The following is a 55447-nucleotide window of genomic DNA, read 5'->3' as shown; positions in this document are numbered from 1 at the left end:
AGAGCCTCGCCTCGCACCGCGTCGTGTGGGCCACCGAACGGGCGCGCCTGGACGGCGCGGTGGTCGAGACGGCCCCGCAGTCACCCCCGGCGAAAGGCAGGGTAGGCCCATGACCGTCAGACGTGAGCGCACGAACATCGGAGCCCTGCGGGGCGCGGCGGCGCTGGCCCTGGTGCTCGCGGCCGCCGGCTGCGGTGGCTCGTCCGGCGGGTCGTCGCCCGCGGGCAACGACGGCCGGGGGCCCATCACCGTCGCGACCGGCAAGGACCTCACCCAGACCGTGCAGCGGCTCGTCGCCGACTGGAACCTCGGCCACCCCGAGGAGAAAGTCCGGCTCGTCGAGCTGCCCGAGGACGGCGACCAGGCGCGGCAGCAGCTCGTCCAGAACATGCGGATCGAGTCGGACGCCTACGACGTCGTCCGGCTGGACGCGGTGTGGACGGCGGAGTTCGCCGCGCGCCGCTGGATCCTGCCGCTGCCGGACGGGCTGGTGGACACCTCCTCGTTCGTCCCGGCGGCCCTGGAGACCGGCAGGTACCGCGGCCGGCTGTACGCGGCGCCGTGGCTCACGGGGACCGGCGTCCTGTACTACCGCGAGGACCTCCTCGCCGAGGCGGGCGTGAAGGCCCCGCCCGAGACGTGGGCCGAGCTGCGCGACGACTGCGCGAAGGTCCGCCGGACGCCCGAGGGCAAGGGGGTCGACTGCTACGCGGGCCAGTACGGCAAGTACGAGGGGCTCACGGTCAACTACTCCGAGGCCGTCCAGTCCGCGGGCGGCGAGGTCTTCGACTCGTCGGGAAGGCCGCAGGTGAACAGCCCGCGGGCCAAGGCCGGGCTCCGCTTCCTCGTGGACGGCTTCAAGAGCGGCACCATCCCTCGGAAGGCCGTCACGTTCAAGGAGGAGGAGGGCCGCCGCGCCTTCCAGGAGGGCCGCCTCGTCTTCCACCGCAACTGGGCCTACGTATACGCGCTCGCCTCCGAGAAGGACGGCTCGAAGGTGGCCGGGAAGTTCGGCGTCGCGCCGATCCCCGGCGAGGGCGGGCCGGGCTCCGGCACGCTCGGCGGCGACAACCTGGCCGTGTCGGCGTTCTCCAAGCACCAGGCGACGGCCCGCGACTTCGTGGCCCACATCGTCGGCCCGGCGATCCAGAAGGAGTACGGCCGCGCCCAGTCGTTCCCGCTGTCCCTCTCGGCCCTCTACACGGACCCCGAAATGATCAAACGGTATCCGTACCTGCCGGTGCTGAAGCAGGGCATGGACAAGGCCAGGCCGCGCCCGGTCGTCGTCCGCTACAACGAGGTCAGCACCGCCATCCAGGAGCAGGTCACCGCTGCCCTCACCGGGAAGAAGCCGGCAGACCGGGCGGCCGAAGACCTCCAGAGGGCACTGGCGGCGCTGGCCGACTAGCGGAGCGGTAGGCGCTCAGCCATACGTGAGGCCGTAGCCGAGGGGGAAGAGCGGCTTCTTTCCGTCGCCCTGGTTGATCGGCTGCTGCGAGGCGTCGCGCATCCACGTCACGGGGAGCCTGCCGGTGGGCGCGGTGGCGCCGTACAGGACGTCGGCGACGCCCGCCCCCTCGGTGCCCGGCAGCCACGCCTCGACGAACGCGTCCCACTTCGGCAGCTCCGAGGCGATGTCCAGCGGACGTCCCGACACCATCACCACGACCACCGGGACGCCGGACGCGCGGAGCCGGCCGATCGTTTCGAGGTCGGCGGCGTCGAGGTCCATGCCACCGGTGAGGTCGCCGTGGTACTCGGCGTACGGCTGCTCCCCCACGACCGCGACCGCCGCGTCGTAGGAGCGGTCGACGCCCGTCCCGTCCCTGCTGTAGGCGACGGTCGCGGACGGGCCCGCCGCCTCGCGGATGCCCTGGAGGATCGTCGTGCCCCTCGTGACCGGTCCCGGAGCGCCCTGCCAGGTGATCGTCCAGCCGCCGGCCTGCACGCCGATGTCGTCGGCGCCGCGGCCCGCGACGAAGACCCTGTCGCGGCGGTCCAGCGGCAGGACGCCGCCCGCGTTCTTCAGCAGCACCTGCGACTCGGCGACGGCGCGCCGGGCGAGCGCGCGGTGCGCCGGGCTCCCCACCGTCCGCAGGTACGCGCGGTCGGCCATCGGCCGCTCGAACAGGCCGAGCCGGAACTTCTCGGTCAGGATGCGGCGGTTCGCGTCGTCGACGCGGGACATGGGGACGGTGCCGTCCCGCACCGCGTCCCGCAGGTAGCCGATGAACCTGCGCCAGTCGGACGAGACCATGGCCATGTCGATCCCGGCGTTCACCGCGGCGGCGACCTCGTCCCTGGTGAACCCCTCCTCGCCGTCCAACCGGTCGATCCCGTTGTAGTCGGAGACGACGAACCCGGTGAAGCCGAGTTCCCGCTTGAGGACGTCCCTGATCAGGTATCCGTTCCGGTGCATCTTCAGCCCGTTCCACGAGCTGTAGGAGACCATCACCGAGCCGACGCCGCGCTTCACGGCCTCGCGGAACGGTGGAAGATGGACGGCGCGCAGTTCCTGCTCCGCCGCCCTGGTGTCGCCGCGGTCGCGGCCGCCCTCGGTGCCGCCGTCCCCGAGGTAGTGCTTCGCCGTGGCGAGGACGGACGCGGGGCCGCCCAGCCGGTCACCTTGCAGGCCCTCGATGAGGGTCGTCATGGCGGCGGGAAGCTCGGGCACCTCGCCGAACGACTCGTACGTCCGGCCCCAGCGGTCGTCGCGGGCCACGCACAGGCAGGGCGCGAAGTTCCAGTCCACGCCCGTCCCGGTCATCTCCTGCGCGGTCGCGGCCCCGATGGCGCGGACGAGCGCGGGGTCGCGCGCCGCGCCGAGCCCGATGTCGTGCGGGAAGAGCGTCGCGCCCGCCACGTTGCCGTGGCCGTGCACCGCGTCCGCCCCGTAGATGATCGGGACGCGCAGCGGCGCGGCGAGCGCGGCCCTCTGGAAGCCGTCGTACATGTCCGCCCAGCTCTGCGGCGTGTTGGGGCTGGGCGCCGATCCGCCGCTGGACAGCACCGAACCGATCCGGTACCGGGTGACGTCCTCCGGCCTCACGTACCGGCGCTCCGGCTGGGTCATCTGGCCGAGCTTGTCGTCGAGGCTCATCCGGGCGAGCAGATCGGCGACGCGGTCCTCGACCGGCAGCCGGGAGTCGAGGTAGGAGCCGGGGCCCGGGGCCGCCCGGACGGGACCGCCGTGGACGGCGGGCGCCGGCGCGGCGAGCACGCCGAGGACGAGGCCGAGGGACGACAGCCGCAGGGCGGAGCGGTACATGCGGAAGGTTTTTCCGGGGCCGATCAATCGCAACGCAATCGGATACCAGCGGCTGAGCAATATTTGTCCGGTCGCCCCGGAACAATGCGAAAGGGCTATCGGTCGGGATCGAACCGACACCTCCAGGACCACAACCTGGCGTGCAGACCACTACACCACGAAAGCCGTATCTCCGGCAGGAATCGAACCTGCGACCTCCGGGTCCGCAACCCGGCGCGCTCTCCACTGCGCCACGGAGACCTGTTCCTTGCGTGAGACCTGTTCCCTCGCGTGCTGAGCGCAGGAATCGAACCTGCCTGCCGCGGCTTATGAGACCGCTGGACGCACCAGCGTCCCTGCTCAGCGCGGAGGGTGCGAGATTCGAACTCGCGCAGGGGGTGACCCTGACGACGGCTTAGCAAGCCGCTGCCTTCCCGCTCGGCCAACCCTCCGGAAACGAAAAAGACCGCCCGTGGTCTTCGGGCGGTCGGCGTCAGGACGTACGGTCACGTCCTTCGGCGGCTCCCGAGACCGGAATGGCTGCTGTGCATTCGATGGCGTCGCATCTCCGCTCCCCTTCCGATCCCGTCCTCGTTCTCCCTACGACGTCCATGGTGCCGGGGCGGTTCCGCCCCGGCAACCCGTTTATCGCGTCATTCCTCGAAATCGGTGCCACGGGACGTGGACTCCCACGCCGCGAACTCCTTCCGGGCCCCGCTGAGGGCGGCGTCCACGGCGTCCGCGGCGTCGTTGCCCAGCGGCAGGCGGAGCGGCGTGTCGTCGGCCTCCAGCGCCTCCAGGATCGCCACGGCGGCCCTGGCCGGATCACCGGGCTGCTCGCCGTCGCTGCCCGGCAGGTTCGCGCGGACCGGGCCGACGCTGCCCGCGTACTCCGGCATCGCGGCCGTCTGGTGCAGGCCGCCCCCGGCGAACGAGGTCCGGAACGCGCCCGGCTCGACCACCAGCACCTTGATCCCGAACGGCGCGACCTCCTGCGCCAGCGCCTCCGACAGGCCCTCCAGCGCGAACTTGGTCGCGGAGTAGGCGCCCACGCCGGGGAAGGAGAACCGGCCGCCCATGCTCGACATCTGCACGACGGCGCCGCTCCCCTGCCGGCGCATGTGCGGCAGCACCGCCCGGACCAGCGCCGCCGGGCCGAACAGGTGCAGGTCCATCAGCTCGCGCAACTCCCGGTCGGTGGTCTCCTCCACGGCGCCGACGACCCCGCGCCCGGCGTTGTTGACCAGCACGTCGACGCGCCCGTGCCACAGCACCGCGTCGGCCACCACGTCCGTGATCCTCGCCTGGTCGGTGACGTCCAGCTCCACCGCGCTGACCCGGCCCGGGTGGCGCGCCACGAGGTCGTCCAGGGTCTCCGGGCGGCGCGCCGCCGCCACCACCGTGTCCCCGGCCGCCAGCGCCGCCTCCGCGATCGCCCTCCCGAAGCCCGAGTTCGCGCCCGTGATCAGCCAGACCCGTCCGTTCGCATCAGTGTTCGTCATGGCCGCAGTTATCGCAGCCCACCGGCCGCCCCGTCCAAGACAGAGATCCTTCCGCCCGATAAAGAGCGTTTATGATCCCCGCATGGAGCTGCGCCAGCTGCGCTACCTCGCCGCCATCGCCGACGCGGGCAACCTCGGCCGGGCCGCCGAGGCCCTGTACGTCAGCCAGCCCGCGCTCTCCTACGCGCTGCGCAAGCTCGAGGCCGAGCTCGGCGTCCGGCTGTTCGACCGGCACGCGGGCGGCGTGACCCCCACCCCCGCGGGCCGCGACGTGATCGCCGAGGCGCGCCGCACGGTCCGGCAGGCCGACCGGGTCGCCGCCGCCGCGGAGCGCCACCGGCGCGGGCAGACCGGCCTCCTGCGCGTGGGGTTCGAGGCCAGCGGCGCGGGCGAGCTGACGACCCGGGCCCGCGCCGAGTTCGCCCGCGCCCACCCGGGCGTCCGCGTCGAGCCCAAGCGCTTCGACTGGGGCGGCGAGGCCGTCGCGCTCCAGGCCGGGCAGGTGGACGTGGCGTTCGCGTGGCTGCCCGCCGACCTGTCGGGCCTGCACTCGGAGATCGTCCACACCGAGCACCGCGTCGTGGGCCTCCCGGCGGACCATCCGCTCGCCGCCGCCGAGGGCGTCTCCATCATGGACGTCAAGGACGAGCCCCTCATGTGGACCGAGCGCGCACCGCGCGAATGGGTGGACTGGTGGGCGGTCAACCCGCGGCCGGACGGGTCCGCCCCGCGCTGGGGCCCCACCAACGACAACGTCGAGGAGATGCTCGAACAGGTCGCCGAGGGCACGGCCATCTGCTTCGCCCCGTCCAGCATGGCGCTGTACTACGCGCGCCCCGGGCTGGCCTGGGTGCCGCTCACGGACGTGGAGCCGCTGCGCGTCGCGCTCGCCTGGGCGGACGGCGGGCCGCTCGTGGAGGCGTTCGCCGCGATCGTCCGCGACCTCTCCCGGTCGGCCGTCAGACGAACGTCGGGGGCGCCTCCACGGCCGCGCTGAGCGCCCGGAGCGCCTGGTAGACGCGGACCTTGACCACGTCGACCGGCACCCCCAGCGAGGCGGCGGCCTCGTTGACCGAGCGGTCCCGGAAGACCGTCTCGGTGAGGATCTCGCGGTGCGCGGGCGGCAGCGCCTGGAAGGCCCGGGCGACCACCGCGGGGCGCATCCGCTCCCCCGGCGAACCGAGGGCGAACGAACCGGTGTCTTTGCCCATTCGCAGTGCCACACAACGAACTTGGCACCGTTCCCCCGCCGCGCCGCCCTCCTTATGGCGGCTTTAAGGAAGCGCTGAGGAGGACTTATCCGGCTCTCCTCCGGCGTGGCCTCGGACGGTCGCCAAGGGAACCGTTCACCTGCGAAAACCAGAATGGACGCCGAGATCGCCGTCCCGGAACGGGTGATCGGCGCCAGGGTCCGGCCGACCACTGGGAGAGACTGCGGCCGCGGCACGCGCGGGGAATACCGATTTCGGTTATGCCTTGACAACGGCGATGGGCGTCAAATCTACTATGGGAGCGCTCCCAGAATCGCCTTTCCAGCTGGGAACGGTCGATGGTGGGAGCGCTCCCACATCGTTGACCTGTGATTCGGCCCGAGCGGCCGAGGACGAGGAAGGTCCGCGAAGCAGCCATGACGGTTCGGGATGAGACCTCACCGCCGGAGGCGGCCGAAGGCGGGCGGAGCCGACGCGGGGCGGCGGACGGCACCGCCCCGCGGGTCCGGGAGAGCACGGTCCGGCCGGAGAGGGCGCGGTGACCGCGCGGCGGCCGGGTCCGGCGCGGATCGCCATGTTCGGCGGCGGGCGCGGCGGCGCGGGCATCGCGCGGCACCTGCTGCGGACCCCCGGCGTCCGGCTGGCCCTGCTCGTCAACGGGTACGGCAACGGTCCGTCCGCGGGCGCGCTGCGGCGCTTCCTGCCGGGGATGCTCGGCCCGTCCGCCTTCCGGAGGAACCTGCTGCCGCACCTCGACCCGGCGGACCCGGAGCAGGCGGCGCTCCAGACCCTCCTGGGGCACCGGCTCCCCGCCGGGGCGGCAGTGCGCGACCTCGATGAACTCACCGGCGCGCTCGCGGCCCGGGAGACCTCTCCGCCGGGGTTCGCCGCGCTGCCGCGGCGCGCCCGCACGGCGATCACCCGGGATCTGACGGCCTTCCTGTATCGCCTGAAGGAGGACCCGGAGGGGCTGGACCTCGCCGCCTGCGTGCTCGGGGACCTCGTGTTCGCCGGAGCCTACCTGCGTACGGGCGAGGACTTCAACGCGGCGGTTCGGTCCTGCGCGCGGACGTTCGCGACCCCGGCCCGCCTCCTGAACGTGACGGACGGCGGGAACGCCCACCTCGTCGCACTCAAGGAGAACGGGCGGCTGCTCGCCGACGAGGCCGACATCGCGGCGCCGCAGGACGCGGCCCGCATCACCGACCTGTTCCTGCTCCGCCGCCCGCTCGGACCGGCGCAGCGGGACGAGCTCGAGACGCTGCCCGTCCAGCGGATCCGCTGGGTCCTGGCCCGTCACCGGGCGGCGGTGTCGCCCGACAGTGCGGCGCTGGACGCGCTGGCGGACGCCGACCTCATCGTGTACGGGCCGGGCACCCCGCACTCGTCGCTGCTGCCGAGCTACCTGACGCCCGGCGTGGCCGAGGGGATCGCCGCGAACCGCGCGGCCGCCAAGGTGTTCGTCGTCAACATCCGCGAGGACCACGACGTCCAGGACATGAGCGCCCCGGCGCACGTCGACCTCGCCCTGGCCTACCTCGGTGACCCGGGCAACGAGCGGCGGACGGTCACCCACGCCGTGTGCCACCGGCCGGGGACGGGACGCCCGGACGTCCCGGCGGCGCCCGCCGCCATCGCCGAGGCGAGCCTGCGGACGAACACGCAGTGGATCATCGCCGACCTTGCGGACCCCGGACGGCCCGGAGCGCGCGACCGCGCACGGACCGCCGACCTGCTCACCGGGCTCGCCTCCGGCGCGGCGCTGGAGTCGGCCGGCTGAGGGCCGAATCGTCTCCCGTCGGCCGGACCGAGGGCCGAATCATCCGCGCCGCGTTCAGGGGAAGGGGCCGAGGGGTTCGCCGGAGGCGAGGAGGGCGAGGGCGGCGGCGCCGTAGAGGCCGGCGTCGCGGTCCAGGGTGGTGGAGGAGACGCGCAGGTCGGCCAGGTGCGGCATGCCCGCGCGGGCGCTGATCGCGGAGCGCAGCGGGTCCAGGAGGAGGTCGCCCGCGGCCGCCACGCCGCCGCCGATGACGACGTCGCGGATGTCGAGGACGGAGGCGGTGTTGAGGATCGCGGTGGCGAGGGCGCCCGCGGCGCGGTGGAAGGCCGCGAGCGGGATCGGGGCGCCCGCGCGGGCGGCGGCGGCCAGGGCCCGGGCGTCGGGGCGGCCCGTCGCGGGGGCGAGGGTCCAGCCCTGGGCCAGCGCCCAGCGGACCATGCTGGGGCCGCCCGCGACCGTCTCCAGGCAGCCGCGGGCGCCGCAGACGCAGGGCTCCCCGGCGAGGTCGACGATGACGTGGCCGATGTGGCCCGCGTTGCCGGTGCGTCCCGTCCAGGGCCGGCCGTCGATGACGAGGCCGCCGCCGACGCCGGTCGACACGACCATGCCGAGCAGGGACTCGCAGCCGTGGCCGCCGCGCCACCACTCGCCGAGCGCCATGCACTGGGCGTCGCCCGCGAGCGTGACGGGGACGCCGGGGACGAGGCGCTGGACGGCCGCGACGAGCGGGTAGCCGCGCCAGCGCGGGATGTTGATCGGGCTGACCGTGCCGCCGGCGGTGTCGATCGGGCCCGCCGAACCGATGCCGACGCCGGTCAGCCCCGGTCCGGCGAAGTCGGCGACGAGGCCGCGGAGGGTGGCGGTGGGCGCCTGGCCGACGGGGTGCTCGGCGCGGTCGAGGAGCGTGCCGGCGGCGTCGACGCGGGCGACGGCGAACTTGGTGCCGCCGATGTCCAGGGCGAGTACGGTCATGATCCGATCCCCGGGAGCACGCGGTAGAGCGTGCCGTGTCCGGTGAGGCGGGCGGCGGGGGCGCCGGCGGGGAGGAAGGCGGCCTCGCCCCGGGTGAGGGTCAGGGCCGGCTCCGCGGTGAGGCGGGCCTCGCCGTCCAGGCACAGGAGCGTCTGCGGAAGGCCGGCGGGCAGGTCTTCGGGGGTCTCCGCGAGGTCGTGGCGGACGAGGGTGAACTCCTCGGCGGCGGTGCGGTAGCAGCGGTCCGAAGCGGGCTCGACGCGGTGCGGCCTGGACGGTGCGAACTCGACGACGCGCATCAGCTCGGGGACGTCGATGTGCTTGCTGGTGAGCCCGCAGCGCACGACGTTGTCGGAGTTCGCCATCACCTCGATCGCGAGGCCGCCGAGGTAGGAGTGGGGCACTCCGGCGCCCAGGAAGAGCGCCTCGCCGGGCTCGAGCCGGACGTGGTCGAGCAGGAGCGCGGCGAGGACCCCGGGGTCGCCGGGATGGGCGCGGGCGATGTCGGCGTAGACGCCGGTCAGGGCCGGTTCGACCGCGTCCCGGAGGGGGCGGGAGCGCTCGTCGAGCATCTCGGCGAGGACGGCCCGGAGCGCCTCGGCGGGCGGCTCGGTGCGCAGCGTCGCGATCCACGGGTCGAGTTCGGGGACCTTGAGGCCTTCGAGCAGGCCCGCGGTCTCGGCGGGGTCGCGGAAGCCGCAGAGGCCGTGGAACTCGGTGAGGGCGCAGACCATCTCCGGCTTGTGGAAGGGGTCCTTGTAGGTGCGGGTGGGATCGTCGGCGGGGATGCCCTGCGCCTCCTCGCGGGCGAACCCGGCCTTGGCCTGCTCCGTGGTCGGGTGCACCTGGAGCGACAGCGGCCTCTCGACGGCCAGCACCTTGAGCAGGTACGGCAGGGTCGGGCCGAACCGGTCCACGCACGCGGCGCCGAGCATCCCGATCGGGTCGCGGTCGATGAGGGCGCCGAGGGGCGTCCCGTCCACGAGGGACGGGGCGGCGGGGTGCGCCCCCGCCCACAGCTCGGCCTGCGGGCGCCCGGTCGGCTCGACTCCGAGCAGTCCGGGCAGCGCGGTCCGCGACCCCCAGTCGTAGGGACGGATCGCGGTGGTCAGCGGCAATGGCACCAACCTGCGCGATCTCCTTGCTCGGGGCACCGTGACCGGACGACGGCGCGCGTGAGGGACAGCGTACAAGCGTCGGGGGGCGAGGCGAACGCGGCTCGGTCCCCCGCGCCGCGCCGGATCCCGGATGCGGCCGCGCGGGCGCGGTACCCGTCTCCTTCCGCACGGTTCCCGTCACAGTGCGGTCTCATCGGGCGTCGCGGTGAACCTGGAGGGGCCTGCCAGCGAACTCATAAGCGGGCCCGGCATGCGGTCGGCCGAGCCCATAGGATGACCCTCAGGGGGTGGTGGACGTGGGAAAGCACAACAAACCGGCGACGCGGTCGTGCCCCGGCTGCAACGGCACCGGCACCAGTACCGCCACCCATGAGCGGTGCAACGTGTGCCGAGGCACGGGCCGCATCTGACGCGCGCGGTGGGCCGGGGTCACGGCCGTCCGGTCTCCTGCTCCACGGGCGCCGGCGCCTTCCCGGGCGCGCGGCGGCGGGCTTGGCCGAGCGCGACGGCGAGCGCCCCGGCGCAGGACGCCCAGGCCAGGGCGGCGTAACCGCCCGCCGACAGGACGGCCGTCGACAGTAGGCTCGCGGCGGCGGCGACCGTCCAGACGGCCGCGTCCACGGCTCCCTCGGTGTGCGGGCGCTCCGGCTCCGGCAGCTCGCGGGCGAGCCGCGCGCTGCCGCTGACGAAGCAGAGGTTCCACCCGTAGCCGAGGAGGAACAGCGCCGCGACGCGCCCGGAGGACCCGGTGGCGACCGCGGCGAGCGCCGTCGACAGCGCGAGGGTGAGCAGGCCCGCGAGGATCACCGGGTGCGGGCCGTACCGGTCGGCCATCCGCCCCGTCAGGGGTGACAGGGCGAACATCCCGAGCGTGTGCGCCGACAGCGTCACGCCGACCGCGCCGAGGCCGTCGCCGTGCATGTGCATGTCCAGCGGCGCGGCCGTCATGACGGCGACCATCACGACCTGAGCGGTGACCATCACCGCCAGGGCGGAGCGGGCGGCCGGCGTCCGGGCCAGCCTGCGCAGCGGCGGCGGCGCCTCCTGCGCCCCCGGCCGGCCGCCCGGCCCGCCGGCCGCGGCCGCCGCGGCGAGCGCGCAGGTCAGCACGGCCAGCAGGAACGGTCCGGTGAACGCGGGGAGGCCGGCGCCCGCGGCGGCCGTGCCGGAGGGGTCCAGCAGCAGCGGGCCGCCGACCGCCCCGGCCGCCGCGCACCACACCACGAGCCCGATGGCGAAGCCGCGCCGCGCCGCCGGGTGCAGGTCGGCCGCCGCGTACCGGGAGAGCTGGGCCCCCGCGTTGCCGAGGCCGAGCAGGAGCATCCCGAGGCACAGCCCCGTGACGTCGCCGTTCGCGACCGCCAGGGCGGCCAGGCAGGCGCCCGCCGCGGCGGCGGTGTAGCCGAGGGCGAAGGCGCGGCGCCGGCTCGTCCGCACGAGCCGGGTGAGCGCCAGCGCGCCGGCGCCCGTGCCGACGATGCCGGCCGTGGCCGGGACGCCTCCCCACCCGGTGCCGAGCCGGTCCGCGGCGACCAGCGTGGCGGTCGCGCTCGACACGGCCATGGCCGCGTTCATCAGCGCCGTCCCCGAGCAGAGGGCGGCCATGGGACGGGATCGTCTCTCCATGCCTTAACGCTAGGAACGCCGATCCCCGGATGGAATGGATGATCACTGGCATTCCGCCCTTCTCGCTTATAACTTGAAAGGCGCATTCGCGAAGGGACCTTCGACATGGACCAGACGGACTGGCGCATCCTCGCCGAGCTGCAGCGGGACGGCCGCCTGTCGTTCAACCGGCTGGCGGCCCTGGTGAACCTGTCGCCCCCGGCGGTCGCCGAGCGGGTGCGGCGCCTCGAGGAGTCCGGCGTGATCACCGGGTACCGGGCGAGCGTCGACCCGGCCAGGGTCGGCCAGCCGCTGACGGCCTTCGTGCAGATGCGGTGCGCCCTCGGCCGCTGCCTGCTCAAGACGTCCGCCGCCGAGGACCTGCCCGAGGTGACCGAGGTCCACAAGCTGAGCGGCAGCTGGTGCTCGATGCTGAAGGTGCGCGTCGCCTCGATGCGGCACCTGGAGGGGCTCCTGGAGCGCCTCGGCGAGCACGGCGAGATGAACTCGCACATCGTCCTGTCGACCGCCTACGAGGGCCGCGCGGTGGAGCCTCCCGCCCCCGAGACCAGCACGGTGACGCGCTCGGAGGGGTGGACCCGCTGAGCGCGTGCACCCGCTCGCCCCCGCGTGTTCACCCGCCTTCGCGCCGCGCGCGGGTCCCGAAGATGGTTCAATCGGGCGTTATGTGGCACTCGTCACTGCGCTCTTCGCCCTGGCGGCAGTGGTATCAGCCGGGCGTCCCATGGAAGCTCGACATCCCGGACGTCCCCGTCACCCGGCTGCTCGACGATGCCGCGGACCGGTACCCGCGCAAGCCCGCTCTGGTCTTCTTCGGCCGGCGGATCAGCTACCGCGACCTGCGCGAGGCCGCGGACCGGTTCGCCGACGGGCTGCACCGGCTGGGAGTGCAGCCCGGCGACCGGGTGGCGCTGATCCTGCCGAACTGCCCGCAGCAGGTCATCGCGTTCTTCGGCGTGCTGCGCAGGGGGGCGATCGCGGTCCAGCACAACCCCCTCTACACCGAGGAGGAGATGCAACGGCAGCTCGCGGACTGCGGTGCGCGCGTCGCGGTCGTCCTGGATCGTTCCTACAAGACGGTGAAGGCCGCTCGGTCCCGGCTGGGGCTTGAGCACGTCGTCGTGACGTCGCTGGTCGACTTCCTCCCGGTCGGCAAGCGGATCGCCCTGCGGCTCCCCCTCGTCCAGGCGCAGCGGCGGCGCGCGGCCATCACCGCGGACGTGCCGCACGACCCCGGCGTCATCCCGTTCAAGGAGTTGCAGAGGACGCCCAGGCGGCGCGTGAGGCAACTGCCCCTGGAACCGTCGCGGCACCTGGCGGCCATCCAGTACACCGGCGGGACGGAGGGGCGCCCCAAGGGCGCGATGCTGACGCACCGGAACCTCGTCGCGAACGCCTGCCAGCAGCACGCGTGGGACCTCGACGGGCGCCCCGGCGAGGACGTGACGCTCGCGGTGCTGCCCCTGTTCCACTCGTTCGGGCTGATGAGCTGCCTCGTCGCGCCCGTGATGACGGCCGGGACGGTGGTGCTGCTCCCCCGCTACGACGGCGACCGCGTGGTCCGCGCGATCCGCAAGTACCGGCCGACCATCTTCCCCGGCGTGCCGACCCTCTACGAGCAGGTGCTCGACAGCCCGGGGTTCGGGCCCGACGACGTGCGGTCGCTGCGCGTCTTCATCTCCGGTGCGATGGGGATGAAGCAGAGCACCATCGAACGGCTCGACAGGCTCGGGGCCCGGGGCCTCATCAACTGCTACGGCCTCACCGAGGCCTCCCCCGCCGTCACGGGGAACCCGCTGGGGGGCGGGGCGCGCAACCTCACGGTCGGGCTGCCGCTGCCCATGACCGACGTCGTCATCGTCGACCAGGACGAGCCGACCAAGGTCCTGCCGCCGGGCGTGACGGGCGAGGTCGTCGTGCGCGGGCCCCAGGTCTTCGCGGGGTACTGGAACCGGCCCCTCGCCACGGCGCAGGCCCTGTCGAAGGGCTGGCTCCGCACGGGTGACATAGGGGTGATGGACGAGAAGGGTTTCATCACCATCGTGGACCGCCAGCGCGACATGATCAAAGTGAGCGGCTTCACCGTCTCCCCGTCCGAGGTCGAGAAGGTGCTGCGCCGCCATCCCGCCGTGCACGACTGCGCCGTGGTCGGCGTCCCGGACGCCCGGCGCGGCGAGCGCATCATCGCCCACGTGGTCGAACACCCCGCCTACCCCTTCTCGGCGGACGAGCTGCGCCGGCACTGCGAACGCTTCCTGTCGCACTACAAGGTGCCCTCCGACTTCCTCCCCCGGACGGAGCTCCCCCGGAACATGCTGGGCAAAGTCGTCCGGCAGCGGTTGCGGGACGAGTTCGCCGCCTCGGCGAAGGAGCGGATGGGCCCCGCGCGGAGTGGTTGACTGGTCGGGTGCACACCGGGACCGTCCAGTCGGAGCTCTTCACACGGCTCGCTCAGATCGGCCGCGATCAGGCCGCCGGCGGCGGTGAGCCGGAGGTCCTCTACGACCGGCACGGCGTGCTCGTCGTCCGGGTCGGCCACGTGGTCGTGAAGGCGCACCAGGCCGACCGGGACTACGGAGCCCCGTTCCTCGACCGGGCACGGCTGGCGGGCACGCTCCCGGAGCTGATCCTCGGTCCCTTGGGCCCACCGCTCAGCGTGGACGGCCGCACCATCACTCTCGCCGTGTTCGGTGAGCCGGTTGACCCGGCCGGGGAGCTCCCCTGGGAGGAGGGCGCCCGGCTGTTGGCGGGCCTGCACTCGGTGCCCGTCCCTGCGGGCGCGCCGGCGTGGGGACGTCCGGCACGGGTGGCCCGCCTGGTCTCCCGCCTGGAGGACGGCCCGGCCGAGGACGCGGTGCGCCGCGCGTTCGCCACCCTGCCCGCCTGGATACGCGGCGAGGAGGACGAGCCCCCGGGGCGCGGCCGGTGCCTGATCCACGGCGACTGGCACCTGGGCCAGATGGTCCGCGCGCCGGGCGACCGGTGGCGGCTCATCGACATCGAGGACCTCGGCAGGGGCGACCCCGCGTGGGACCTCGCGCGTCCGGCGGCGCTCTATTCCGGCGGGGTCCTCTCCCCGGACGAATGGGAGCGCTTCCTGGGCGCGTACAGGGAGGCGGGCGGCCCCGCCGTCCCGCCGCAGGGCGACCCCTGGGCGGCCCTGGACGTCCCCGCCCGAAGTCTTGCGATCCAGATCGCCGCCACGTGCGTCATATCCGCCGGGAGGGAAGATCGGCCACTCGTCGGTGCGGAGCAGGCGATGGTCGACGCCTGCGCGAGAATATCCGCGGCGGGGGACGCGGCATGACGTGGCGCGGAACCTGTCCTACATTTAGCCTCTACCTGGGGATCCAGACCGGAAGGACGACAAGGCGATGCACTGCCCTAAATGTCGTGGCGTGATGCGGACCTACACCCGCAGCGGCGTCCACATCGAGCAATGTGACAGCTGCCGGGGCATCTTCCTCGACTACGGCGAGCTGGAGGCCCTGGCCCAGATGGAGTCGCAGTACCGCGCGGCTCCTCCGCCCGCCTCGGCCCCCGGATGGGGAGCGCCCGGCCCGGCGGTCCACCACCATCACCACGGCGGGCACCACCGCCCGCACCACGGCGGCGGCGTGTTCCACATGCTCTTCTCCACCTGACCGTGCGGCCGCGGCCCGCCCCCGAGGAGGCGGGCCGCGACGGCGTGCGAGCGGTCAGAGGCGGGGGTCCACCGGCTCGGACTCCAGTGCCAGGACGGCGAAGACCGCCTGGTGGACGCGCCACAGCGGCTCCCCGCCCGCGAGCCGGTCGAGGGCCTCGGCGCCGAGCGCGTGCTCGCGCATGGCCAGCGACCGCTTGCGCCCGAGCGACCTGCGGCGCAGCCGGTCGAGGTGCCTCGGCTCGCGGTAGTCGGGACCGTAGATGATCCGCAGGTACTCCGGTCCGCGGCACTTGATCCCGGGCTGGACCTTGGTGCCCTCCGGGAGCGGCCCCAGCGGCTTGACGACCATGCCCTCGCCGCCCGCGGCGGTGAGCTTCTCCCACCACTCGACGGCCGCGGCCTCCGACTGCGGCGCCCCGAGGTCGACGGTCATCGCCCCCGTCCGCAGGACGAGCCCGCTCTCGTCGTTCTCCGCGAGCCGCTCCGCCACGGCCATGTGCCACTCATGGTCGCGCAGGGCCGCCCAGGAGCGGCCCTCTCCCGCGAGGACCTGGAACGGCGCGAAGCGCAGGCCGGTCAGCCCGTCCACCGTCCAGCAGTAGCGCGCGTAGGCTTCACGGAACCGGAGCGCGTTCGCGGCCCGCCGGTCGATGCGCTCCTTGAGGCCGCCGACGTCGAGCCCTCGACCGTCCGCCCGCGCTAGCACGTCGGCCGCCACCGGCAGGGCGGCGCGGGCCGCCGCACCGGTCGCCGCGTACTGCGTGCGGATGAGGTCCATCGCCTTCGCCGACCACGGCAGGAGCTCGCCGTCGAGGACGAGCCATCCGGTCTCCAGCTCGTCCCACAGGCCCGCGGCGCCGATGGCGGCGCGGAGCCGGTCGAGCACCTCGGCCGTGCGGGACGGGTCGCGGAAGAAGGAGCGTCCCGTGCGCGTGTAGACGGCGCCGGTCGTCCCGTCGTCGACGCCGAAGCGCGCCGCGGCCACCGAGGCGTCGCGGCACACGACCGCCACGGCGCGCGAGCCCATGTGCTTCTCCTCGCACACCGCGCGCAGGACGCCCTTCTCCCGGTACGCGGCGAGAGCCTCGGCGGGGTGCTCCAGATAGCCGGGCAGGGACGACGTCTCGGCAGGGGACATGGTGGGCGGCAGATAGACGAGCCAACGCGGGTCCACGGCGAACCGGCTCATCACCTCCAGCGCGGCCAGCGCGTTCTCCTCCCGGACGGAGACGCGCCCCATCAGGCGGGTCTCGACGCCCTGGTTCCCGAGGACGTCCGTGATGTTGAGGACGTCGTTCTCCCGGTGACCGCCCGCGCCGCCCCCGGCCGGAGCCTCCAGCGGACGCGTCGGCTCGTACCAGACCTGCCGGGCCGGGACCGACACCAGCTCGCGCTCCGGATACCGCAGCGCCGTCAGCTTCCCGCCGAACACCGCACCGGTGTCCAGGCAGATGGTGTTGTTCACCCACTCCGCCTCCGGGACGGGCGTGTGGCCGTACACGACCATCGCCTTGCCCCGGTAGTCGCGCGCCCACGGGTACCGCACGGGCAGGCCGTACTCGTCGGTCTCCCCTGTCGTGTCGCCATAGAGCGCGAACGAGCGGACCCGTCCGGACGCGCGGCCGTGGTAGTCCTCCTTGAGCCCGGCGTGGGCCACGACCAGGCGGCCCTCGTCCAGGACGTAGTGGGCGATGAGGCCGTCCATGAACCGCAGCGCGTCGTCGCGGAAGCCCTCGTCCTCGGCGGCGAGCTGCTCCAGCGACTCGGCGAGCCCGTGCGCGAGGCGCACCTTGCGCCCGCGCAGGGCACGAACGAGCTTGGCCTCGTGGTTGCCCGACACGCACAGGGCGTCGCCGGCGGCCACCATGCCCATCACCAGGCGCAGCACGCCCGGCGTGTCCGGGCCGCGGTCGACCAGGTCGCCGACGAAGACGGCGGAGCGCCCGCCGGGGTGGTTCGCCCCCACCGCGCGGCCCCGCGCGTCCCGGAGGATCTCGTAGCCGAGGTCGGCGAGGAGGTCCTCCAGCTCCGCGCGGCAACCGTGCACGTCGCCGATGACGTCGAACGGGCCGGTCAGCTCGCGCCGGTCGTTCCACGCCTTCTCGTACCGGATCGTCGCGGCGTCGATCTCCTCGGGCCCGGTGAGCACGTGGACGCGGCGAAACTCGCGGCCCAGCGTCCGCATGCCGCGCCGCAGCTCGCGCCGCTGGCGCGGGATGACGTGCGGGGGGAGGTCGCGGTCGGGACGCCCGGCGTTGCGCTCGACGGCGAGGCTCTCGGGGACGTCCAGCACGATCGCGACCGACAGGACGTCGTGGTCCTTGGCCAGCTTGAGCAGCGACTCGCGCGCCTTGCTCTGCACGTTGGTCGCGTCCACCACGGTCAGCAGGCCGCGCCGCAGCCGCTTGCCCACGATGTAGTGCAGCAGGTCGAACGCGTCGCCCGTGGCCGACTGGTCGTTCTCGTCGTCCGACACGACCCCGCGGCAGAAGTCCGAGGACACCACCTGCGTCGGCTTGAAGTGCTTGCGCGCGAAGTACGACTTGCCCGACCCGGACACGCCCACCAGCACGACGAGCCCCATCTCGGGGACCTTGATCTCGGTCATCGCGTGAACACTCCCATCTGCGTCGGCGCGCCGACCTCGGGGTCGTCGTCGCCGACGGGCACGTGGCGGACGCGGTAGCCGTGGTCGGCGGCGACCCGGTCCGCCCAGGCGCGGAACTCCGCCCGCGTCCATTCGAAACGGTGGTCGGGATGGCGCATCGCACCGGGCGCCAGGCCCTCGTAGCGCACGTTGTGCTCGGCGTTCGGCGTCGTCACGACCACCACGCGGGGCGCGGCGTGGCCGAACACGACCCGCTCGACGGCGCTGAGGCGCGGCGGGTCGATGTGCTCGATGACCTCCATCAGCACGGCCGCCTCATAGCCGCGGAACCGTTCGTCCGCATAGGTCAGCGCCCCCTGGAAGACCTCCTGGACGCGGGCGCTCTCGCGGTGCGGCTGCTTGTCCAGACGGAGGCGGCGCGAGGCGTGGCCGAGCGCGCGGTACGACACGTCCGATCCGGAGAGCTCGCTGAAGAACTCGTCCTTGGCGAGCCGTGCGAGCAGCTTCCCGGAGCCGCAGCCGAGGTCGATGACCCGGCGGGCGTTCTCGTCGTGCAGCGCTTGCGCCACCGACCGGACACGCAGTTCCGAGAGCGAGACGGACGTCTCCTCCTGGGACGCCGGCTCTTCCTGGCCCTCCTCGGCGGCGGGGGCCTCCTCCTCGACCTCCACTGGGTCGAGCTCCTCGTCGGGAGCGTCCTCGGCGTCGGCGAGGCGTCCGAGCGCGGACCGCACGAGGGCGCGCCGGTTCGCCAGGTACCGGCGGGTGATGGCGCCGCGGTCGGGGTGCGCGCCCAGCCAGCCCTCCCCGGCCCGGATGAGCTTGTCGACCTCGTCGGGCGCCATCCAGTAGTGCTTGGCGTCGTCCAGGACGGGCAGCAGCACGTACAGCTGGTTGAGGGCGTCGGCGAGCCGCAGCGTCCCGGTCAGCGTGAGCGTCACGTACCGGGAGTCGCCCCAGTCGGGGAACTCCGGGTCGAGCGGGACGGGCGCGGCCGACACCTCCCAGCCGAGCGGCGCGAAGAAGCGCTCGGCCTGGCCGGGGCCGCCCCTGCACGGGAGGGCCGGCAGGACGATCTCCAGCGGGATCGGCGTCTCCGCCAGTTCGGGGCGCAGGTCGCAGCGGCCGCGCATGGCGGTGCGGAACACGTTCGCCATGGCCGACGCCAGGAGGGACGACGCCGCGTAGGGACGGTCGTTCACGAACTGGCCGAGTGAGAAGTCGGGCGTGCCCCTGCCGCGTGTGCGCACGAGGTCGACCGGGTCGACGTCCAGCAGCAGCGCCGCCGTGCAGCGCCCCTCCTCCGCGTCGGGGTAGAAGACGTGCGCCGTGCCGTGGGACTGCTCGAAGCGCTGCACCCGGCCCGGATGCTTGTGCAGGAGGAACCCCAGGTCGGTCGCCTGGCTCATCGTCGTGGTGATCGTCAGAAGCACGCCCCAAGTGTGGCCGAACGCACCGGACACCCCCATCGGTTTTTCCGGAACGCCGTTCTTAAGGGTTTGCGCCCGGATTCGCCGGGCCAGCAGAATCCGGAGGGACATGAGCAGACACCCCCGCCGGATGACCGCGCAGGAGACCGTGGCCATCCTCGAACGCGGCGACTACACGGCGCCCTCCGGCCGCACCGTCCAGGTCGCGGACCGCCTCGCCGAGGCCGTCCGGCGCACCGTCCTCCACCGGCCGGACGAGCTGGACGCGCTGCTGAAGAGGCTTCCTCCGGCCGGCCCCGGCACGCGTACGCGGATCGAGGTGACGGACGAGACGACGCTCGCCGCCGCGCGGCGACTGCACGGCGCGGGGACGGCCCCGTTCGCGCTCAACTTCGCCTCCGCGAAGAACCCCGGCGGCGGGTTCCTGAACGGGGCGCACGCCCAGGAGGAGGGGCTGGCGCGCTCGTCCGGCCTGTACGAGTCGCTGCGCTCGGCCAGGGAGTACTACGACTTCCACCGCGCGCAGGGGGACCTCCTCTACAGCGACCACATGATCTACTCGCCGGACGTGCCGGTGTTCCGGGACGACTCCGGGCGGCTGCTGGAGGAGCCCTACGGCGTCGCGTTCCTGACGTCGCCCGCCCCGAACCGCGGCGCGATCCGGGACCCCGCCAAGGCCGAGCGGATCCCCGCCGTGCTGCGCCTGCGCGCTCGAAAGGTCCTCGCAGTGGCGCTGACCCACGGGCACACCCGGCTCGTCCTCGGCGCCTGGGGCTGCGGCGTGTTCCGCAACGACCCGGCCGAGGTCGCCGAGGTGTTCGCCGAGGCGCTGCGCCCGGGCGGGGAGTTCGCCGACCGGTTCGAGCACGTCGTCTTCGCCGTCTGGGACACCTCCGCGGGCGCCCCGAGGCACTCGGCCTTCCAGCGCGTCTTCGCCTGACCGGCCCGCTCGCCTACGCGCCCTTCTCCGGGCGGGACGGCTCCTCGACGTAGGAGGCGATCCCCCGGACGAGGAGGTCGAGGCCGAACTCGAAGCGCTCGTCGCCGTCCTCCGAGGTGAGCTCGTTCCCCATGTCGGAGATCGTGGGGTAGCGGTCCTTCGGCAGGGCGGCGAAGTAGTCCCGGACCTGCGCGATGTACTCGTGGAAGTGCGCCCACGGGTCCTCCCCGGCGGGGGCCTTGGCCTGGTACACCGTGTCCTCGATGGCGTCGGCGTCGAGGAACATGCCGAGCGTGTCCACGGCCATCGCGGCGATCCGCCTCGGGACGCCCCCGGCGCGCATGAGGGCGAGCTGCGCCTCGGCGACGTCCAGCAGGTGGGGGCCGGTGGGGATGAGGCCCATCGAGACCATCGCGATGTCGCGGTGCGAGGTGTAGACCCGGCGGATCTCGAACGCCAGCTCCTTGAGCTGGTCCTGCCAGCGCGCGGGATCGGGGACGGGCAGCCGGATCTCGGCGGCGACCCGGTCGAGCATCAGCTCGCGCAGCTCCTCCTTGCCCGAGACGTGGGCGTAGAGGGACGCCGGACCGGTGCCGAGCTCCTGGGCGACGCGGCGCATGGTCACCGCGTCCAGCCCCTCGGCGTCCAGGACGCGGATCGCCGTGTCGACGATGAGCTCCTGGGTGAGCGGCTGCCGGGCCGGCGCGGCCCTGCGCGGCCGGCGTCCGGGGGGCGTCGGCATGTCCGGGCGTGCGCCGGGGCCGGATCCAGCCACCTCAGGACCTCCAGATCTCGCGATACATCTTGACTATCGCGAATCGCGATATATCTTCTCTATTGCAGAGAGGATTCCTCGAACACGAACATCGTACTTGACACGAACATCGTTCGCTTATAGAACGTTGTTCGTAAGTAACGAACACTGTTCCCCCCGGAGTGACCGATGACCGACACACTCACCTCCCCCTCCCGGGGCACCGCGGACGCCGGCTACCGCTGGCGCTGGGTCGCCCTGTTCGTGATCCTCGCGGGCGAGATCATGGACATGCTGGACGCCCTGATCACCAACATCGCCGCCCCCACGATCCGCGCCGAGCTCGGCGGGTCGGCCGCCACCATCCAGTGGCTCGCCGCCGGCTACACCCTGGCCATGGCCGTCGGGCTCATCACCGGCGGGCGCCTCGGCGACCTCTACGGCCGCAAGCGGATGTTCGTGATCGGCGCGGCCGGCTTCACGGTCGGCTCGCTGCTGTGCGGCGTCGCCGTCTCCCCCGGGATGCTGGTCGCCGCCCGCGGCATGCAGGGCCTGTTCGGCGCGCTGATGCTGCCGCAGGGCATCGGGATGATCAAGCAGATGTTCTCGGCGAAGGAGATGGGCGCGGCGTTCGCCATGTTCGGGCCGGTGATGGGGCTGTCGTCGGTCGGCGGCCCGGTGCTGGCCGGCTGGCTGATCGACGCCGACCTGTTCGGCACCGGCTGGCGGATGATCTTCCTGATCAACCTGCCGCTGGGCGCCGCCGCCGTGCTGGCCGGGCTGAAGTTCCTGCCCGCGGGACGCGCCGAGCACGCCTCCCGCCTCGACCTCACCGGCGCGGCGCTGGCCTCCCTCGGCGCCGGGCTGCTGATCTACCCGCTCGTCCAGGGCCGGGAGCACGACTGGGCCCCCTGGACGTTCGCCATGATGGCCGCCTCCCTCGCCGTGTGGGGCGTGTTCGCCTGGTACGAGGTCCGCAAGCAGCGCTCCGGCGGCGACCCGCTGATCGTGCCGAGCCTGTTCCGCAAGCGCGGCTTCACCGGCGGCCTCGTCGTCGGCCTGGTGTTCTTCTCCGGCGTCGCGGGCCTCGGCCTGGTGCTGTCGCTGTTCTTCCAGCTCGGGCTCGGCTACTCCCCGCTGAAGGCGGGCCTCGCGCAGATCCCCTGGTCGGTCGGCATCGTCATCGGGTTCGGCGTCATGCAGGCCGTGCAGCGGTTCGGGCGCAAGGTGATCCACTCGGGCGCCGTCATCATGGCCGCCGGGATCGCCGGGCTCTACCTCACGCTGCGGTACGCCGGGACCGGCGTCACCCCCTGGCAGCTCGTCCCCGCCCTGACCGTCACCGGGATCGGCATGGGCCTGCTGATGGGCCCGTTCTTCGACACCGTGCTGGCGGGAGTCGAGCCGGAGGAGACGGGCTCGGCGGGCGGCACGCTCACCGCCGTCCAGCAGCTCGGCGCCGCGCTCGGCGCCGCCGTCCTCGGCACGGTGTTCTTCGGGCTGCTCGGCGGGCACGTGGCGTCGGCCGCGGACGACGGCGCCGCCGGCCTGCGCCGCGACCTCGCCGCCGCGTCCGTCCCGGCGGCGCAGCGGGACCGCGTCGTGGACGCCCTGCGCGACTGCGGCCGCGACCGCGCGACGGCCAAGGACGCCGCCGCGGTGCCCGCGTCCTGCCACCGGCTCGAAGAGGGGGTGAAGGCCGCCGTCGCCGCCGCCCCGCAGTCGGCGCCCGCCGTCCAGAAGGCGGTCGCAGGGGCCGCCGGGGACGCGGCCAGGACCGGGTTCGGCGACGCCATGAAGATCACGCTGTGGGTCGAGGTCGGGCTCCTCGGCCTGACCTTCCTGGCCACGTTCCTGCTCCCGATGCACGCGCGGCCGGAGGAAGAGACCGCCTGACCGGAGCGCGAGGGCCCGCGCCGGGACTCCCCCGGCGCGGGCCCTCCGCCGTCCGATGGCGCGCGCCGCCGTCAGACCTTGCCCTGGACCTCCGAGGCCAGCAGCTCCAGGTGCTCCAGGTCGCGCATGTCGAGGACCTGGAGGTAGAGGCACTCCGCACCCAGCTCGCCGAACTTCCCGATCTTGTCGACCAGCTCCTGCGGCGTGCCGGCGAGGCCGTTCTCGCGCAGCTCGGGCACCTCGCGCCCGATGGCCTCGGCGCGCCGCCGCACCTCCGCCTCGTCCCGTCCGCAGCAGACGACCTGCGCGGCCGAGTACACGATCGGCTCGGTCCGGCCCGCCTCGGCGCATGCCGCACGGACCCGGTCGAACGCGCCACCGGTCTGCTCGACCTTGTGGAACGGCACGTTGTACTCGTCGGCGTGCGCGGCGGCGAGGCGCGGCGTCCGCTTCGCCCCGAACCCGCCGATGATGATCGGCGGGCCGCCCGGCCGCGCGGGCTTGGGCAGCGCGGGCGAGTCGGTCAGGGTGTAGTGCTCGCCGCTGAAGGAGTAGGTCTCGCCGGCCGGCGTCCCCCACAGGCCCTTGAGGATCTGCAACTGCTCCTCAAGCCGCTCGAACCGCTCGCCCAGGCTGGGGAACGGGATCCCGTAGGCGGTGTGCTCCTCCTCGAACCACCCCGTCCCGAGGCCGAGGTCGACCCGTCCGCCGCTCATCTGGTCGACCTGCGCGACCGAGATCGCCAGCGGCCCCGGGTACCGGAACGTCCCGGCGGTCACCAGCGTGCCGAGCCTGATCCGGCTGGTCTCCCTGGCCAGCGCGCCCAGCGTGATCCAGGAGTCGGTCGGACCGGGGTCACCGCTCACGTCGCCCATCTTGACGTAGTGGTCCGAGCGGAAGAACGCGTCGAAGCCGAGGTCCTCGGCCGCCTTGGCGACGGCCAGCTGGGTCTCGTAGGTCGCCCCCTGCTGGGGCTCGGTGAAGATTCGAAGTCGCATCCCCCCATCCTCGTACGGATCCGGCCGGGGCCGCGCGATGGGGCGGCCCCGATCGGCGATTACGGACGGTCAAACTGCGCGATTTCCTGCGCCCCAAGAACAAAGCCTGTTAAATCGCCAAGAACCCGACAACCCCCGACACATGGAGCTGACATGGCTGTCTTCGGCGTCGACTACGCGTGGGGCCGCCCCGGCGCGTCCGCGCTGAAACGCGCCGGGGCGAAGTTCGCGTGCCGCTACCTGTCGCACGACACCACCGGCAAGAACCTGACCCGCGAGGAGGCCGACGAGCTGTCCGCCGCGGGCATCTGGCTGGTGGTCGTCTGGGAGTCGGCGGCCAAGCGGCCGCTCGCCGGGCTTTCCGCGGGCGCGACCGACGCCCGTGACGCCGCCGCCCAGGCCAGGGCGCTCGGCATGCCGGACGACCGTCCCATCTACTTCGCCGCCGACTGGGACGCCGCGTCCGGCGAGCAGGACGAGATCAACGCCTACCTGGACGGCGCGGCGAGCGTCATCGGCCGCGGCAGGGTCGGCCTCTACGGCGGATACGGCCCCGTCAAGCGCGCCTTCGACGCCAAGAAGATCACTTTCGGCTGGCAGACCTACGCGTGGTCGGGCGGCAAGTGGGACGCCCGGGCCCAGCTCCAGCAGTACTCCAACGACCACACGATCAACGGCGTGGGCGTCGACTACGACCGCGCCGTCAAGAGCGACTACGGGCAGTGGCGCGTCGGCGTCTCGCCCGAGGGAGAGGACGACATGCCCGACTACGTGTCCGTCGGCACCGATGGCGCCCACCAGGAGCTGCCTCCCGGCAAGTGGACCGAGGTCACCTGGAACAAGGAGTACTCCGACAAGGAGCACCAGCACAACGACCCGGGCGGCCCCAGCCTGCTGAGGGGATCGGCCCGCTACAGCCTGTCGGTGAGCGCGGCGCTGAGCGGCGTCCCCGCGGGCACGCTGATCCAGGCCAGGGTGGTCGAGGTGGCGGACGGCGACGCCTCCGACTACCAGATCGGCCCCGTCCAGGACTACATCTCCGTCGGGGACGTCACCAACCTCGTCTACGGCCTGGCCGCGGACACCGTCGAGGCGGGCAAGCGCGTCCGCTTCCAGCTGCTCCACCAGGGCGCCGCCGCCGCGACGGTCTCCAAGGCCAGCGCCAAGGTCTTCTTCTGGCGGTGACTCAGAAGTCGTCGTTGATGTAGGGCGCCAGGGGGACGGCCAGGGCGGCCTCCAACCGGGCGGCCGCACCGGGCGTGTGCTCAGTGACGGCACCGATCCGGGCCAGCGTGACCGGGCTCTGGCCGCCCAGGTAGGCCGCCGCGAGATCCGCCGCGCCGAGGCTGAGGTCCGGAGCCTCTGAGCTCGGCTCGCACACAGGCGCCGCGCCGGTCTTGAGGAGCCAGCGCCCCGCGTTCGCCGGAATCCGCGAATCCTCCACCTCCAGGACGAAGGCGTCCCCGGTGGCCCAGGACCGGGCGCGGAGAGCGGCCGGCACATCGATCAGCCGCAGCCAGAGGGCGCCGAACTCCTTCTTGACGGTGACCCGGTCGGGGTCGGCGACCATGTGCGGCAGCAGGTCGTCCACCGGACGGCCCAGCGCCTCGATGCGGGACGTCAGGTCGATCGACGCCAGGAACTCCCAGAGCGCGGCCTCCACCTGCGGGGTGTCGGCGACGAGGTCGACCACCCTGACCGTCCCCTCACGGACCCGGTAGGCCACGTAGCCCGCCGGGTGGACGACGACGCGCGGCGCGGTGTACCCGGGTGAGTCCCGGTCGACCGGCCGCAGGATGGCCCGCGCCCACCAGTCGGGATCGCGCACGAGCCCTCCCGGCCGCAGCGACCGCCGGTGGATCGGATCGAGCACCGCGGGCGCGGACGCGGCCTCGACGAGCCGCAGCGGCCGGTCGTCAATGGCCGTGCGGAACTCCAGCGGCCGCGACGTGTCCACCTCCAGGTCGATCGCCCGCGTGGCCAGCCCGAACCCGTACCGCCCGTAGATGGCGCCTTGCGAAGCCCAGAGCGCGGCCACCGGACGCCCCGCCGCGATGGCGTCGGCGTCCATCCGGTCCATCATGGACGTCAGGATCCCCCGGCGCCGATGCGTGGGCAGCACCCCGACGAACGTGACCGCCGAGCAGCCGACCACCGCTCCCGGGACCGCGAGCCGCATGGGCAGGGCGGCCAACTGCCCGACCCGCACATCATCGTCATAGGCCCCGATCCGCTCGGCACGAGTGAGCGGCCACCCGTCCCGATCGGGGTCGCCCTCGTCCACGGAGACGTGAAACACCATCCCCGCGAAGTCGACCATGTCCCCGGCCTCGGCCTCGGGCACGTCCCTGATCTGAATCACACTTCCACGCTAAGCCGCCCCGCAACCGATTTTCCAAGGTCAGCCCGGTACGCGGGCGGCGAGGCGCCTCACTGGGTGGATGGTCCGGAGTACCAAATGGCCGAGGCCCCGACCCATGCCCGCAGAGCGCCCACACGTGCAGGTCGGAGATCTCCCGTCCTGCTGGCCTCCCGGACGGCGGGATGGCCCTTCTGTCCATGAAGTCGCTATCGTCCTATTGGACGGCCCCGCCCACTTCGACTGGGCGGGGCCGCTACCTCACGTGGCGGGCTTGCCGCTGCCGGGGCACGTCACCCGGCTGCCGGGCGGCTGATGCGCCGGCGTTGACTTACCCGCCCCGGCGGACGTGCTCTGTCCGCAGCTAGGGCAATTCGCCATCTGCCATTCACACCTCCTCTCTTTGCTGGAACTCACCCCCCGAGCTCAGGCTCGCGCCCGCGGACGCCATGCTTCGGAAGACGCCGAAGATGTCAGCGCCGCTGTGCATACGCACGATTACCCCGCATGGCCGAGGCCCGGTGTCCCCGCGGGCGGACTTCTGCTCTACCGCCCGGATCTCCGGGTTCTCCCCGTTGGCGATCAACGCGGCGAGGTGCTGCTCGATCAGCCTCAACGGCGTCCGCCCTGAGCTGGGAAGTTCCGGTAGCGTCAGTGGCGTGGGCGGCTCTCCGGTGACCGGTACCTCTTCCTGGTCATCCCCCGTCGGCGGGGACGTCCGAACCCACTGCAGGCCGATCGTCGCACCGGTACGCAGCGTGATGACGTGCCCATACCGAGGATCGGCGATCCCCGCCTCGGCGAAGGTCTGCACGCCGGTGACGGCCGGGGAGCCCTGTAGGACGCCGGCCACCCATGGAGCCCATCGGGGCAGTCGCATCTCGTCTCCTGTCGTCGCATCGCTCTCACGCGGCTCACACGCTACCGGTTGGCGGCCACGGCCCCGGGCCGTCCGCGCAGGCTCCCCGGCCGCCGCGCAACCGGGGGCGCAGACCGGGATGACCGGGGCCTGAGCGGAGCATCGCCCGCCCCCGGCTCATGACCGAGCCAGTAGCCCGACGATTTCGACCTCCGCTCCTGTGATGTCGGACGCCTCGCGGATCGGGTCGCCCCAGTGCGTCCAGAACCAGTCGCGGTCGGCGTCCGTCGGCCGCGGCTCGCACGTGATGCGCACAGCGCGCGGGGTTCCGCCATCGGTGGTCGCCACGGTGATCTCGGGAGCGCCGATGTCCACCTTGTAGCCGCGCACCCCCATGCGGCGGGCGAGCGCCTGAAGCTGAGGGTGGAGCTCCAGCCCGAGCAGCCGCACGATCTTCAGGGCGACCTCGTCCACGGCGTCGAAGCCGCCGAGGTCGTTGCCGGAGTCCCAGATGAACCGACCCCGGGACGCGCCGACCGACCGGGCGATCCCGGTCCGCATCCTGGTGACGATGCCGACACCTTGCTCGATAACCGTCGCGTCGCGCTCCGCAAGCACCTTGCTCAGCGCAAGGAGGGCGCGCCCGCAATCGGCGGCGTCCTGATGGGACAGCAGGTTCCACAGCGCGTCGGCGGAACCGGCACCCAGGTTGATCGCCTTCTCGTCACCGCCTTCCCGAACGGCGCGGTACGGGAGGGACGGCATGTCACTTCCCTCGATCCTCCACCCTGGGAATTCTGCCCTTAACTCCGCAAGGCGAGCTTCGAGCTCGTCGGCGCGGGGCGGCGGTTCGGCTTTCATCCGCTCTGTAGGAGACTGGTCCGCGTGACCGGACGTGGCTGTACACATGATCACACTCCTCGACGTAGCCACCTTTAGGGGGGCTAAAATCGGCTTCGAGGTGAGATTAAGTCACCTCGGGCCTGCGCGCAATAGGGGCCCTAAAGTTCGCCAGGCAAGGACCGGAGAATCGATCACGTGGACCTGAGGACATTGCGGGACATCTCCGCTATAGCTGACCCGATCGAGCGAGCGCGGGCGGTCAGCCGCGCCATGACCGAGCAGCAAGGGCTCACCGAGGAGGCGGCCCGAATTCGCCGCGGCGCCATCGCAGAGGCGCGCGAGGCCGGCCACAACCTGGAGGACATCGCCAAGGCACTCGGCGTGACACCCGGCCGCGTCTCGCAGATGCGCAAGGGGCCGGTCGCCAAGGCACCCGCCGCGCCGGTCAGCCAGGGACCGCCGGTCATCGTGCAACGTGCCCTCCCTACCGACCCGGCAACCCGCGGGTCGGCGTCGCTCTTCCTCACCGAGGCCGAGCGCCAGGGCATCAAGCCCGGCCGCCGAATGCTCTACATCGGCACCGAGCCCGCCAGCGAGCACGTGGCCGCCTGCCTGCGCGTCGAGCCTGGCGAGGACGTCTTGGCCCGCCGCAAGATGATGACGGCCGACGACGTGCCCGTTCGCATCGCGACGAGCTATTTCCGTGCCGATCTGTTCGCCGGGACGCGCATCGCCGAGCCGGAGTTCGTCAAGCCGTCACTGCAAGCCGCGATCGTCGCACTCGGCTACGCGTTCGGACATGCGGAGGAGACGCTCACCGCCCGGCCGGCCACGCGGTTCGAGGCCGACACGCTCAAGCTCGACCCCGGCGAATGGGTCGTGCAGGTGCTGCGCGCCTCCTACTCCACCGAGGGGACGCCGATCCACACGCTGGAAACGATCTGCTCGGCGACGCGGCACATCTTCACCATCGGCCAGGTCGGCGGCCTCGACGAGTTCTGATGCGTACGCGGTTCCTGATCCAGAACGCGATGGGTAACGCGCACCGTCCGCCGGGCGGGGGGCCGCCCGCCCGACGGCCGGACGGTCGACAGGCGGGCGGCGGTCAGCCCTTGATCAGGGTGGCGAGGCACTCCACGTGGTGGGTCATGGGGAAGGCGTCGAAGGCTCGGAAGGACTCCAGGGTCCAGCCTCGTTCGCTGAAGTAGGCGAGGTCGCGGGCCAGGGTCGCCGGGTCGCAGGAGACGTAGGCGATCTTGCGGTCGGCGATCCGGGTGATGTGGTCGACCACCTCGCGGCCCGCGCCGGTGCGGGGCGGGTCGAGGACGACGAGGTCGGCCTTGCGGACGCGGGCGCCGCCCTGGTGGCCGGTGCCGCGCTTGTTCTGCGTGCGCGAGCTCGATGACGCGCGGCCGAACTCCAGGTCGGCGACGACCTCCTCCACCGGGCCGCGCTCGATCGAGACGTTCGTCAGGTCGCGCAGGTTGAAGCGGGCGTCGCGGACGGCCTGGCCGTCGGACTCGACGCCGACGACGAGGCCGTCGGCGCCGACGCGGTCGGCGAGGACGCCGGCGAACAGCCCGACGCCGCAGTACAGGTCGAGGGCGATATCGCCGGGCTTCGGTTCGAGGGCGTCCAGGACGGCGTCGGCGAGCAGTTGCGCGGCGCCGGGGTGGACCTGCCAGAAGCCGCTGCCGCTGACCTGGTAGAGCCGGCCGGACACCTCTTCGCGGACGTAGGGCAGGCCGGCGCCCGGTTCGGGCTTGCCGCGCACGAGGCGGACCGGGACGTCCAGGCGCGGGACCCGGATCTTGCGGCGGTCGCGGCCGCGCAGGACGACCAGGCGGTCGCCCGTGGTCGCCGAGACCACGCCCTCGACGCCGGACGCGCCCGGCCAGCGCTTGCGCTCGATGCCCATCAGCTCCACGCCGGGGTGGGCGATCAGGCACTCATCCACGGGCTCGATGTCGTGCGAGCGGTGCTTGCGCAGGCCGACGACGCCGGAGGAGACCGAGAACTGGACGCGGGTGCGCCAGCCGAGGCCCGGCGGGGGCGTCACCTCGCTGTCGACCGGGTACGGGACCTCCTCGACGACGACCGTGCGGGTGATGCCCGCGAGGCGCTCCAGCTGCTCCTGCACGACCGCGGCCTTGAGCGCGCGCTGGGCGGGCAGGGAGGCGTGCTGCCAGTCGCAGCCGCCGCAGCGGCCGGGGCCGGCGAACGGGCAGGGCGGCCGCACCCGGTCCGGAGAGGCCTCGATGATCTCCACGGCGTCGGCGCGGAGGAAGTTCTTCGTGCGGTCGGTGACGCGGGCTCTCACCCGTTCGCCGGGCAGGGCGTGCCGGACGAAGACCACGCGCCCCTCGTGCCGGGCGACGCAGAAACCGCCGTTGGCGACGTTGCCGACCTCCAGTTCGAGGACGTCGGGTTCGAGTTCAGTCACGGTCCGAAACACTACCGGCACCGGGGGGTGCCCCGGTCCGCGGCGGGCGCCGCGACGAGCCCGGACCCGGCGGCTCCTTGCGTCCCTTGAGGCGGTCGGAGGACTGGAGCTGCCACGCGACGCTCGTGACCATCACGCCGGGCTGGAACAGCAGCCGGCCCTTCAGCCGCAGCGCGCTCTGGTTGTGCAGGAGGTGCTCCCACCAGTGGCCGACGACGTATTCCGGGATGAACACGGTGACGACGTCGCGGGGGCTCTTGCGCCGGACGCCCTTGACGTAGGACAGGACGGGGCGCGTGATCTCCCGGTACGGCGAGTCGAGGATCTTCAGCGGGACGGGGATGTCGAGGGCGTCCCACTCCTCCTGGAGCCGCTGCGACTCCTCGGCGTCCACGGCCACGGTCACCGCCTCCAGCGTGGAGGGGCGGGTGGCCCGGGCGTAGGCCAGGGCCCGCAGCGTCGGCTTGTGGATCTTGGATACGAGCACGATGCCGTGGTTGCGGGCGGGCAGCGCGACGTCCTCGCCGGAGGGCACCAGCTCGGCGGCGACCCGGTCGTAGTGCCGCCGGATCGCCTTCATCAGCATGAACAGCACCGGCATCGCGATGCAGACGATGTAGGCGCCCAGCGCGAACTTGGTGATCAGCACGACGACCAGGACGATGCCGGTGAGCGTGGCGCCGAAGGCGTTGATCCCGCGGGAGGTGCGCATCCGGCGGCGCTGCGCCGGGTCGCCCTCGGCGGCCAGGAGCCGGTTCCAGTGCCGCACCATCCCGACCTGGCTGACGGTGAACGACACGAAGACGCCGACGGTGTAGAGCGGGATCAGCCGGCTGACGGACGCGTCGTAGGCGTAGATCAGCAGCCCGGCCATGGTGGCGAGGATGATGATGCCGTTGCTGTAGGCGAGCCGGTCGCCGCGGGTGTGCAGCTGGCGCGGCAGGTAGCGGTTGCGCGCGAGCACCGAGCCGAGCACCGGGAACCCGTTGAACGCGGTGTTGGCGGCGAGGAACAGGATCAGCGCGGTCATGGCGGTGACCAGCGCGAACCCGGGGGTGAAGTTGCTGAACACGGTGTGCGCCACCTGGGCGATCACCGGGTCGGCGTCGGTGACGGGCTTGCCGGTGGACGGATCGATCAGGTGGCTGCCCTGGTCGGGCTCGGCGAACTTGGCGTCGGTGATGTAGGCGAACGCGGTCACGCCGCCGAACAGCGTCATCGCGACGAGGCCGAGCATCAGCAGGGTCGTGGCGGCGTTCTCGCCCTTGGGCTTGCGGAACGCGGGCACGCCGTTGCTGATCGCCTCCACCCCGGTCAGCGCGGCGCAGCCGGAGGAGAAGGCCCGCAGCAGCAGGAACACGAGGGCGAACCCGGCGAGGCCCATCTCGTCGCCGCGGACCTCGTAGTGCGCCGTCTCGGCCTCCAGGTGGGTGCCCGACAGCAGCCGGACGATGCCCCACGCCAGCATGCTGAAGACCGCGAACATGAACAGGTAGGTGGGGACCGCGAAGGCGACCCCGGCCTCCTTGAGGCCCCGCAGGTTCCCGAGGGTGAGCAGGACGACGATGGCGATCGCGACGACGACCTCGTGCGGCTGCATGAACTTCAGCAGCGCGCCGAGGTTCTCCACGCCGGACGACACCGACACCGCCACGGTGAGGACGTAGTCGACCAGCAGCGCGCTGGCCACGACGACGCCCCAGTTGTCGCCGAGGTTGGTGGTGGCGACCTCGAAGTCGCCGCCGCCGCTCTGGTAGGCCCGGACGTTCTGCCGGTAGGAGGCGACCACGGTCAGCAGGATGACCACGACGGCAGCGGCGAGCCACGGTGTGTAGTGGTACATCACCAGGCCGCCCGCGCCGAGCGCGAGGAGGATCTCCTGCGGGGCGTAGGCGACCGACGAGAGCGCGTCGCTCGCGAAGACGGGCAGCGCGATGCGCTTCTTCAGCAGCTGCTCGTGCTGCTGGGAGCTGCTCAGCGCGCGGCCGAGGAGGAGCCGCTTCGCGAGGTCGGGAACCTTTGACACGCAACGAGACTCTAGCCGCTGCCGGGCGGGCCGGATCGCCGGGTGGCGGCCGGGCTTCCCGGCGGCCTCGCCGCCCCGGCGGATAGCTGGTTGGGTAGTACTCGCCTGGGCGGATGTGTAGGTTTGCAGGCCGGCAGGGATCATTCACAGGAAACGGTCCTCGGGCGCGGCACGGTGACGGCGGCGAGTGCCGTGCCCGGCGCGGGGGGGACAGGGGGAACGTCCCCTGGACGGAAGAGGGAACGGCCGTGCATATCGTGATCATGGGATGCGGGCGGGTCGGCTCGACGCTCGCCCACATCCTGGAGGACAAGGGTCACTCGGTGGCCATCATCGACCAGAGCCCGGAGGCGTTCCGCCGGCTGCGCAGCGGGTTCCGGGGCCGCCGCATCACGGGCTTCGGGTTCGACCGGGAGGTGATCGCCGAGGCGGGCATCGAGCGCGCGTCGGCGTTCGTGGCCGTCAGCAGCGGCGACAACTCCAACATCATCTCCGCGCGGGTGGCGCGCGAGACGTTCGGGGTCGACAACGTCGTGGCCCGGATCTACGACCCGCGGCGGGCGGAGGTCTACCAGCGCCTCGGCATCCCCACGGTCGCGACCGTGCGGTGGACGGCCGACCAGATCCTGCGCCGCCTGCTCCCCGAGGGCGCCGAGCCGCTGTGGCGCGACCCGACCGGCGAGGTCGTCCTCGCCGAGCTCGACTCCGGCCACCTGTGGGTCGGCGAGAAGGTCGGCGCGCTCGAGGAGCACGCGCGGACCCGTGTGGCGTTCCTGTCCCGCATGGGCGAGGCGCTCGTCCCCGAGCGGGACACGGTGATCCAGGACGGCGACATCGTGCACATCATGGCCGGGGCCGACGATCTGGAGCGTGTCAACGCCGCCGTCGCGGCGCGGAACGGGGAGGACGCCTGATGCGGGTCGCGATCGCTGGGGCCGGCGCGGTGGGCCGCTCCATCGCCCAGGAGCTGCTGGAGAACGGCCACGAGGTGCTCCTGATCGACAAGAGCCCGAAGGCCATCAAGGTGGAGATGGTGCCCCGCGCGGAGTGGCTGCTGGCCGACGCGTGCGAGATCGCCGCGCTGGACGACGCGGCGCTGGAGCGCTGCCAGGTGGTGGTCGCCTCCTCCGGCGACGACAAGGTCAACCTCGTGGTGTCGCTGCTGGCCAAGACCGAGTACGGGGTTCCGCGCGTGGTGGCGCGGATCAACCACCCGAACAACGAGTGGCTGTTCAACGAGTCGTGGGGCGTGGACGTCGCGGTCTCCACCCCGCGGCTGCTGTCGGCGCTGGTCGAGGAGGCCGTCAGCGTCGGCGACCTCGTCCGGCTGATGACGTTCCGCCAGGGCGAGGCGAACCTGGTGGAGCTGACGCTGCCCGAGGACGCTCCCCTCGGCGGCGAGCGCGTCGGATCGGTGCCCTGGCCGCGCGACACCGCCCTGGTGGCGATCCTGCGCGAGGGCCGGGTGCTGGTCCCCACGTCCGACGACACCCTGGAGCCCGGCGACGAGCTGATGTTCGTGGCCAGCCAGGACGTGGAGGACGAACTCGCCGAACTCCTAGGCGGCAGATGACTGGCATTTCTCTCCTCCTTCGGGCCTGGCGGCCCTCCATCGTCGAGAAACACGGGCGATCGCCGGCATCGCTCCGACTCGCCTGGCGGCTCACTGCGCGATCAGGTTCTCGCACGCTCGAACCTGCCTTCGGACGCGATCGCGACCATTGAGGTTGCCGCGTGGTGCGGCGGGGGCCGAGTCAGGCGCAGAAGTCGAGGTCAGGCGGGTTCTTCGGTTTCTTTGGGAGTGCTAGGCCCGAGGGGGGTGCGGCCGCGGGCGAGGAGCCAGACCATGGCGGCCAGCGCGGCGACCTGGAGCGGCCAGCCCATCGCTATCTTGGCGGTGCCGAGCAGGCCGCTCTGGTCGCCGTCGGCGAGGTAGATCGGGTACTGGACGGCGACGCGCACGACGCAGGGCAGCACGAGCAGCCAGGTGAGCCGGGAGCACAGCTTGACGATCCCGGGGTCGGACCGCCAGGCGGTCGGGTCGCCGGTGACCGATCCGATGATGAAGCCGACGATCGGCCAGCGCACGACGATCGAGAAGATCATGGCGGCGCCGTAGCCGGCGTTGAGCAGGATGCCGGGCAGGAAGGCGTCCTCGGCCTTGCCCGAGCGCAGCGCGAAGAACGCGGCGATCGCGATGCCGACCAGGCTGTTGAGGACGAACTGGGGGCTGGAGCGCTGCGCGAGCCGGACCAGGAGCAGCAGCACCGCGGCGCCGACCCCGGCGCCGACGGCGAGCTTGATGTCCTCGACGGCGATGTAGGTGCCGGTGAAGGCGATCGTCGGGACCGCCGCCTCGGCCATGCCGCGCACGCCGCCGAGCGCCTTGTTGAGCTGGGCGCGGACGGCCGCCTCCACGGTGTCGTGCGCGGCGGCCTCCCGCGCGGTGCCCGTTTCCACTTCGCTCACGTCGCTCTCCCGGCGGATCGCCGCGGCCTCACGCGCCGCCGCGCAACTCGTATCGCGGATTGAACATGACCTTGCGCCCGTCCTGCTCGCTCACCAGGCCCTCGGCCCGCAGCCGCCGCCCCGGGTCGATCCCGGCGATCTTGCGGCGGCCGAGCCAGACCAGGTTGATCACGTCGGTGCCGTCGTAGAGCTCGGCCTCCAGGGCGGGGGCGCCGCCCCGGGGACGGAGGGTCACGGTACGTAGCGTACCCGCCACGCAGTGGCGCTTGCGCGCGGCGCAGTCGGTGATCGGCGTCGCGCCCTCGTCGCCGGCGGTCTTCTGCAGTTCCTCGGCCTCGAGTTCGGCCTTGCTGGACGCCATGCGCCGCAGGAAGCGCCGCAGCCCGCCCTTGCCGTGCTCCCGCCCGCCGGGCTCCGCCCCGGGAGACGTGCCGGCCGAAACCTCGTCCATACCTCGAAGCGTATGGCATCCCCGGACGAAGCGGACCCCATGCCCCACCGCCGGATCGGAGCCCGTCCAACTGTGGAATGGAGCATTCCGTTCTGCTACTATCGGAACAGAGCATTCCGCTCCAAGTAGAAGGGACGGACCATGACCGCCACCCTCGAAACCCCGGCCGCCGGGACCGGGACCCGCCCCGGCGACGGCGCCGCGCCGACCCCGCGCCGCTGGCTCGGCCTCTCGGCGATCCTGGCCGCCACCCTGTTGAACCTGCTCGACTCCACCGTGGTGAACGTGGCCGCGCCCGCGATCCGCGCCGACCTCGGCGGGTCGTACTCCGCGCTGCAGTGGACGGTCGCCGGCTACACGCTCGCCCTCGCGGTGGCGCTGCTGACCGGCGGCCGGCTCGGCGACATGTTCGGGCGGCGGCCCGTCCTGCTCGCGGGGGCGGCCGGGTTCATGGCGATGTCGGTGGCGTGCGCGCTCGCCTGGTCGCCGGAGAGCCTGATCGCCGCGCGGGTCGCGCAGGGGCTGTGCGCCGCGGTGATGGTCCCGCAGGGCTTCGGGCTGATCCGGGACCTGTTCGGCCGGGACACCGGGAAGGCGTTCGCGCTGTTCGGGCCGGTGATCGGGCTGGCCACCATCCTCGGTCCGGTGGTCGCGGGCCTGCTGATCGACGCCGACCTCTTCGGCACCGGCTGGCGCGCGATCTTCCTGGTGAACGTGCCGGTCGGCGCCTACGCGCTGGCCGTGGGCGCCCGGGCGCTGCCCGCCCCGGCGGCCGCGGACCGGTCGGGCGGCCTGGACGGCGCCGGGATGCTGCTCGGCGGCCTCGGCATGAGCATGCTGGTGTACCCGCTCGTCCAGGGCCGCGAGCTCGGCTGGCCCGCCTGGTCGCTCGCACTGCTGGCCGGCTCGGTCCCCGTCCTCGCCCTGTTCGCCCGGCACCAGCTGCGCCGCACCCGCCGGGGCCGGACGCCGCTGGTCCGGCTGAGCGTGTTCGCCGACCGGGCCTACGCCTCCGGGGTCCTGTTCGTCGTCGTCTTCTTCGGCGCGATCGCCGGGTTCTCGCTCGCCACCGGCCTCTTCCTCCAGCTCGGCCTCGGCTACACGCCGCTGGCCGCGAGCCTCGCCATGTCGTCCTGGGCGGTAGGAGCGTTCGCCGGGTCGGCGTTCAGCGGCATGACCATGGCCAGGCTCGGCCGCAGGATCCTGCACCTCGGCCTGGCGCTGATGGCCGCGGGCCTGACCGCCCTGTACGCGGTGTTCGAGGCGGTCGGGACGGGCGTCGGCGGCTGGCACCTGGCCGCGCCGCTGCTGCTGTTCGGCGCCGGCATGGGCATGATCTTCGTCCCGCTGTTCGACGTCATCGTCGCGGGCATCGCCGACCACGAGGTGGGCTCCGGCTCGGCCGCGCTGGAGTCGGTCCAGCAGCTCGGCGCGTCCCTCGGCATCGCGGTCCTCGGCACGGTCTTCTTCGGGGTGATCGGCGCCCCCGTGGCCGGGCGCTTCCCGGCGCCGGCCGCGCTGGAGGCCGCGGAGCAGGTCACCGCCCTGACCGCCGGGCTCACCGCCGCCGCGTTCCTGATCGCCTTCCTGCTCCCCCGAGGCGCCCGCGCGCACTGATCCTCCGCCCGCCCTGGCCCGCCGTCCGCGAGGGACGGCGGGCCAGGGCGTTCGCGTCTCCGCCGAGCGCCCCTCGGGGTGCTCAGGCGGTCGCGAACCGGACGGCGGAGATCGCGATGACCGCCGCCGCCACCGCCCAGTAGGCGCCCGAGGCGAGGGCGACCACCCGGACGCGGCGGCTCTCGGGCAGGGCGGTGAACGTGAGCAGCCAGGCCAGCAGGGGCAGGACGAGGATCGCGTGCATCGTCACGAAGTGCGCCGGCTTCAGCGCGGCGACCACGTGGTAGGCGGCCTGCTGGTCGCCGGACCGCACCGCCCGGACGCCGCGGGCGATCATCGCCGCGCCCGAGGCCAGCGCGAGCACCAGCGCGGCGAAACCCGACCGGACGGCCAGCCGCATGCTCGGCGCGACCTCCTCGTTCCGGCGGAAGGACGCGACCGCGAGCGCCACCAGCGTGACGATCAGGACGCCGCCGCCCGCCGCGAGCGCCCGGGTGACGGCGGTGTCGAACGCCGTCTCCTCGTTGAAGTGGGACGGCACCTTGCGCCACGCCTGGAGGGTGATGAGGGCGACCTCCACGACGCAGTCGGCCGCGAACACGCCGAGGACGGCGGTCCGCACGCGGTCGCCGAGCCGGACGGACGCGCTCACCCAGGCGATCGTGAGCAGCGTCAGCCCGAACGAGAGCCCGAAGGTGACGGGTTTGCGCCACGACACCGGCCCCGTCCACGGGCCGCCGTCCACCGCGAACACGACCAGGTGCAGCAGGCCGGAGGCCACCAGCGCGGCACCGACCGCGTAGGCGGCGCGCTCGACGCGGCGGCCGCCCGTCCAGTACGCCCCCAGGCCCTGGACGGCGGCCGCCACAGGGAACCCGCCGCGCGAAGCCTCCACCGGTCCCGCCATGTCCGCTCCCTGAAATGAGTGAGTGCTCACCCAGTATGAGTGAGCACCCACGCGAAGACAAGCCGGGCGGTCAGCGGAGTGCGGCCTCCACGGCGGGGACGCGGATCGCGCGCCGGGTCGCCGCCCAGCTCGTCGCGCCGGTCAGGACGGCGGCCAGGGCGACGACCGCGAGGAAGGTCCACGCGTTCCCGACCGGGAGGGCGGAGTCGCGGCGGGCGAGGCCGAACGCCACGATCGTGAAGGCCGAGGCGACCGTCCCGCAGACGACGCCGGTGACCGTCAGCACCGCCGACTCCAGCGCGACCGCGGTGAGCACCTGGCGCGGGGTCGCGCCGGCGAGCCGGGTCTGGCCGAACTCGCGGCGCCGGTGCGCGGTCGCCGCGATCAGCGTGTTGACCAGCATGATCGCCGTGAACAGCACCACCATGCCGATGACGACGAAGTTGAGCGTCTCGATGCTCTTCTGCTCGGCGTCCTTGGTCAGACCGGCCGCGTCCATCGCCTCGTTCTCGATGGCCTGGGCGTACAGCGTGCCCACGGCGGTCCCGACGAACAGGATGACCGGCGTGACCGCGGAGGCCAGCGCGCCCGCCCGGCGGCGCATCGTGGACACCGCGAGGTCCCCGGCCGCGCCGCCGAGCGCCCGCAGCAGCGGGGCCGCCAGCGCCGTCGCCCCGCGCATGATCGCCGGTGCCAGCAGGGCCAGCCCGATCCCGGCGAAGATGTCGGCCTGTCCGGAGGTCGCCATGGCCTCGGTGCCCTTGCCGTCCATCACCGTGAGCGTGGTGACCACCTCGGACACGGCGACCAGCAGGAACAGCACCGCGAAGACGACCCGCTTCCGGCTGAGACCCGTGTCCCCCGTCGCGGCCGCGGTCATCGACTCCGTCACCCGGACGCGCGTGGCGCGGCGCGCGGTGATCAGCGCTGCGATCACCGCGGACACGACCGTCACGCCGATCCCCATCGACATCGCGACGGGGCCGAAGTGGTAGCCGATGTCCTCGGGGACCTGGCCGGTCCCGTGCAGCAGCCCGAGCAGGGCCCGGCCGGCGGGGTAGGCGGGGACGGCGCCGAGCAGCGCCGCCACCACGGCCAGGCCCGCCGCCTCGCCGACGATCATCCGGGAGAGCTGCGCCGGCGTCGCGCCGACGCTCTTCAGCAGCGCGATCTCCGACGCCCGCTGCCGGACCGACAGCGTCAGCGTCGAGGTGACCGCGAACACCACCAGCAGCAGTCCCCAGCCCCCGACGACGTTGGCGATGGTGACCAGCGTCTCCTTGGCCTCCCCCGTGGCGCCGCCCGCGGCCGCCGTGTCGAGCATCGAGCCGAACGCCATGATGATCGCCGAGCCGAGGAACATCGCGAGGAAGCTCGCCGTGAACGCGCTCGCGCGGCGGCGCAGCGAGCGCAGTGCCAGCTCGATCATGACCGCGCCTCCGCCATCGCGCGCTGGCGCTCGACCTCGTCGGCCAGGTGCGTCATCCGCGCGGCGACGCTCTCGGCGGTGGGCGCGACCTGGTGGCCCACGATCCGGCCGTCGGCCAGGTACAGCACGGCGTCGGCGTAGGACGCGGCGACCGGGTCGTGGGTCACCATCACCACCGTCTGCCCGAACGCCTCCACCGACTCGCGCAGCAGGCCGAGCACGTCGCGGGCGCTGCGGGTGTCGAGTGCGCCGGTCGGCTCGTCGGCGAACAGCACGCGCGGCCGGGTGACCAGCGCCCGCGCGATCGCCACCCGCTGCTGCTGCCCGCCGGACAGCTCCGCGGGCACGTGGCCGAGCCGGTCGCCGAGGCCCACCCTCTCCAGGACGGCCCGCGCCGCCTTCTTGTCCACCTTGCGGCCCGCGAGCTTCAGGGGGAGCACCACGTTCTGCATGACCGACAGCGTCGGCAGCAGGTTGAACTGCTGGAAGACGAACCCGATCCGCTCCCGCCGGAACTTCGTCAGCGCCGTCTCCCCTTCGCCCGCGAGCTCCGCGCCCTCGACGAAGACGCGGCCGTCGGTGGGAAGGTCCAGGCCCGCCGCGCACTGCAGCAGCGTGCTCTTGCCCGACCCGGACGGGCCCATGACCGCGGTGAACGACCCGGTCGGCAACGACAGCGAGACCCCGTCCAGCGCGACCACCCGGTTGCCCTCGGCGCCGAACACCCTGCGCACGTTCTCCAAACGGAGCGCCTCACCCGGCGCCTCGCGCGCCGGCTCCGGTCCCCTGCGTCCGAACATCGTCCTCACCTCTCCGCCCGGCGCCCCCGCCTGGGACGCCTTCCGAACACGAAGCTACGGACGGCCGGGGCCGCCGGGGATGGGTCCAGCACTCCGATCGGGGTAGGCAAAACCCCACCATCGCCGGGCCCGGTCTCGTCCGCGGCGTGCCGGGACCGTTAGAGTCGCCCGTGGCGCGCCGGGAAGTCTGGTCGGCAGGTCCCGTCATCCGTATGCCGTCCAGGAGGTTCTGTGCAGGCCACCGCCGCGGTCGTCATCTTCGTCTGCGCGTACGTGCTGATCGCGTCGGAGAAGGTGCCGCGGACGGCGGTCGCGCTCGGCGGCGCGGGCCTGATGCTCCTGCTGCACGTCACCGACGCCGAGGCCGCGTTCTTCTCCCCCGAGTCCGGGATCGACTGGAACGTCATCTTCCTGCTGCTGGGCATGATGGTGATCGTCTCGGTGCTGCGCCGGACGGGCCTGTTCGAGTACGTGGCGATCTGGGCCGCCAAGCGCGCGCGGGGGCGCCCCTACCGGCTCATGGTGATGCTGATCGTGCTCACCGCGGTGGCGTCCGCGCTGCTGGACAACGTCACCACCGTCCTGCTGATCGCGCCGGTCACGTTCCTCGTCTGCGAGCGGCTCGCGCTGCGGCCCGAGCCGTACCTGGTCGCCGAGGTCATGGCGTCCAACATCGGCGGCACCGCGACCCTGGTCGGGGACCCGCCCAACATCATCATCGCCAGCCGGGGCGGCCTGTCGTTCAACGACTTCCTGGTCAACCTGGCGCCGCTGGTCGTGGTGCTGCTGGTCGTGTTCTGCCTGCTGTGCCGGTGGCTGTTCCGCTCGTCGTTCCGCTACGACCCGGACCTCGCCGCCGAGGTCATGGAGCTGGAGGAGCGGGAGGCGATCACCGACCGGCGGCTCCTCGCGCAGGGGCTCGCCGTCCTCGCCGTCGTGATCGCGGCGTTCGTGCTGCACCCCGTCCTGCACTACGAGCCGTCCGTGGTCGCGCTGCTCGGCGCCGGGCTGCTCGTCGCCGCGACCAGGGTGACCACCGAGGAGGCCCTCGCCGAGGTCGAGTGGCCCACGCTGGTGTTCTTCGCCGGCCTGTTCGTGATGGTCGGCGGCCTGGTCGAGACCGGGGTCATCGGAGAGGTCTCCAGGGCCGCGGCGGACGCCACGCAGGGCCGCCTCGGCGTCGCCTCGATGCTGCTGCTGTGGGCGTCCGCCGGGCTGTCGGCGATCGTGGACAACATCCCCTACGTCGCGACGATGAGCCCCATCGTCGCCGACCTCGTCCACCAGTACCCCGGCACCGAGGGGCACGTGCTGTGGTGGGCCCTCGCCCTCGGCGCCGACCTCGGCGGCAACGCCACCGCCATCGGGGCCAGCGCAAACGTGGTCGTGCTCGGCATCGCCGCCCGCAACGGCACGCCGATCAGCTTCTGGTACTTCACCCGCTACGGGCTCGTCGTCACCTTCGTGACGATCGCCCTGTCGACCCCCTATCTCTGGCTCCGTTACCTGTGACCGCCGTCCCGATCCGCGAGGATGGGGGGATGGACGAGGTGCCTGAGGACTGGGAACGCGCGCTCGCGATCGTGGCGCACCCGGACGACCTGGAGTACGGGACGTCGGCGGCGGTCGCCAAGTGGACGGGCCAGGGAAAGACGGTGACGGAGGTGCTGGCCACCCGCGGGGAGGCCGGCATCGACTCGATGGATCCGGACGAGGTGCGGCGGGTCCGCAGCGCCGAGCAGGTCGAGGCGGCGCGGATCGTCGGTGTGGGCACGGTCGAGTTCCTCGACCTTCCGGACGGCACGCTGGAGTACGGGCTGCCGCTGCGGCGGACGCTCGCCGCGGCGATCCGGCGGCACCGGCCCGAGGTGGTGCTGTCGGTGAACTTCCGCGAGAGGTTCCCCGGCGGCGGCTTCAACATGGCCGACCACCGGGTGCTCGGCCTCGCGGTCGCGGACGCGATCAGGGACGCGGCGAACCGGTGGGTGTTCCGCGACCTCGGGCTCGAACCGTGGCAGGGCGTCCGGTTCGCGCTGTTCGGCGGGTCGCCGGAACCCACCCACTACGTGGACGTCACCGGCCACCTGCGGGCCGGCATCGACTCGCTGCTCGCGCACCGCGTGTACTTCGCGGGCCTCGGCGACGGGTTCGACGCCGAGGCGTTCCTCACCGGCGTGGCCGAGGAGGGCGGGAAGGCCGCGGGGGTCGAGCACGCGATGACGTTCGAGATGATCGGGTCCTAGTGGCGGGCGTTGGGCCGCCTGCCCTTGTTGTGCTTGCTCCGCTTGCGGGCCCGGCGCTTGCGCGTCTTCTTCGACATGTCCCGATTGACCGCCCGTAGGCCGGTCCAAGACAAGCGATCGGCCGGGCGCCGCAAGCACGAACCCGCCCGCCCGCACGTCCGAAAAGGCGTGCGGGCGGGCGGGCCGGGTGCTCGCGGGGTCAGCGGACCTCGGTGATCTCCGGGCCGCGCTCGAACGGGTCGAAGGTCTCCACGGCCCCGTCCTGGTCGTCCTCGCCGGCCTCGCTGAACTCCTTGGGGATCTGCAGCTCCAGGAGCTCGCGGGGCGGCATCGGGGCGTCGCCGCGGTTCACGACCACGCCGCTCAGCACGTCCTCCAGGACCTGCCACTGCTCCTCGTCCTCGATCGCGGCGCCCTGCACCACGGCCTGGAGGAACCAGCGGGGGCCGTCGACGCCGAGGAAGCGGATGATCTGCGGCGCCCAGCCCTGCTCGACGAACTCCGCCGGGATCTGCTCGCGGACCTCCTCCGGCATCTCGGCGAGGACCTCCTCGGTCAGCGCCGCGGGGACCATCGCCAGCAGCTCGGGACCGAACGGGCCCTCGCCCTCCTGGGTCTGGCCCTGGGCCTCCTCCTGGATGTCCTTGGCGGTCTCACGGCGCACGTCGTCCCAGATGCCGCTGCGCTTGGGCGCGGCGAACACCTGGAGCTGCATGGCGCTCTCCTCGTACTGCACGAGCACGGCGACGGGCCGCCCGTCGAGCGGGTTGCCCTCCTCGTCGACCTGGGTCGCCTCGAAGTTCACCTGGAAGCCCAGCCCCGGCGCGATCGGCACCTGGAGGGACCCGAAGTCCAGCCGCTGCATCTCGGGGAAGGAGTCCTCGGAGTCCCACGGGCCGCCGCCCGCCGCTCCCGCCTTGGCCGACCCCGCCTCGGCGGGAGCGTCCTCGGCGTTCTCCGCCTGCTCCTCGGTCACCTCGGGACCCTCCGCGGGCTCCTCGGCCTGCCGGCGACGTCCAAAAGCCACGACTCACACTCCTTCTCGACTGTGCTCATTGTCCCCGGATCGCGGGGCATTGCCGAATCCGCCGGTGGAGCCGAACCCGCCGGTCCCGCGCGCCGATCCGGGAAGCTCGGTGACCTCGTGGAACACCGCGTGCTCGACCCGCTGGACGACCATCTGCGCGATGCGGTCTCCGCGCCGCAGTCTCACCGTGGCGCGGGGATCGGTGTTCAGGAGTGTCACCTTGATCTCACCCCGATAGCCGGCGTCGACCGTACCGGGTGCGTTGACGATGGTCACCCCCAACTTAGCGCCCAATCCGGACCGGGGGTGAATGAAAGCGGCGTAGCCGTCCGGCAGGGCGATCGCCATCCCGGTGGGGACGACGGCGCGCTCCCCCGGCGGCAGTTCCACGTCGACCGCCGCGACCAGGTCGGCGCCCGCGTCGCCCGCGTGGGCGTACTGGGGCAGGGGCAGCTCCGGGTCCAGCCGCCGGACCAGCACATCGACCTTGCTCACGGGCTCCACCTCACGCGTACCTGCCGGAGAACCTCACGACCCTACCCAGCGGGCGGGCGGCGGCCGCCGCCGAAACGCCGCCGCCGCGCGAGTCCGGCAGTTGACCCTACCCGGTCCCCGACCATGACCACTTCCGGAAGGTTTGACCCCGAAACGAGGTATGACGCGTAGCGTCACCATTGTTACCCGCGGTGCTTCTGTGGGAGTGCGTACCCACAGGAAGGGGACGGCATGGGCACACGCGAACGCGGCGTCACCCACCGGTCGCTGGACGGCGTGCGGATCCGGCTCACGGGAGACCACGACCTGCGGCGGCCGTGCACGTCGGTGGCGCGGATCGCCTCCGGCGGGCGGCTGCACGAGATCTCCAGCGGCACCCGCGAGGACGCCGAGGCCTGGGCGTCCGACATCGGGGTCGGCCGCTTCGAGCAGGAGTTCCGCATCCAGGGAGGGCGGCTTCGGGTCGGCCGGACGGCGACCCGCGACGCCGAGACGGGGCTGAGCGACCCCGTCCTCGCGGCCGTGTGGGAGGGCCGCCGCCACGCGGTGTTCACGCACCTCTACCACGGGCGCCCGGCGGACGCGGTGGCGTTCTTCGACATGGTGCGCCTGACCGAGCACGAGGACGGGATCACCGCCGTCCCGCGCGGCCGGGCCCGGCGGCCCGAGCCGGCCGAGACGGTCAAGGAGGTACCGGGGATCGGCCTGCTGGAGATCACCGCGCTGACCTCGGTGACCCGCAGGCGCCTGCCGCCGTGGCGCGGCGCCCCGGTCGCGGGCGGCGAGCTCTTCCGCGACACCGTGGAGGGGCAGGGCCCCTACTTCCTGCTCGCGCTCAGGTCGCTGCTGGTCACCGTGCTGCCCGAGGAGGACCGGGTGCGGGACGTCCCGCGGCGCCTCGCGGGGCTGGCGGTCGAGGCGGTCCGGTGACCGGACTCCTCGCCGGCATCGCGGCGGTCGCGGTCCCGCTCGTCCTGCTCGCGTCGCTGGCAGGGCAGGTCAGGCGCCCGGCGGCGCTGGCCGCCGCGGTGCGGGAGCACCGGGTGCTCCCGGCCGCCCTCGCCGGCACGGTCGCGGCGGCCGTGATCGCGGCGGAGGCGCTGATCGGCGCCGCCGGCGCGGCGGCGCTGCTCCTCCGGCTGGACGGGCCGGCGCGTGCCGCCGGCGGGGCGGCGGCCGTCCTGCTGGCCCTGTACGCGCTCTACGGCGCGCACGTGGCCCGCACCCGGCGCGGCGTCCCCTGCGGGTGCGGAGGCGACGGCACCCCGATGACCGGCTGGGTCGCGGGCCGGGCGGCCGCGCTCTGCGCGCTCGCCCTCGCCGGCGCCCTGTACGGGCCGCCGGCCTGGTCCACCGCGTACGAGTCCTCGGTCCAGGTCGCGGCGGGGCTGGCGTTCGCCGTGCTCCTCTGGACGCTCCCGCAGGCCATGACCGTCACGAGCACGACCGTCACGAGCACGACCGTCAAGAACACGACCGTCAAGAACACGACCGTGGAGAGGAGGACGGCCGGATGAGCTTCCAGAACAGCGCGCTCCTGCTGTCATGGGTGGCGATCCTGCTGCTCGCCCTGGTGGTCGCCGGTCTCGTCCGGCAGGTCCACGCGCTCGGGCAGGGGGCCTCCCGGCCCGCCGCGCTCGGCCCCGCGGTGGGCGCGCCCGCGCCCGCCTTCGACCGGCTCGGGCCCGGCCTGCTGCTCTTCCTGGACCGCGACTGCGGCGTGTGCGCCGACGTCCTCGCCGCCGTCCCGGCCGACCGGCCGCTGCACGCGGTCTTCGCGGGGCCGCCGCCCGAGGAGGCGTCCCGTCCGGGCGTGACGGTCCTGACCGGCGAGCAGGACGGCCTGTTCGCCGACTACGGCGTCCCCGCCACCCCGTTCGCCGTGCTGGTCGGCGCGGACGGGCGCGTGCGGGCCGCCGAGCCCGTCGGCTCCCCCGAAGCCCTCCGCGCACTCACCCTGGAGGCGGCACGATGATCGAACTCGAAGACGTCCCGCCGCTGCGCGGCCCGCGCCCGGAGGGGGCGCAGCGCGTCCGGCGTCGCCCGGCGCCCGCGGACGAGCCGCGGCTGCGGCCGGTACGCCGCAGCGTCCTCACCGGACTCGCCGCGGCGGGCGCCACCGCCGGGCTGAAGGCCCTCGGCGTCTTCCCGCCCGCGCGGGAGGCGCTCGCGTCGGGCTTCCAGCTGGTCGGCTACTACGACATCTATCCGCGCTGCCCCTCGTACGCGTCCAACCACAACTGCTCCCCCGGCTGCGGGCCCAGCCTCGTGTGCAGCGTGTGCTGCCGGACGAGCGGGAAGTACAAGGGCTTCCACAAGTCGGGCGTGTCGGATCCGGGGCGCTACAAGCTGCGCCCCAACCAGTGCTACGGCGGCGGCTACGACGGCTGGCTCTGGGCCTACGCCAAGAGCTGCGGCAGCTGCAAGAAGGGCGTCACCTGGCGCTGCCACGACGGCTGGAAGAAGTCCAAGAAGGGCAACTGGTACAAGACCATCTGCCGGAAGGCGATGGCGTGCAAGAACTGACCGCGGGGCGGCTGCGGCGGGGCGCGTCCGACCCGCTCCTCCCCGTGGCCGCCCTCGCGCTCCTGGCGGTGTCGGCCGCCGCCCTGGACGCCGCCGTCCTGTGCTGGGGGTCGATCGGCGCGCTCGCCGGGTTCTCCCTGTCGGGCAGCGTTTGAACGCGCAACAGCGAATCCGTGCTGTTCTCGCCAGGTTGGCGGGCCCCCGTACGGCAGGGCGAGGTCCTGGCCGTCTTCACTCTCGGGCTCCTGCTCGGAGGCACGCTCAGCGCGGCGGTGGTCTGGCTGCTGTCCGGCCTCTCCGCCCCGCTCCCGTCACCGGTCCGCGCCGCCGCGATCCTGGCCCTCGCCGGGCTGGGGGCCGCCCGCGAGGCCGGGCTCGTACGCATCCCCCTCCCCCAGAACGCGCGCCAGATCCCCCAGGAGGTCCTGCAGACCCACCTCCGCCGGGGCGCCCTCCAGTTCGGCTTCGAACTCGGCACGGGCGTCCGCACCTACGTCTCCGCCACGGCGCCCTACGTCCTGGCCCTGGGCCTGCTCCTCGCACACGAGGACCTGCTCACCACCGTCCTGGCCGGGACGGCCTTCGGCGCCGGGCGCGCCCTGAGCGCCCTCCTCACCTACCTGGCCCGCGACGGGCACCGGGACGCCGCGATGGCCGTCCGGATGCCGCCCGTGAAGACCGCGACGGCGCTCGCCTCCCTGTCCGCCCTCGCCCTCCTGCTCCTGTGACCCGTGGCAAACTGAGCCGCCTTCCTCCCGCAGCGCGACCCGGACGCGGCCGGACGGCCCCGCCCGCGCGCACCCGGAACGGGGATCGCGGCCGCCTGAGCGCGGCCGAGACGCCATCGATCCCACCGCCTCCGAAAGGTCCCTGCCATGTCCGACGTTCCCGTCTCGATCGCCGCCGCCCTCGTGGGCGGGCTGGCCGACGCCCTCGGCCCGGCGGCCGGCGTGCTCGCACGGGCGATGCCTTTCGGGACGATCGCCGTGGCGGCGTTCGTGCCCCTGGCGGCGGGGTTGTACCTGCTCACGTCCGGGGCGTGGACCGCCGCTGAGCGCGCCGTGCTGCACCGCCGGGCCGCCGCGGCGATCTGAGCGGCCTTGACGGATGTCCGGAAGGCTGGGTTCGATGGCAACCGAACGGCGTTCTGACTTACGAGGGCGGTGTGCGGTGACGACGACGGCGCGGGCGGGCACCCTGGGCGGCCCACCGGAGGACAACCTGTCGGACCTGGCCTTCTGGTCGCTGCCCCCGGAGCGGCGCCTGGCGGCGTTCGCGCGGCTGCGCGAACGCGGGCATCCGGCGTTCTTCCCGGAGCTCAAGCTGCCGTTCATCCGGACCGGGCCCGGCTACTACGCGCTCACCCGGCACGCGGACGTCGTGGAGGCCAGCCGGACGCCGGAGGTCTTCAGCAGCGAGCCGTGCTCGAACAGCATCGCGGACCTGCCCCGGTACATGGCCCGCTACTTCGGCTCGATGATCAACATGGACGACCCGCGGCACGCCAAGATCCGCCGGATCGTGTCGCGGGCGTTCACCCCGCGCGTGCTGTCCAAGCTGGAGACCGACCTCCAGGCGACCGCGACGCGGATCGTGGACGACCTGGAGCGCAAGGGCTCGGCCGACTTCGTCACCGACGTCGCGGCGCGGCTGCCCGTACAGGTCATCTGCGACATGATGGGCATCCCCGAACACCTGCGCCCGATGGTGTACGACCGGACGAACATCATCCTGGGGCTCGGCGACCCCGAGTACACCGGCGGAAGGGACGTGCTCCGCGGGGGGATCACCCGGATCGGCGTCCTGTACGGGCTGCTGATGGCGATGTCGGCGGGCTACGAGCTGAACCACCTGGCGATGAAGCTCGCCCGCAGGCGCCGCCGGCACCCCGGCGACGACCTCGTGTCCAGGCTGGTCTCGGCCAACGTGGACGGGGAGTCGCTGACCGACCAGGAGATCGGCTCGTTCTTCATCCTGCTCGTCGTGGCGGGCAACGAGACGACCCGCAACGCGATGACGCACGGGCTGAAACTGTTCACCGACAACCCCGAGCAGCGGGCGCTGCTGATGGAGGACTTCGACGCCCGCATCCCCGGCGCGGTGGAGGAGATCGTGCGGATGGCGACGCCGGTCATCCAGTTCCGGCGGACCGTGACCCGCGACCACGAGATGAACGGCCAGCAGTACAGGGCGGGCGACAAGGTCCTGCTGTTCTACAACTCCGCGAACCGCGACGCCGAGGTGTTCGGCGATCCCGACGCGTTCGACATCACCCGCTCCCCCAACCCGCACGTCGGGTTCGGCGGCCCCGGCCCGCACTTCTGCCTGGGCGCGAACCTGGCCCGGCGGGAGATCACGGTGATGTTCCGGGAGCTGTTCACGCGGGTCCCGCACATCCGGGCGAGCGGCGAGCCGCAGATGCTCTACTCCAACTTCATCAACGGCATCAAGCACCTGCCCTGCACGCTCTGAGCGGCGGCCCGCGCCCGCCGGCGCGCGGGCCGCGGTTCAGGACGCCCCGCGCCCCGCGGCCCGCGCGGCCGGCGACACCGCGAGGTAGTCCAGCGCCCGCTGCGTCGAGCACTCGCGCGACGGGTGGTAGTCGCGCCGCAGGTACGCGCGCCCGGCGGAGATCATGAAGCGGTTGCCGGGGAACAGCCCGCGCCGCACCGCCCGCCGGTAGTCGCGGATCCGCGGGCGGACGCCCCTGAGCGTCGGGTCGGCGCGGCACAGGAACACCGCTCCGGCGTAGACCATCAGGGGCAGCGCGAGGATGCCGAGGAAGAACGCGATGAAGCGCATCCAGTACCGCCCGGCCACGTGCTGGTAGACGTCGAACGCGACGGAGCGGTGCTCGACCTCCTCGGCGCCGTGCCAGCGCAGGAGGTCCATCATCGTCGGGTCGGCGCCGGCCTCGTCCAGCTCGCGGGCGTCCAGGATCCACTGCCCGAGGACCGCCGTGTAGTGCTCGATCCCGGCGATGACGCCGACCCGGACGAAGAGCCAGCGCTTGCGGGGCAGCAGCGGGATCCAGCACCGGTCGCCGAGGATCCGCCGGAACACCCACTCGATCCGGTCGGTCAGCGGGCGCGGGTCGAGGCCCTGCTCGCGCATCTGCCGGTCGAGGACGCCCTGGTGGGAGTAGGCGTGCACGGCCTCCTGGCCCATGAACCCCTTGACCTCGCGGTAGAGGCGCTCGTCGTCCCGCACGAGCGGGAGCGCCTCCTTGTAGACGTGCACGAACCACCGCTCCCCGGCGGGCAGCAGCAGGTGCAGGACGTTGATGAAGTGCGTGGCGACCGGCTCGCCCGGGATCCAGTGCAGCGGGGTGTCCGCCCAGTCGAACCTCACCCTGCGCGGCGCGATCACGGGATGCCGCTCGTCGATCTCGCTCATCCCGTCTCCCTCGCACGCCGCGCCCGGGGCCGCCGCCGCGCGGCGCGGGCCCGGCGCACCCCAATTAGACCAACGATCCAATATGTGGAGCGCGCCGGATCCGCGTCAAGCCCCGGCCGGGGTGATCTACGTCGCGGGGGCGAGCACGACGTCGACGGTGAGCGCGGCGGGGGCGGCCTCCAGGGTCAGCTCGGCGATCCGCCCGGCCGCGGCCAGGTCGGGCCGCGCGATCCGCGTCACCTCCGAGCCCCGCACGACCGCGCGGGACACGTCGGCGCGCATCGAGGCCCTGGCCTCCGACTTGGCCTTGCGGACCTGCCGGAGCGCCTCGCCGGTGGCCGCGAGGACGGCGGGGTCGCCGCCCGGCGGCAGCTCGGCGGCGGACGGCCAGCCGGCCGTGTGCACCGATCCGCGCCGCCACCACGACCAGACCTCCTCGGTCACGAACGGCAGCACGGGCGCGAACAGCCGCAGCAGGACCGACAGCGCCGCACGCAGCGCGGCCCGCGCCGACAGCGCCTCGGGCCCCTCCCCGTAGGCGCGCGCCTTGACCAGCTCCAGGTAGTCGTCGCAGAACTCCCAGAAGAACCGCTCCGTGCGCTCCAGGGCGCGCGCGTAGTCGTAGCCGTCGAACGCGTCCGTCGCCTCCTGGACGACCCCGGCCAGCGCCGCCAGCATCGCCTTGTCCAGCGGCTCGGTGACCGCCGCGTCCGGGCCCGCCTCCCCGAGCCCGAGCACGAACTTCGAGGCGTTGAGGATCTTGATGGAGAGGCGGCGGCCCACCTTGATCTGGCCGGTGTCGAACGCGGTGTCGGTGCCGGGCCGGCCGCTCGCCGCCCAGTACCGGATGGCGTCGGAGCCGTACTCGCGGAGCAGGTCGATGGGCGTGACCACGTTCCCCTTGGACTTCGACATCTTCTTGCGGTCCGGGTCGAGGATCCACCCGGACAGGGCGGTGGCCTTCCACGGCAGCGAGCCGTGCTCCAGGTGCGAGCGGACCACCGTGGAGAACAGCCACGTCCGGATGATGTCGTGCCCCTGGGGGCGCAGGTCGAAGGGGAAGACCCGGCCGAACAGGTCGGTGTCGCGCTCCCACCCGCCCGCGATCTGCGGGGTCAGCGACGAGGTCGCCCAGGTGTCCATCACGTCGGGGTCTCCGGTGAAGCCGCCGGGCCTGCCGCGCTGCCCCTCGGTGAAGCCGGGCGGGACGTCGGACGACGGGTCGACCGGCAGCGCGTCCTCGGCCGGCACGATCGGGTCGGTGTGGACCGGCTCACCGGAGTCGTCAAGCCGGTACCAGACGGGGATAGGGACGCCGAAGAAACGCTGCCGCGAGATCAGCCAGTCGCCGTTGAGGCCCTCGACCCAGTTCTCGTAGCGGGCCCGCATGTAGCCGGGGTGCCACTCAAGCTCCCTGCCGCGCGCGAGCATCTCCGCGCGGACGCCCTCGTCGCGGCCGCCGTTGCGGATGTACCACTGCCGGGTGGTGACGACCTCCAGGGGCTTGTTGCCCTTCTCGTAGAACTTCACCGGGCGGCTGATCTTGCGGGGCTCGCCGTCCAGGTCGCCGGACTCGCGCAGCATCTCGGCGATGCGCTCCTTGGCCGAGAAGACCGTCTTGCCAGCCAGCTCCCGGTACGGCTCGTCGGGGACGCCCTGCGGCGGGTCGGCGGCGAGCCGCCCGTCCCAGTCGATGATCGCGCGGGTCGGCAGGTCGAGCTCGCGCCACCAGGTGACGTCCGTGACGTCGCCGAACGTGCAGATCATCGCGATGCCGGAGCCCTTGTCCGGCTCGGCGAGCCGGTGGGCGAGGACCGGGACGTCCACGCCGAACAGCGGCGTGCGCACGGTCGTCCCGAACAGCTCCTGGTACCGCTCGTCGTCGGGGTGCGCGACCAGCGCGACGCAGGCGGGCAGCAGCTCCGGCCGCGTCGTCTCGATGTAGACCGGGCGCTCGTCGCCGTGGAACCGGATCCGGTAGAACGCGCCGGGGTGCTCGCGGTCCTCCAGCTCGGCCTGCGCCACGGCGGTGCGGAACGTGACGTCCCACAGGGTGGGCGCCTCGGAGACGTAGGCCTCACCGCGCGCCAGGTTGCGCAGGAACGCGCGCTGGGACGCCGTCCGCGCGGCGTGCCCGATGGTGGTGTAGAGGTGGCCCCAGTCGACCGACAGGCCGACGCGGCGCCACACCTCCTCGAACGCCTTCTCGTCGACCTCGGTGAGCCGCTCGCACAGCTCGATGAAATTGCGCCGCGAGATCGGCTGCTGGCGTTTCGCGTCGGGCTTGGCCGGGGGCTCGAAGTCCGGATCGTAGGGAAGGGACGGGTCGCACCGGACGCCGAAGTGGTTCTGCACGCGGCGTTCGGTCGGGAGCCCGTTATCGTCCCAGCCCATCGGGTAGAAGACCGCCCTACCGCGCATGCGGTGGTACCGGGCGACGGTGTCGGTCTGGGTGTAGGAGAAGACGTGTCCGACGTGGAGGGATCCGCTCACGGTGGGCGGCGGGGTGTCGATCGAGTACACCTCGCCGCGCGGCCTGGTGCGGTCGAAGCGGTAGACGCCGCCGTCCTCCCAGGCGCGTACCCACTTGTCCTCCAGGCCGTCCAAGGAGGGCTTCGGAGGGACGTTCGGAGTACGCGGCTGCTCTGTCATGAGGCCAATCGTATTGACATCGGCCCGGAGCGCAGGCCGATTACCGGCGCCGACGCGGTGATCACCTCCACCGCCGGCGGCGGGCCGTTCCGGTAGCGTCGGAGACGACAGGACGAGAAGGGACCAACATGGCGGACAAGGGCGACATCGGCTGGCGGGTGATGGCCGGGGCGGCCGCATTCGCGGGCGGCTTCGTCGCGAAGAAAGTGATCACGCTGGCCTGGAAGAAGAGCACCGGCAAGGAGCCGCCGACCAATCCCGAGTCCCCCGAGGTCGCGCTGTCCGAGGCGATCGGGTGGGCCGTGGTGATGGGGGTCGGCATGGAGGTCGCGCGGCTGCTCGCCACCCGCGCCGCCGCCCACCAGTGGGCCAAGAGCACCGGCCAGAGCCCGTCGCACCTCAAGGCCGACGTCTGAGGCGACCCGGAGCGGGGGCCCGGCCCCCGTCCGAACGCCGAACGCGCCGCGGCCGGTCCCTTCGGTGATCGAAGGGACCGGCCGCGGCGCGTTCTCGTCCGGGCATCGCGCGCGGGCTCGCCGCGCGTCTCGGGTCCGCGCCCTCGGCTCTCGGGCGTGCCGCCAGGGGGTGGGCGGCGCGCTAGGGGTTCAGGCGACGGGGCTGGTCGCCGGTGAGCGGGGGCAGGCTGCCGGCGATCTCCCGGAGGTCGGCGCGCACCTTCAGGGCCAGCGCCTTGGTCGCGGATCGGTTGAGGGCCGCACCGGCCGCGGCGCCGGTGAGCAGGGGGCCCATGGTGGAAAGGCTCCGGCCGAAGACGCGGAGCATGCGCTTGCGCAGCGCGCTCTTGGCGGCCGTGCCGAGGGCGCTGGTCAGGGAGCCGCCCTCCAGGGGGTTGACGCCGCGCTGCCGCGCCCAGGACGTGACGAACGCGGCGCCGCGCGCGGTGCCGCTGCCCTGGACGCTGACGCCGTACACCTCGTGCAGCTCGGCGATCATCTTGACCTCGATCGCGGCGACGACGAGCGTCTCGGCCGCGAGCTGGGCCGGCGCCGTCAGCAGCAGCGGCGGGGCGGCGAACTCCACCGCGGCCAGCGCGCCGCCGGCGGCGCCGACGGCGGTCGTGGCGTTGCCCGCCGCCTTGACGACCCGGTCGGCGAGCTCCTCGCCCATCACCCCGTGGTGGTGGGCCTGGAGCGTCTCCAGATCGCGGATGGGGATGTGCGGTGCCGCCGCGACGAGCAGGTCGGCGAGCCACCTGCCCCGCGCGACGCCCGCGGCCCCCACCCTGCGGGCGCTCTGGCCGAGCAGTCCGGCCAGTCGCCCGAGCAGGCGACCGCGGGTCTCGCGGTCCATGTCCTCGTCCGAGGTGAGCCTGCCGATCAGCTCACCCAGCTCCGCGGAGCCGTCGCCGCGCGCCGGCTCCACTTCGCCGTGACGCGGCTCGTAGTCTCCCGTCACCCGGCCTCTCCCGTCACCCGACGGCCACTCCCGGTCACCTCGCGGCCGCCGGTCAGGCGGCGCACTCGCGGCAGACCGGCTGGCCGTTCTTCTCGGTCGCCAGCTGGCTGCGGTGGTGGACCAGGAAGCAGCGCGTGCAGGTGAACTCGTCGGCCTGCCGGGGGACCACCCGGAAGGTGAGCTCCTCGTTGGACAGGTCGGCGCCCGGAAGCTCGGCGACCTCGCCGGCGTCCAGGTCCTCGTCGATGATGCTGGCGGCCTTGTCGGCCCGCCGGGCCTGGAGCTCCTGGAGGCTGTCCTCGCTCAGGTCGTCATCTGTCTTGCGTGGGCTGTCGTAGTCGGTCGCCATCTTCTATCTCCATCCCCCTCAGTGCTTTATGCGCCCCGTCGCGCGGATCTAACGCTCGGGGGACCGTTCTTGTGCCCGATCCGGGCGGGAAATTCTGTCACGGTTGGTGACCTGCGACACACGAGGCGCGACCGTTCCCACGAGTGACTCCCGTCACCCGGCTCTTTCCTCGCACTGTGTCTTCGGTCACACACCCGGCGGGTGTCACGGTCCGGTCCGGGGCCGGGGCACCTGCCGGGGATCCCGCGGCGGCGGGGATCATATCGGTCCTGGGAGGGTTGTGCGCACCGACCGGCCGGGCGCGGCGGGACGGTTCGATCCGGCAGCCGGAATAGCGAACCGGACGCATCAGTGAAACGTCTGAACTAACGCGATATCGTGCCCGCCTGAGGTTGGGGGCGGACCCCCTGCGGGGGCGGGCCCGGCGATCGCCGGCACGGGACCCCCGCGAGCGGGTCCAGCGCACAATGTCGCGGACATCACTGCGGGTCAATGGAGGGTCAGATGCCGGATGCCGCTCCGCTGGAGCCGGGCGATCCTAGGGCACTCGGACGGTACGAGGTCATCGGACGGCTGGGCGCCGGAGGCCAGGGCGCCGTGTTCCTGGGCAAGGCGCCCAACGGCGAGTACGTCGCCGTCAAACTGCTGCACGCGCAGATGGCGAACGACCCGGCCGCGCGTGCCCGCTTCACCCGGGAGGTGGCGGCCGCGCAGAAGGTCGAGCCCTTCTGCACGGCGCGGGTACTGGAGGCCGACGTCCAGGGCGACCAGCCCTATGTCGTCAGCGAGTTCATCGACGGGCCCTCACTGCACGACGTGGTCGCGCACGACGGCCCGCGCGGCGCGGCGGAGCTGGAGCGGCTCGCGATCGGCACGGTGACCGCGCTCGCGGCCATCCACGAGGCCGGGATCGTGCACCGCGACTTCAAGCCGAACAACGTCATGCTGGCCTCCGACGGCCCGCGCGTCGTCGACTTCGGCATCGCGCGGACGGTCAACTCGCAGGAGAGCGCCGTCACCGCGACGGGCATGGTGGTGGGCACGCCCGGCTACCTCGCGCCCGAGCAGCTCACCGGCGCGCCCCTCACCCCCGCGGTCGACATCTTCGCCTGGGGCGCGACCATGGTGTTCGCCGCCACCGGCCAGTCGCCGTTCGAGGCCGACACGCTGCCGGTCATCATCAACCGGATCCTCAACGAGGACCCCGACCTCTCGGCGCTGCCCCCGGGGCCGCTGCGCGACCTGGTCGGGCGCTGCCTGTCCAAGGACGCCGGCCTGCGGCCCCCGGCGGCGCAGCTGCTGCTGAACCTGCTCGGCCACGTCGGCGCCGCGCCCGCCAACCAGGGCGCCGGGCAGGAGGAACTGCTCAACCAGGGCACGCGGATCGCCTCGCAGCTTCCGCCGCCGCCCCC

53 protein-coding genes, 4 tRNA genes and 1 pseudogene (2 of these 58 running past the window's edge) are annotated in these 55447 nt (G+C 73.0%); 28 read left to right on the top strand and 30 right to left on the bottom strand.

All coding sequences use genetic code 11. The features are described from left to right. Window positions 1-113, top strand: partial view of a Gfo/Idh/MocA family protein gene (locus tag FKD65_RS36855; protein WP_141583588.1) — the final stretch only. Its footprint begins 1201 nt before the window's first position; the window shows 113 of its 1314 coding nt (coding positions 1202-1314); the start codon falls outside the window, past its left edge; it ends in the stop codon at window positions 111-113. Continuing rightward, complete coding sequence (locus tag FKD65_RS36850; protein ID WP_141583586.1) at window positions 110-1408, top strand: ABC transporter substrate-binding protein; 1299 nt, start codon at window positions 110-112, stop codon at window positions 1406-1408. The genes FKD65_RS36855 and FKD65_RS36850 overlap by 4 nt, the downstream gene beginning before the upstream one ends. 15 nt (window positions 1409-1423) lie before the next feature. On the opposite strand, the gene FKD65_RS36845 is transcribed toward FKD65_RS36850, so the two are convergent. The 6 genes from FKD65_RS36845 to FKD65_RS36825 all read right to left on the bottom strand — a co-directional run bounded on the left by FKD65_RS36845 (window position 1424) and on the right by FKD65_RS36825 (window position 4749). Beyond that, complete coding sequence (locus tag FKD65_RS36845; RefSeq protein ID WP_141583584.1) at window positions 1424-3268, bottom strand: glycoside hydrolase family 3 protein; 1845 nt, start codon at window positions 3266-3268, stop codon at window positions 1424-1426. Window positions 3269-3360: 92 nt separating this feature from the next. Continuing rightward, window positions 3361-3434 (bottom strand) — tRNA-His (locus tag FKD65_RS36840). A gap of 1 nt (window position 3435) precedes the next feature. Further along, a tRNA-Arg gene (locus FKD65_RS36835) sits at window positions 3436-3508 on the bottom strand. A 31-nt stretch (window positions 3509-3539) separates the two neighbouring features. Beyond that, window positions 3540-3612 (bottom strand) — tRNA-Met (locus tag FKD65_RS44595). Window position 3613: 1 nt separating this feature from the next. After that, window positions 3614-3699, bottom strand: a tRNA-Ser gene (locus tag FKD65_RS36830). A gap of 201 nt (window positions 3700-3900) precedes the next feature. Beyond that, a complete protein-coding gene (locus tag FKD65_RS36825) occupies window positions 3901-4749 on the bottom strand; it encodes an oxidoreductase (protein ID WP_141583581.1) in 849 nt (282 codons plus the stop codon). A gap of 82 nt (window positions 4750-4831) precedes the next feature. Between FKD65_RS36825 and FKD65_RS36820 the strand changes: the two genes are divergently transcribed. Beyond that, the gene (locus FKD65_RS36820; protein WP_141583578.1) at window positions 4832-5746 is read left to right on the top strand and encodes a LysR family transcriptional regulator; all 915 of its coding nucleotides are present in this window, start codon (window positions 4832-4834) and stop codon (window positions 5744-5746) included. Here FKD65_RS36820 and FKD65_RS36815 read toward each other — a convergent pair. Further along, a complete protein-coding gene (locus tag FKD65_RS36815) occupies window positions 5709-5972 on the bottom strand; it encodes a sigma factor-like helix-turn-helix DNA-binding protein (RefSeq protein ID WP_240809778.1) in 264 nt (87 codons plus the stop codon). The genes FKD65_RS36820 and FKD65_RS36815 overlap by 38 nt on opposite strands. A gap of 526 nt (window positions 5973-6498) precedes the next feature. Here FKD65_RS36815 and FKD65_RS36810 point away from each other — a divergent pair. Then, window positions 6499-7740 carry a 2-phospho-L-lactate transferase CofD family protein gene (locus FKD65_RS36810; RefSeq protein ID WP_240809777.1) on the top strand — a complete coding sequence of 414 codons (1242 nt, stop codon included), beginning with the start codon at window positions 6499-6501 and terminating at the stop codon, window positions 7738-7740. 54 nt (window positions 7741-7794) lie between these two features. Here FKD65_RS36810 and FKD65_RS36805 read toward each other — a convergent pair whose 3' ends face one another. The 3 genes from FKD65_RS36805 to FKD65_RS36795 all read right to left on the bottom strand — a co-directional run bounded on the left by FKD65_RS36805 (window position 7795) and on the right by FKD65_RS36795 (window position 11456). Further along, on the bottom strand, window positions 7795-8712 hold the full coding sequence (locus tag FKD65_RS36805) for an ROK family protein (RefSeq protein ID WP_141583576.1): 918 nt from the start codon (window positions 8710-8712) through the stop codon (window positions 7795-7797). Then, a complete protein-coding gene (gene manA, locus FKD65_RS36800; RefSeq protein ID WP_368367165.1) occupies window positions 8709-9836 on the bottom strand; it encodes a mannose-6-phosphate isomerase, class I in 1128 nt (375 codons plus the stop codon). Before manA ends, FKD65_RS36805 begins: the two co-directional genes overlap by 4 nt. Before the next feature lie 423 nt (window positions 9837-10259). Further along, window positions 10260-11456: an MFS transporter gene (locus FKD65_RS36795; RefSeq protein ID WP_141583574.1), complete on the bottom strand. Its 1197-nt coding sequence runs from the start codon at window positions 11454-11456 to the stop codon at window positions 10260-10262. Window positions 11457-11561: 105 nt separating this feature from the next. Here FKD65_RS36795 and FKD65_RS36790 point away from each other — a divergent pair, with 105 nt between their 5' ends. The 4 genes from FKD65_RS36790 to FKD65_RS36775 all read left to right on the top strand — a co-directional run bounded on the left by FKD65_RS36790 (window position 11562) and on the right by FKD65_RS36775 (window position 15100). Beyond that, on the top strand, window positions 11562-12041 hold the full coding sequence (locus FKD65_RS36790) for an Lrp/AsnC family transcriptional regulator (RefSeq protein WP_141583572.1): 480 nt from the start codon (window positions 11562-11564) through the stop codon (window positions 12039-12041). A gap of 80 nt (window positions 12042-12121) precedes the next feature. Then, complete coding sequence (locus tag FKD65_RS36785; RefSeq protein WP_141583570.1) at window positions 12122-13855, top strand: AMP-binding protein; 1734 nt, start codon at window positions 12122-12124, stop codon at window positions 13853-13855. 8 nt (window positions 13856-13863) lie between these two features. Then, the gene (locus FKD65_RS36780) at window positions 13864-14763 is read left to right on the top strand and encodes a phosphotransferase family protein (RefSeq protein WP_141583568.1); all 900 of its coding nucleotides are present in this window, start codon (window positions 13864-13866) and stop codon (window positions 14761-14763) included. 67 nt (window positions 14764-14830) lie between these two features. Continuing rightward, window positions 14831-15100 carry a zf-TFIIB domain-containing protein gene (locus FKD65_RS36775; RefSeq protein WP_141583566.1) on the top strand — a complete coding sequence of 90 codons (270 nt, stop codon included), beginning with the start codon at window positions 14831-14833 and terminating at the stop codon, window positions 15098-15100. 54 nt (window positions 15101-15154) lie between these two features. Here the strand turns inward: FKD65_RS36775 and FKD65_RS36770 are convergent, their stop codons facing one another. After that, a complete protein-coding gene (locus FKD65_RS36770) occupies window positions 15155-17710 on the bottom strand; it encodes a polynucleotide kinase-phosphatase (protein ID WP_141583564.1) in 2556 nt (851 codons plus the stop codon). Continuing rightward, window positions 17707-19143 (bottom strand): 3' terminal RNA ribose 2'-O-methyltransferase Hen1, encoded by a 1437-nt coding sequence (locus FKD65_RS36765; protein WP_141583562.1) that lies wholly within the window; start codon window positions 19141-19143, stop codon window positions 17707-17709. The genes FKD65_RS36770 and FKD65_RS36765 overlap by 4 nt, the downstream gene beginning before the upstream one ends. A 106-nt stretch (window positions 19144-19249) precedes the next feature. Between FKD65_RS36765 and FKD65_RS36760 the strand changes: the two genes are divergently transcribed. Further along, window positions 19250-20080 (top strand): TIGR02452 family protein, encoded by an 831-nt coding sequence (locus tag FKD65_RS36760; RefSeq protein ID WP_141583560.1) that lies wholly within the window; start codon window positions 19250-19252, stop codon window positions 20078-20080. 13 nt (window positions 20081-20093) lie between these two features. Here FKD65_RS36760 and FKD65_RS36755 read toward each other — a convergent pair whose 3' ends face one another. Continuing rightward, window positions 20094-20855, bottom strand: coding sequence for a TetR/AcrR family transcriptional regulator C-terminal domain-containing protein (locus tag FKD65_RS36755; RefSeq protein ID WP_240809775.1), 762 nt, complete (start codon window positions 20853-20855; stop codon window positions 20094-20096). Window positions 20856-21023: 168 nt separating this feature from the next. Here FKD65_RS36755 and FKD65_RS36750 point away from each other — a divergent pair, with 168 nt between their 5' ends. Beyond that, the gene (locus tag FKD65_RS36750) at window positions 21024-22730 is read left to right on the top strand and encodes an MFS transporter (protein ID WP_141583557.1); all 1707 of its coding nucleotides are present in this window, start codon (window positions 21024-21026) and stop codon (window positions 22728-22730) included. A 71-nt stretch (window positions 22731-22801) separates the two neighbouring features. Here the strand turns inward: FKD65_RS36750 and FKD65_RS36745 are convergent, their stop codons facing one another. Next, window positions 22802-23728: an LLM class F420-dependent oxidoreductase gene (locus FKD65_RS36745; protein WP_141583555.1), complete on the bottom strand. Its 927-nt coding sequence runs from the start codon at window positions 23726-23728 to the stop codon at window positions 22802-22804. A 153-nt stretch (window positions 23729-23881) separates the two neighbouring features. Here FKD65_RS36745 and FKD65_RS36740 point away from each other — a divergent pair, with 153 nt between their 5' ends. Next, on the top strand, window positions 23882-24913 hold the full coding sequence (locus tag FKD65_RS36740) for a glycoside hydrolase domain-containing protein (protein ID WP_141583552.1): 1032 nt from the start codon (window positions 23882-23884) through the stop codon (window positions 24911-24913). Window position 24914: 1 nt separating this feature from the next. Here the strand turns inward: FKD65_RS36740 and FKD65_RS36735 are convergent, their stop codons facing one another. From FKD65_RS36735 to FKD65_RS36725, 3 genes are all read right to left on the bottom strand, one after another. After that, window positions 24915-26090: a GNAT family N-acetyltransferase gene (locus FKD65_RS36735; RefSeq protein ID WP_141583550.1), complete on the bottom strand. Its 1176-nt coding sequence runs from the start codon at window positions 26088-26090 to the stop codon at window positions 24915-24917. 385 nt (window positions 26091-26475) lie between these two features. Then, a complete protein-coding gene (locus FKD65_RS36730; protein WP_141583547.1) occupies window positions 26476-26901 on the bottom strand; it encodes a hypothetical protein in 426 nt (141 codons plus the stop codon). 222 nt (window positions 26902-27123) lie between these two features. Beyond that, window positions 27124-27711, bottom strand: coding sequence for a hypothetical protein (locus FKD65_RS36725; protein WP_141583544.1), 588 nt, complete (start codon window positions 27709-27711; stop codon window positions 27124-27126). A 288-nt stretch (window positions 27712-27999) separates the two neighbouring features. Here FKD65_RS36725 and FKD65_RS36720 point away from each other — a divergent pair, with 288 nt between their 5' ends. Next, window positions 28000-28791 (top strand): GntR family transcriptional regulator, encoded by a 792-nt coding sequence (locus FKD65_RS36720; protein WP_368367164.1) that lies wholly within the window; start codon window positions 28000-28002, stop codon window positions 28789-28791. Between the two features lie 103 nt (window positions 28792-28894). Here the strand turns inward: FKD65_RS36720 and FKD65_RS36715 are convergent, their stop codons facing one another. Continuing rightward, window positions 28895-30232 (bottom strand): class I SAM-dependent RNA methyltransferase, encoded by a 1338-nt coding sequence (locus tag FKD65_RS36715; protein ID WP_141583540.1) that lies wholly within the window; start codon window positions 30230-30232, stop codon window positions 28895-28897. Next, on the bottom strand, window positions 30225-32258 hold the full coding sequence (locus FKD65_RS36710) for an APC family permease (protein WP_141583538.1): 2034 nt from the start codon (window positions 32256-32258) through the stop codon (window positions 30225-30227). Before FKD65_RS36710 ends, FKD65_RS36715 begins: the two co-directional genes overlap by 8 nt. A gap of 248 nt (window positions 32259-32506) precedes the next feature. Between FKD65_RS36710 and FKD65_RS36705 the strand changes: the two genes are divergently transcribed. Next, the gene (locus tag FKD65_RS36705) at window positions 32507-33172 is read left to right on the top strand and encodes a TrkA family potassium uptake protein (protein WP_141583536.1); all 666 of its coding nucleotides are present in this window, start codon (window positions 32507-32509) and stop codon (window positions 33170-33172) included. After that, a complete protein-coding gene (locus FKD65_RS36700; RefSeq protein ID WP_141583534.1) occupies window positions 33172-33831 on the top strand; it encodes a TrkA family potassium uptake protein in 660 nt (219 codons plus the stop codon). Before FKD65_RS36705 ends, FKD65_RS36700 begins: the two co-directional genes overlap by 1 nt. 200 nt (window positions 33832-34031) lie before the next feature. Here the strand turns inward: FKD65_RS36700 and FKD65_RS36695 are convergent, their stop codons facing one another. Continuing rightward, entirely contained in the window at window positions 34032-34727 is a 696-nt protein-coding gene (locus tag FKD65_RS36695; RefSeq protein ID WP_240809774.1) for a DUF3159 domain-containing protein, read from the bottom strand. A gap of 28 nt (window positions 34728-34755) precedes the next feature. Beyond that, window positions 34756-35088 (bottom strand): OB-fold nucleic acid binding domain-containing protein, encoded by a 333-nt coding sequence (locus tag FKD65_RS36690; RefSeq protein ID WP_240810395.1) that lies wholly within the window; start codon window positions 35086-35088, stop codon window positions 34756-34758. Window positions 35089-35319: 231 nt separating this feature from the next. On the opposite strand from FKD65_RS36690, the gene FKD65_RS36685 reads away from it, so the two are divergent. Then, the gene (locus FKD65_RS36685; RefSeq protein WP_141583527.1) at window positions 35320-36795 is read left to right on the top strand and encodes an MFS transporter; all 1476 of its coding nucleotides are present in this window, start codon (window positions 35320-35322) and stop codon (window positions 36793-36795) included. 82 nt (window positions 36796-36877) lie between these two features. Here the strand turns inward: FKD65_RS36685 and FKD65_RS36680 are convergent, their stop codons facing one another. The 3 genes from FKD65_RS36680 to FKD65_RS36670 all read right to left on the bottom strand — a co-directional run bounded on the left by FKD65_RS36680 (window position 36878) and on the right by FKD65_RS36670 (window position 39931). After that, a complete protein-coding gene (locus FKD65_RS36680; protein ID WP_205718378.1) occupies window positions 36878-37702 on the bottom strand; it encodes a hypothetical protein in 825 nt (274 codons plus the stop codon). A 70-nt stretch (window positions 37703-37772) separates the two neighbouring features. Beyond that, on the bottom strand, window positions 37773-39131 hold the full coding sequence (locus FKD65_RS36675; RefSeq protein ID WP_141583524.1) for an FtsX-like permease family protein: 1359 nt from the start codon (window positions 39129-39131) through the stop codon (window positions 37773-37775). Further along, window positions 39128-39931, bottom strand: coding sequence for an ABC transporter ATP-binding protein (locus FKD65_RS36670; protein WP_141583522.1), 804 nt, complete (start codon window positions 39929-39931; stop codon window positions 39128-39130). The genes FKD65_RS36675 and FKD65_RS36670 overlap by 4 nt, the downstream gene beginning before the upstream one ends. Before the next feature lie 231 nt (window positions 39932-40162). Here FKD65_RS36670 and FKD65_RS36665 point away from each other — a divergent pair, with 231 nt between their 5' ends. Both FKD65_RS36665 and FKD65_RS36660 read left to right on the top strand, forming a co-directional pair. Then, window positions 40163-41443 (top strand): ArsB/NhaD family transporter, encoded by a 1281-nt coding sequence (locus FKD65_RS36665; RefSeq protein WP_141583520.1) that lies wholly within the window; start codon window positions 40163-40165, stop codon window positions 41441-41443. Window positions 41444-41472: 29 nt separating this feature from the next. After that, a complete protein-coding gene (locus tag FKD65_RS36660; protein WP_141583518.1) occupies window positions 41473-42174 on the top strand; it encodes a PIG-L deacetylase family protein in 702 nt (233 codons plus the stop codon). A 199-nt stretch (window positions 42175-42373) separates the two neighbouring features. Here FKD65_RS36660 and FKD65_RS36655 read toward each other — a convergent pair whose 3' ends face one another. Continuing rightward, on the bottom strand, window positions 42374-43201 hold the full coding sequence (locus FKD65_RS36655; RefSeq protein ID WP_141583516.1) for a DUF3710 domain-containing protein: 828 nt from the start codon (window positions 43199-43201) through the stop codon (window positions 42374-42376). 3 nt (window positions 43202-43204) lie between these two features. After that, on the bottom strand, window positions 43205-43705 hold the full coding sequence (gene dut, locus FKD65_RS36650; RefSeq protein ID WP_205718377.1) for a dUTP diphosphatase: 501 nt from the start codon (window positions 43703-43705) through the stop codon (window positions 43205-43207). Window positions 43706-43927: 222 nt separating this feature from the next. Here dut and FKD65_RS36645 point away from each other — a divergent pair, with 222 nt between their 5' ends. The 9 genes and pseudogenes from FKD65_RS36645 to FKD65_RS36615 all read left to right on the top strand — a co-directional run bounded on the left by FKD65_RS36645 (window position 43928) and on the right by FKD65_RS36615 (window position 48694). Next, window positions 43928-44626, top strand: coding sequence for a hypothetical protein (locus tag FKD65_RS36645; RefSeq protein ID WP_141583511.1), 699 nt, complete (start codon window positions 43928-43930; stop codon window positions 44624-44626). Then, on the top strand, window positions 44623-45213 hold the full coding sequence (locus tag FKD65_RS36640; RefSeq protein WP_141583509.1) for a MauE/DoxX family redox-associated membrane protein: 591 nt from the start codon (window positions 44623-44625) through the stop codon (window positions 45211-45213). The genes FKD65_RS36645 and FKD65_RS36640 overlap by 4 nt, the downstream gene beginning before the upstream one ends. Then, complete coding sequence (locus FKD65_RS36635) at window positions 45210-45671, top strand: hypothetical protein (RefSeq protein WP_141583507.1); 462 nt, start codon at window positions 45210-45212, stop codon at window positions 45669-45671. The genes FKD65_RS36640 and FKD65_RS36635 overlap by 4 nt, the downstream gene beginning before the upstream one ends. Beyond that, entirely contained in the window at window positions 45668-46222 is a 555-nt protein-coding gene (locus FKD65_RS36630; protein WP_141583504.1) for a hypothetical protein, read from the top strand. The genes FKD65_RS36635 and FKD65_RS36630 overlap by 4 nt, the downstream gene beginning before the upstream one ends. Continuing rightward, window positions 46210-46377, top strand: a complete 168-nt coding sequence (locus FKD65_RS44590; protein ID WP_168221296.1) for a hypothetical protein — start codon at window positions 46210-46212, stop codon at window positions 46375-46377. The genes FKD65_RS36630 and FKD65_RS44590 overlap by 13 nt, the downstream gene beginning before the upstream one ends. Before the next feature lie 18 nt (window positions 46378-46395). After that, on the top strand, window positions 46396-46950 hold the full coding sequence (locus FKD65_RS45145; protein ID WP_205718376.1) for a hypothetical protein: 555 nt from the start codon (window positions 46396-46398) through the stop codon (window positions 46948-46950). Between the two features lie 27 nt (window positions 46951-46977). Further along, window positions 46978-47049 (top strand): annotated as a pseudogene (locus tag FKD65_RS46735) (DUF6412 domain-containing protein); the annotation flags it as partial. Between the two features lie 48 nt (window positions 47050-47097). Further along, window positions 47098-47316, top strand: coding sequence for a hypothetical protein (locus FKD65_RS36620; RefSeq protein WP_141583502.1), 219 nt, complete (start codon window positions 47098-47100; stop codon window positions 47314-47316). A gap of 76 nt (window positions 47317-47392) precedes the next feature. Next, window positions 47393-48694 (top strand): cytochrome P450, encoded by a 1302-nt coding sequence (locus FKD65_RS36615; protein ID WP_240809773.1) that lies wholly within the window; start codon window positions 47393-47395, stop codon window positions 48692-48694. Between the two features lie 36 nt (window positions 48695-48730). On the opposite strand, the gene FKD65_RS36610 is transcribed toward FKD65_RS36615, so the two are convergent. Beyond that, window positions 48731-49618 carry a metal-dependent hydrolase gene (locus FKD65_RS36610; protein ID WP_141583497.1) on the bottom strand — a complete coding sequence of 296 codons (888 nt, stop codon included), beginning with the start codon at window positions 49616-49618 and terminating at the stop codon, window positions 48731-48733. 126 nt (window positions 49619-49744) lie between these two features. After that, entirely contained in the window at window positions 49745-52270 is a 2526-nt protein-coding gene (gene valS, locus FKD65_RS36605; protein ID WP_141583495.1) for a valine--tRNA ligase, read from the bottom strand. A gap of 128 nt (window positions 52271-52398) precedes the next feature. On the opposite strand from valS, the gene FKD65_RS36600 reads away from it, so the two are divergent. Next, window positions 52399-52686 carry a DUF4235 domain-containing protein gene (locus FKD65_RS36600; RefSeq protein WP_141583492.1) on the top strand — a complete coding sequence of 96 codons (288 nt, stop codon included), beginning with the start codon at window positions 52399-52401 and terminating at the stop codon, window positions 52684-52686. Between the two features lie 181 nt (window positions 52687-52867). On the opposite strand, the gene FKD65_RS36595 is transcribed toward FKD65_RS36600, so the two are convergent. After that, window positions 52868-53686, bottom strand: a complete 819-nt coding sequence (locus FKD65_RS36595; protein ID WP_240809772.1) for a hypothetical protein — start codon at window positions 53684-53686, stop codon at window positions 52868-52870. A gap of 52 nt (window positions 53687-53738) precedes the next feature. Continuing rightward, window positions 53739-54035: a DUF4193 domain-containing protein gene (locus tag FKD65_RS36590; RefSeq protein WP_117404125.1), complete on the bottom strand. Its 297-nt coding sequence runs from the start codon at window positions 54033-54035 to the stop codon at window positions 53739-53741. A gap of 504 nt (window positions 54036-54539) precedes the next feature. On the opposite strand from FKD65_RS36590, the gene FKD65_RS36585 reads away from it, so the two are divergent. After that, on the top strand, window positions 54540-55447 hold the 5' portion of the coding sequence (locus FKD65_RS36585; RefSeq protein ID WP_141583490.1) for a serine/threonine-protein kinase. It continues 781 nt past the right edge of the window; 908 of the gene's 1689 nt are visible here — the first part of the coding sequence; it begins with the start codon at window positions 54540-54542; the stop codon falls past the right edge of the window.

Source organism: Actinomadura sp. WMMA1423 (assembly GCF_006547145.1).
Classification (GTDB): Bacteria; Actinomycetota; Actinomycetes; order Streptosporangiales; family Streptosporangiaceae; genus Spirillospora.
This window is presented reverse-complemented; position numbering and strand designations above follow the sequence as displayed.

Bases quoted from the DNA above. Each gene is read 5' to 3' on its own strand.
- FKD65_RS36850 (WP_141583586.1), top strand. From the start codon at position 110: ATGACCGTCAGACGTGAGCGCACGAACATCGGAGCCCTGCGGGGCGCG.
- FKD65_RS36845 (WP_141583584.1), bottom strand. From the start codon at position 3,268: ATGTACCGCTCCGCCCTGCGGCTGTCGTCCCTCGGCCTCGTCCTCGGC.
- FKD65_RS36825 (WP_141583581.1), bottom strand. From the start codon at position 4,749: ATGACGAACACTGATGCGAACGGACGGGTCTGGCTGATCACGGGCGCG.
- FKD65_RS36820 (WP_141583578.1), top strand. From the start codon at position 4,832: ATGGAGCTGCGCCAGCTGCGCTACCTCGCCGCCATCGCCGACGCGGGC.
- FKD65_RS36805 (WP_141583576.1), bottom strand. From the start codon at position 8,712: ATGACCGTACTCGCCCTGGACATCGGCGGCACCAAGTTCGCCGTCGCC.
- FKD65_RS36795 (WP_141583574.1), bottom strand. From the start codon at position 11,456: ATGGAGAGACGATCCCGTCCCATGGCCGCCCTCTGCTCGGGGACGGCG.
- FKD65_RS36790 (WP_141583572.1), top strand. From the start codon at position 11,562: ATGGACCAGACGGACTGGCGCATCCTCGCCGAGCTGCAGCGGGACGGC.
- FKD65_RS36785 (WP_141583570.1), top strand. From the start codon at position 12,122: ATGTGGCACTCGTCACTGCGCTCTTCGCCCTGGCGGCAGTGGTATCAG.
- FKD65_RS36775 (WP_141583566.1), top strand. From the start codon at position 14,831: ATGCACTGCCCTAAATGTCGTGGCGTGATGCGGACCTACACCCGCAGC.
- FKD65_RS36770 (WP_141583564.1), bottom strand. From the start codon at position 17,710: ATGACCGAGATCAAGGTCCCCGAGATGGGGCTCGTCGTGCTGGTGGGC.
- FKD65_RS36760 (WP_141583560.1), top strand. From the start codon at position 19,250: ATGAGCAGACACCCCCGCCGGATGACCGCGCAGGAGACCGTGGCCATC.
- FKD65_RS36750 (WP_141583557.1), top strand. From the start codon at position 21,024: ATGACCGACACACTCACCTCCCCCTCCCGGGGCACCGCGGACGCCGGC.
- FKD65_RS36745 (WP_141583555.1), bottom strand. From the start codon at position 23,728: ATGCGACTTCGAATCTTCACCGAGCCCCAGCAGGGGGCGACCTACGAG.
- FKD65_RS36740 (WP_141583552.1), top strand. From the start codon at position 23,882: ATGGCTGTCTTCGGCGTCGACTACGCGTGGGGCCGCCCCGGCGCGTCC.
- FKD65_RS36725 (WP_141583544.1), bottom strand. From the start codon at position 27,711: ATGCCGTCCCTCCCGTACCGCGCCGTTCGGGAAGGCGGTGACGAGAAG.
- FKD65_RS36700 (WP_141583534.1), top strand. From the start codon at position 33,172: ATGCGGGTCGCGATCGCTGGGGCCGGCGCGGTGGGCCGCTCCATCGCC.
- FKD65_RS36690 (WP_240810395.1), bottom strand. From the start codon at position 35,088: ATGGCGTCCAGCAAGGCCGAACTCGAGGCCGAGGAACTGCAGAAGACC.
- FKD65_RS36685 (WP_141583527.1), top strand. From the start codon at position 35,320: ATGACCGCCACCCTCGAAACCCCGGCCGCCGGGACCGGGACCCGCCCC.
- FKD65_RS36680 (WP_205718378.1), bottom strand. From the start codon at position 37,702: ATGGCGGGACCGGTGGAGGCTTCGCGCGGCGGGTTCCCTGTGGCGGCC.
- FKD65_RS36675 (WP_141583524.1), bottom strand. From the start codon at position 39,131: ATGATCGAGCTGGCACTGCGCTCGCTGCGCCGCCGCGCGAGCGCGTTC.
- FKD65_RS36670 (WP_141583522.1), bottom strand. From the start codon at position 39,931: ATGTTCGGACGCAGGGGACCGGAGCCGGCGCGCGAGGCGCCGGGTGAG.
- FKD65_RS36660 (WP_141583518.1), top strand. From the start codon at position 41,473: ATGGACGAGGTGCCTGAGGACTGGGAACGCGCGCTCGCGATCGTGGCG.
- FKD65_RS36645 (WP_141583511.1), top strand. From the start codon at position 43,928: ATGGGCACACGCGAACGCGGCGTCACCCACCGGTCGCTGGACGGCGTG.
- FKD65_RS36635 (WP_141583507.1), top strand. From the start codon at position 45,210: ATGAGCTTCCAGAACAGCGCGCTCCTGCTGTCATGGGTGGCGATCCTG.
- FKD65_RS36630 (WP_141583504.1), top strand. From the start codon at position 45,668: ATGATCGAACTCGAAGACGTCCCGCCGCTGCGCGGCCCGCGCCCGGAG.
- FKD65_RS36620 (WP_141583502.1), top strand. From the start codon at position 47,098: ATGTCCGACGTTCCCGTCTCGATCGCCGCCGCCCTCGTGGGCGGGCTG.
- FKD65_RS36610 (WP_141583497.1), bottom strand. From the start codon at position 49,618: ATGAGCGAGATCGACGAGCGGCATCCCGTGATCGCGCCGCGCAGGGTG.
- valS (WP_141583495.1), bottom strand. From the start codon at position 52,270: ATGACAGAGCAGCCGCGTACTCCGAACGTCCCTCCGAAGCCCTCCTTG.
- FKD65_RS36600 (WP_141583492.1), top strand. From the start codon at position 52,399: ATGGCGGACAAGGGCGACATCGGCTGGCGGGTGATGGCCGGGGCGGCC.
- FKD65_RS36590 (WP_117404125.1), bottom strand. From the start codon at position 54,035: ATGGCGACCGACTACGACAGCCCACGCAAGACAGATGACGACCTGAGC.